This is a genomic window from Serratia sp. (in: enterobacteria) (genome assembly GCF_052400455.1).
GTDB lineage: Bacteria > Pseudomonadota > Gammaproteobacteria > Enterobacterales > Enterobacteriaceae > Serratia > Serratia ureilytica.
Map to the genome: position 1 here is coordinate 1,140,251 of NZ_CP185812.1, position 57,671 is coordinate 1,197,921.

Consider the following 57,671-nt stretch of genomic DNA (forward strand, 5'->3'; position numbering starts at 1 on the left):
CCTACGGCCCCAAAATGGTCGGCAAATACCAAAAATTGCTGTATGTCCTGCCGCTGGCGCTGTTCTTTCTGGCCGACTCGCGGCTGATGACGCAATTTGTCCGCGGCTTTTTGTGGGCCAATGCCGCGATATTGGCCATCAGCTTCATGAGCGGGCTTGGCCATGTCACATTGGGCGGGCTGAACCCCGACAACCCTACGGTGTTTAAGCTGCAAATCACCCAAAACGTGTTTATGGCGCTGGCGGCGCTGGTCTGGTTGTCGCGTGCTTTTGCCTGTAGCGGAAAACGGCGCTGGGGGTATGCGGGACTGGTGTTGTTGGCGACGGTTAATGTTCTGCTGATGGTGCAGGGGCGTACCGGGTATGTGGCATTGGCCGTTGGCATGGGTATCTGGTTATTGCTTACCCTCCGGCGCAAGCAGCAAGTGGCCGTGCTCGCCTGCGGCATACTGGCTGTCGTGATGCTGGTCATGACCCCCAATCGCGCCATGGAGCGCCTGACGCTGGGCGTCCAGCAAATTCAGGGGTGCGTTTTCGCCCCGGCCCAAACGGCTTATGCGGCCTGCGACAACTCCATGGGCCAACGCACCGCCTTCGCCCGCGAAGCCCTGCGACTGATAAAGCAATCCCCGCTGCTGGGCAACGGTGCCGGCAGCTTTTGGTACGGCAATCCATCCACCGGCTATGGCGTGCATAATCCGCACAATGAATACCTGCTGGAAACGGTGCAGAGCGGCTTGCTGGGATTGATGGTGTTCCTCACCTGGATGTGGAGTTGCTACCGCGTCGCCTGGCGCTTGCCGCCGGCGCGCCGAAATCTGTTCGTTGCGGTGCTCAGCAGCTACATGGCCTGCCATCTGTTCAATTCATTCCTGCTGGACTCGTCCGAAGGGCACCTGTTTGTCATTATCGCCGCCTTACTGGCCGGGCTTTCCCTCACCACTCCGCCGTCTCTTCATGCAGATTTGCCTCAACCCCAGATGCGATAGGGGGTTGAAGTGCTTCGAAAATACGCGCTTGAACGCGGCGCTCAGCGCTCCTCCGCGCATCGGTGAAAAGCCGGCGGCCGCCTGGTTCGCTCACAACGGCCGCCCCGGCGTTAACGCCGGGGCGGCACGGTTGCGGATGGCTTTTTTCCCTTCCGGCGCAGTTTGCTGTGGGCGGAATTACTCTTTTTGCGCCATCACCTTCGCCCGGAACGCCGGACCGGCCACGGCGGTGCGCTCATCGCGGGCCAGCCAGCGGTAGGCGGTCGCGCCGAGGAAGACGCCGATAAACCAGCTGAAGTTGGCCACTTGGTGCAGAGCCGGAATAAAGCTGATGATCAGGCCAATGGCCACCGACGGCAGCAGCGCGGCAATGGCTTTCGGGTTAAAACCGTTGCGGTACCAGTATTTGCCTTTCGGGGTGTCATCAAACAGATCGTCCACGGATACCTGGCCGCGTTTGATCAGATAAAAATCGGCGATCAGGATGCCGAACAGCGGGCCAATAAAGGCGCCCAGCACGTCGAGGGTGTAGTGGATAAGTTCCGGCGAATTAAACAAATTCCACGGCGTCAGCAGAATCGACCCAACGGCGGCAATCATCCCGCCGGTGCGGAAGCTGATTTTCTGCGGCGAACAGTTCGAAAAGTCAAAGGCCGGCGAGACGAAGTTGGCCACGATATTGATGCCAATGGTGGCGGTGATCATCGTCAGCAGGCCAATGGCGACCGCCAGATCGTTTCCAATGCGGCTGACGGTTTCAATCGGGTCGGTGATCATGTGGCCAAACAGCGATTGTGTACCGGAAACAATCACTACGGTGACGATGGAGAACAGCAGGAAGTTGAACGGCAGGCCCCAGCGGTTGCCGCGGCGGATCTCGCCCATGTTTTTGCCGTAGCGGGAGAAATCGCCGAAGTTGAGCAGCGGCCCGGAGAAGTAGGAGACCACCAGCGCGGTGGCGGTGATCATTTGCCAGGTCTGCTCCCCGGCGGTCAGCGATTTGCTGGCCAGGGTAAAGGAAATCCCGTCAAAACCGGTCTTGTATACAATCCAGCCCGCCAGCGCCAGCATCACCACATAGACTGCCGGCCCGGCGATATCGATGAAGCGCTTAATGGCGTTCATGCCGTGCCAAAAGACCATCGCCTGCAGCAGCCACATGGTGGCGAAGCATAGCCAGCCCAGGAGCGACAGGCCGAGGAAGCTGGTTCCGGTGAGTGTGGACAGCGACGGCCAGAACTTGAGCAGCACCAGCATCAGGGCGTTGGCCGCAAGGTAGGTCTGGATCCCATACCAGGCGAAAGCGATAAGCCCGCGGATCACCGCCGGGATATTGGCGCCAAAGACGCCAAACGCCTGGCGGCAGATGACCGCATAAGGCACGCCGGCCATTTGGCTTGGCTTCGCCACCAGGTTGGCGCACAGCTGTACGATGCAAATGCCGATCAGCAGGCAGAGCAGCACCTGCCAACTGGCCAACCCGAGCGTGAAAAAGCTCGCCGCGACCACATAGCCCCCCATGCTGTGCACGTCCGACATCCAGAATGAAAAAATGTTGTACCAGCTCCAGTTTTGGTCGCGCGTCGGCGCGAGATCTTCATTACACAGTCGCGGGCTGTAGCCGGCGGTCGCGTCTTTGGCCGAAACCTGATGCATGTGTGTTGAATGTGGCATGAAACCTGCTCCTCTTGTTATGTGGATTGCTGAGGCTATTGCAGGATCCAGGCCACAATGGCTGATTTTGCATACAGAAACCGAGCGTTATGTATACGATTTTGCTATCGATAGGTGAAACCGGAGTAGGTGAATGAATACTGAACATTGTCTCCAGGCCGCGCCAGCGCTGCAGGACAAAGATGAAACCATTTATCAGGCGTTGATGACGGCGATTGTCGAGCATCAGCTGCCGCCGGGCAGCAAATTGCCGGAGGAGGCGTTGTCCGACGTTTTTGCCGTGAGCCGCACCGGCATCCGTAAGGTGCTGCAACGACTCGCCGCTGTGCAAATGGTTAGCCTGAAGCCCAAACGTGGTGCATATGTCGCCAGCCCGACGGTGGAAGAGGCGCAGGCTATCTTCCGCACGCGCGCGCTGCTGGAGGTCGCCAACCTTCCCGATATTATCGCCCGCTGTCGGGCGCCCCATCTGGCGGCACTGGAGCGCATTATTCAGCTGGAACAGCAGGTGCATGAGGCTTACGACGGCCCGGCGGCGATTCGCTATTCCGCCGATTTTCATATTCAGCTGCAGGCGATCTCGGGCAATTCGGTTATCACCGACATGGTGACGCGTCTTTGCCAGCGTTCTTCCCTGGTCATCGCCACCTGGGGCGCGCCGTGGCGGCAGGGGTGCCGTTGCGACGATCATCAGCAGTTGGTCGGTTTGTTGCGGGATAAAGCGCTGCAGCCTCTGAGCGACGCCCTGATGCGCCATTTTGATCATATTGTCGCCAGCCTGCGCTTTGAGCGCGATGGCGTCAGCCTGCCCGATTTTTCCCGGCTGTTCGCCGGTTACAAGGAGCCGTGATGTCTTCTGTTTGCATACAGGTTATCAACCCCAACACCAGTCAGGCGATGACCGACACCATCGCCGCCGCCGCGCGCACCGCCGCCGCGCCGGGCACCGAGATCCTGGCGGTGTGTCCGCGCGACGGGGTGCCGTCCATTGAAGGGCACTTTGACGAAGCCATCGCGGCGATCGGCGTGCTGGAACAGGTGAGGGCGGGGCGACGGCAGGGCGTTGACGGTCATGTGATCGCCTGTTTCGGCGATCCGGGATTGCTGGCCGCGCGCGAGCTGGCGCAGGGGCCGGTGATCGGCATTGCGGAAGCGGCGATGCATATGGCGTCGATGGTGGCGACCCGTTTTTCGATCGTCACCACGTTACCGCGCACGCTGATTATCGCCCGCCACCTGCTGCATCAGTACGGTTTTCATCAGCATTGCGCGGCGCTGCACGCCATTGACTTGCCGGTGCTGGCGCTGGAGGACGGCAGCGGGCTGGCGCAGGAGAAAGTGCGCGAGCGCTGCATCCGCGCTCTGAAAGAGGATGGCTGCGGGGCGATTGTGCTCGGCTGCGGCGGAATGGCGACGCTGGCGCAGGAACTGACCCGCGAGCTGCGGGCGCCGGTGATTGATGGCGTCAGCGCGGCGGTAAAAATGGTGGAGTCGCTGGTGGCGTTGGGGTTATCGACCAGCAAACAAGGGGACTTGGCCTATCCCGAAACCAAAGCGTTAAGTGGTCAATTTCAGTCGTTAAATCTATTTTAAAGGGATGAAGAATGGTCATTGTCGATGAGAATTACCCCCGTGACCTGCGAGGCTACGCCGGAGATCCGCCGCACGCGCGCTGGCCGGGCAACGCGCGGATTGCCGTGCAGTTTGTGCTCAATTACGAGGAGGGTGCGGAGAATCATGTGCTGCATGGCGATGCGGGATCGGAACAGTTTCTCTCCGATATTATCGGCGCCGCCAGCTATCCGGCGCGCCATATGTCGATGGATTCGCTGTACGAATACGGCAGCCGGGCGGGCTTTTGGCGGATCCACCGCGAGTTCAGCCGGCGTGGCCTGCCGTTGACGGTCTTCGGCGTGGCGATGGCGCTGGCGCGCCAGCCGGAGATTGTCGCGGCGATCAAAGCGGCGAAATACGATGTGGTCAGCCATGGTTGGCGCTGGATCCATTATCAACATATGGATATCGCTGAGGAGCGTGAGCATATGCAAAAAGCGGTGCAAGTGCTGGCCGACCTGTTCGGCAAAGCGCCTACCGGCTGGTATACCGGGCGCGATAGCCCCAACACTCGGCAACTGGTCGTGGAGCAGGGCGGTTTTGATTATGACAGCGATTATTACGGCGATGATTTGCCGTTCTGGAGCGAAGTGGCGTGCGGCGACGGCAGCCGTCGGCCGCACCTGATCGTTCCTTACACGCTGGACGCCAACGACATGCGTTTTGCCACCGCTCAGGGGTTTAATACCGCCGAGCAATTTTACACCTATCTGAAAGACAGCTTCGACGTGCTGTACGCTGAGGGCGAGGAGGCGCCGAAGATGATGTCGGTGGGGATGCACTGTCGTCTGCTGGGCAGGCCGGGGCGTTTTCGCGCGCTGCAGCGTTTTCTCGATTATATCCAGCAACACGAACGGGTGTGGGTCTGTACGCGGCAGCAGATAGCGGACCACTGGCGCGAGACCCATCCGTACCCGGGAACATGACGCATGCCTGGCGGCGCTGTGTCGGTTCCACTGCGCAGCGTGTTTTCATATGGCCAATAACGCTGCCGCTCAGCTCGCTCCAGTGCTTTGATGGATCGACAGAGCGGCCGTAGGGCAAACGACCCGCCGCCAATTGAACCTTCGTTTATTTTGCCGCGTTACAATAGGTGAAAATTTCCCCATGGAGCCTATCGTGCGCAAATCCAGATTCTTTCTCGTGACCTTGCTGTGCCTGTGCGGCGCCGCCGTGCTGTACGTCATGGCTTACCGGGCATTGGGGCATTACCTCAGCGACGGGGAGAAGGCCTACCCGGACATCACCGTTGAAATCCGCTGAGGGCCGTGCGCCGCCGCGGTGATTGCGCCGATTTTTTCGCACTGATTTACCCGCCATTTACCCGCCGTCGGCAATGATGACGCTGCGTCTCCACACTGTGTGATTCTCTTGGGCGGAATGCGGTTATGTCACTGCAACAGGTATCGAATGTTTCTTTGAGCAATAACGGCTTAAAAGGCATCGGTTACAAACATTACGCGTTGGCGATCGTGGCGTTTTCGGCGATCGTGCGGTTTATTTCCTTAACGGATCGGTATTTTTGGTGCGACGAGGCCTCCAGCGTGCTGACCAGCCGCTATGATGTGGGCGCTTTGCTGTACCATGCTTCCTTCGATGTTCACCCGCCGCTTTATTACCTGCTGCTGCATGGCTGGATGGTGCTGTTTGGCGACGGCATTATGGCGGCCCGCGCGCTGAGCCTGGTGTTCGGCGTGATGACGGTGGCGCTGGCGATGCGTTTTACCCGTTGGTTGGCCAACGAGCGGGCGGCGCTGACCGCGGGATGGCTGATGGCGATCATGCCGATGGCGGTGCGTTACAGCCAGGAGGCGCGCATGTATGCGCTGATGGGGCTGTTGGCGATCGCCGCCGCCATGGCGCTGGCGAAGTGGCTGAAAACGCCGGATAGCCGCCGCTATCTGGCGCTGTATGCGCTGTTGATGACGCTGAGCTTTTATACTCACTACTTCACGATTTTCACGCTGATCGCGCACTGGCTGGTGGTGTTGGCGCTGTCGTGCCGCCGCGAAGGCGAGTATTACATTAGGCAGCCGGCGTGGTGGGTGGCCAATGCGGCGATTGGAGTGGCCTATATTCCCTGGCTGCTGGTGCTGCTCAATCTGCTGGCGCATATTGCCGAACTGCGGGTCGGCGGCGACGTCGGTTGGATCCCTCAGGTTGCCTGGAGCGATCTGCCGGCGATGTATTGGCGTTTTCTCACCGGGCATGATGGCAGCAACTATCCCACGATCATTCTCTGGCTGCTGCCGGCGATGTTTGTCGCCTTATGTTCACTGCTGCTGTGGCGGCGCCAGATGCCGAGAAAATATGCGCTGCTGCTGCTCGGCGGCATGCTGATCCCGGTGACGTTGGTATTCGCCATTTCCTGGCGTTCGCCGCTGTTTGTCGATCGCTACCTTTATTCCGCCGCGCTCGGCATTCCGCTGGTATTGGGCGTGCTGATCGCCGGTACGAAAAGCCGGGTGCGCGGGATCTCTTTGCTGCTGTTCTTCAGCCTGCTGTTCGGCTGCGGCGTGCGCAACGACTATCCGGTCGAGAAAGATGAATTCAAGGTGATGGTGCACTACATCAACAGTAACTATCAGCCCAACGATGCGGTGGTGGTCAGCAACATGTTCAACTACCTGAGCTATGTGTATTACAACAAGAAGGGCTATCGCGCCTTGCTGTATACCCCCGCCAGGCCCAACGGCATTTCGGGCAAGCCCAATGCCTATGGTTTCGGCACTTTTTTCCACGATCGGGCGGCGCAGACCTACGTCGATAACCTCAGCGCGTTAGCGAAAGGCCATCGCCGGGTCTGGCTGGTCAGCGGCGGGGATTTCAATCAGGACTTTGGCCGTTCGCCGCCGGGGTGGGTCAATACCGGCACCTTCAAAAGCGGCGGTTTCGAGTCGAGGCTATTCGTGGTGCGCGACGCCAGATAGCCGGATAAATGCCCCAAATCTCGGAAGCCCCCACACACCGAAACTTTTTCACCGCTACCGGTGTGTGGGAGGCGCTTAGAGGCCGACAATCCGGGCGGGAACGCCCACTGCCGTGGCCGATGGCGGAATGTCCTTGAGCACAACGGCGCCGGCGGCAACACAGCAACTGTCGCCGATTCGCACATTACCCAATATTTTGGCTCCGGCGCCGATAACGACGCTATTACCCACCTTGGGATGGCGATCGCCGCCGGCTTTTCCTGTTCCTCCCAGCGTCACCGAATGCAGCAGGGAGACGTTGTCGCCCACCGTTGCCGTTTCACCGATGACAATCGCGTGAGCATGGTCGAGCATGATGCCTTTGCCCAGCTTGGCGGCCGGATGGATATCGATACAGAAGAGTTCTGATACCCGACTTTGGATGTGATAGGCCATTTCACGTTGCTGATGCCGATACAGCGCATGTGAGATGCGATAGGCTTGCAATGCGATAAACCCCTTGAAGAAAAAAAATATCTGTACCGTACTGTGGCAGGCGGGATCGCGTTCGTAAACCGCGCGCATGTCCGCCAGCGCGGCGTCGACAATGTCGGGCGCACGTTGCAGCGTTTGTTCAACAACGTTTCTCAGGCTCGTCGCATCGATATCGTCATTGGCCAGTTTCAAGGCCAGGCGGTTTGCGAGCGCCTCGTTGAAGGTGGCATGCTGCAATACTCCTTGCTGCAGGAGTTTGCTCATCGCCCCTTCTCTTTCGGCCAAGGCTTTTGCCTCTTGCCGGAGCTGTACCCAAAAGGGGTCGGAGACCGTCAGGTTCGGGAAAATGGCATAGTTCATCAATCGCATCTTTTTTCCTCGTCGCGTTATAGCGATAAAACGCCCGGCAAACGCCGGGCGTTTTTCATCAGTTTACCGTGGGCAGCCCCATGCACTCCGCCAGGTCATCAAGGGCCTGATACAGGGCATCGATATCAGCCGTCGTGTTGTATAGATAGGCGGATGCTCGCAGGATCTCTCCACCGGCCAGGGTGCTAACGAAAGGTTGCGCGCACAGATAACCGCTGCGGCACATGATGCCGTAGGCGTCGCTGAGCAAGCGGGCGATTTCTCCGACCGAAACGCAGTCCGAGAACTTGAAGGCGCCTATGGCATGGCGGTTTTCACCGTCGGCGGGGCCGATAAGTTTGAGGTAAGGGCGAGAGGCCGCCCCGGAAAGCAGCGCGTTGACCAAACCTTTGTCGTGTTCACGCCGCGCCGTCTCATCGAAGCCGGCTAACAGACGAAAAGTCGCGCCGGCGCCGATGACGGAAGCAATCGCCGGCGTGCCGGCCTCGAGATGATAGGGCGCCCGACGATTGACCTGGCCATCGGCATCCACCCAGTCAACCGTACCGCCACCGAATTGCAGCGGTTTAAGTGCATCGAGGCGATGTTGGTTCGCGTACAAAAAGCCCAACCCGGTTGGGCCCAGCATTTTGTGTGCGGAGAAGGCGACAAAGTCGGCGCCCAGCGTGTGGAGGTTGAGACGGCCGTGCGGGAGAGACTGTGCGGCGTCCAGCACAATAACGGCATCGCTTTGTGTGCGGATCATCGCGATCATCTGCTCAATGGGATGCACAACGCCGGTGACATTGGAGCAGTGCGTCAGGGCGACCACTTTCGGCCGTTGCGCGAGCAGCGTCTGGAAATGATCCAAATCGATCCTGCCCTGATCATCGGTTTGGATGAACCTCAGGGTGGCTACTTGTCGCCAAGGCAATAGTTGGGAATGATGTGAATCGACACCAGCGATAACCAGATCCGATTTTCTCAGCGCCAATCCTTGCGCCACGATGTTCAGCGCATGGGTCGTATTGTGGGTAAACACGACTTCGTTAGCCTGTGCGCTGACGTAGTCCGCTACTGCGAGGCGCGCGGCTTCATAGGCATTGGAGGCTTCATCGGAGAGACGGTGTTTGCCGCGATGGATATTGGCGCCGTTCTGGCTGTAATACTCCGTTACGGCGTCAATCATGACGCGCGGCTTTAGGGTAGTCGCGGCGCTGTCGAGATAGTTGAGAGGCCGTCCGTCTATTTCCTGCATCAGCGCAGGGAACTGACTGCGGTCAATAAAATGATTCGTCATGGATGAGATGCCCCGTTATATCTTGAAATGCAGGATTGGAATTTTCCGCTGCGTTCGCAGGCGATGTAATCCACGGCTTCGAAAATGATGTCGCGGGTTTGGCAAAGTGCGCTGATGCGCTGTTGCAATGCGAGTAGCTCAGACGATGATGCTTGATTGAGGATATAGCGAAAACGAAGATTCCCGAGCTCGTCTTGTTCCAACTTATATAAATCGATCGCTGGGCAATCGGCCACCGCCAGATCGACCTCGGCAGGCGTCACTATCGCCCCGTTTTTACCGATGACGTTGTGGGTGGCGCGCCCTTCGATGTTGACCACCGGCAAAGTGGCGCCACAGGTGCAGGGTTCCGACGATAGACGGTACAGGTCGCCGGTGGCGTAACGAATGCGCGGTAGCAAGCTGTCATCAATGGTGGAAATGACCAACTCGCCGACTTCATCCAAGGCCGATTCCTGCTCCCCGCTTAAAAACTCCAGGAAAAAATCTTGGTTGTTGATGTGCAAACAACCGTGGTGGCATTCGAAACCGAGGTAACCCAGTTCCGACATGCCCAGCATGTTGCCGATTGGCGTTTCGTCACCGAAGAAGCGCCGAATTTGACGTCGTGCAACCTGCGTCAAATGGGTATAGCCACAAACGATATGCAGCTTGTTGGTGGTGACGATAGTGCGTCCCAACTTGTCGGCCTCTCGAGTTAAAAAAGCTAAATGCGTCGGGTCCACCACCAAAATTTCCGGATCGTAGGCGGCGATTTCGTCCAGCGCCTGCTTGATCATCCTGGCGGGGGTCGCCAATAAGTCGTGAGCGACAGGCAAGACCAGCGTGCCGTCGGCCAGCGTGCGTTCCGCCATGGTTGTCAGGCCGATGCCGCACTCTACGTCAGAGCAGTTAGGTGGGGCATAGCGGCAAATGCGCGGCCGGGCACCAGGGCGCCACAGTGCGTTGAAGTTTGCATTGACGCCCATACTGGTGGCCTGTCGTCGCGCCAGGTCATAGGAAAGGATCGCGCTGTTCAAACGCTCTCCTGAGGTCCCAGAACTTTGAAAGCGCATCACATGCGGCCCGGTCAGTGTAAATCCGGCAGCTAGCACCCCTGACGGATAGTTGCGTCGATAGTGCATTTTGCGTGTGACGGGGATGCGTTTAAAGTCCGCCAGGGTTTTAATGTCGTCGGGCCGTAGGCCCGACGCTGCCATGTGAGCTTTAAAAAATTTCACATTTTCATAAGCGTACGCCACTTCACGACGTACATCTTTAAATGAACCTGATTCGCTCATGTCATTGCCACCATGATGTTGCGCGGCGGCGTAAATGGTCGCCGGCCGTGGGAAATGGTTTCGTTATCCAAAATCAGAATGTCGCCCTGTTCCCAGTCGAACAGGATTTCTTCTTGTTGATAGGCTTGTCGAATCAGCGTCAGGTCGGTTGACGGGATAGGACTGCCGTCGCCAAACAGGGCATTGCGCGGCAGCTCATGCTCGGCGAATTCGCGTCTTAACTCACGTTCCGCCTCCACCGGCAGATTGCTGATATGGAACAGATGCGCCTGATTAAACCAGATCCCCGCCCCCGTTCGCGGGTGGGCAAGGGTCGCCTGACAAATTTGGCGTGTGCGCAGGCGTCCTTCCCCCAACCATTGGCATTGGATGTCGTTCGCTTGGCAATACGCCTCAACCTCCGCCTGATTTTCCGTTTGGAATACCTGCTGCCAGCTGAGATCCAAACCTTGTCCAAAATTGCGCACGTACATCACGCCATGGGCTTCAAAACGCGCGCGCAGGTCTTCCGGCAGGCGTTCATAGACCCCCTGACTGTCGGCAAGCGGAGTCTGCCCTTGATCGCCTGGTTTGACGGCGCAGTGGAAGAACAGCCGCTTGGGCCAACTGCGGGTGTAGGACATCTCATTGTGTTGGGGAATATGCTGGTCGGCCGGATACTCGGTCGAGGTGTATATCCCTTCGCTGATATTGCTGCGCGGCGTAGAGCGGTGGGTGTATCCCAACAATGCGCCTGCCGACGTTTGCACAAAGGCGCGAAAAGCCGCGACATCCGCGACCTTGAAGCCACGCAGCAAAACGGCGCCAGATTCGGCTAACAGACTGGCGATATAATCCCAGCTGTTTTGCCCCCACTCAGGGGCGGATAGGTTGGCTAGCGCCGGGCGCAGCATGACACCTTTAGCGCCGGCATGGGTCAGTGGTGACGCGGTGACCAGACTGGTGACGGATACGCCTTGGCTCTGGCGCCGTCGGGCGAATAAACCGCTTGCTGTTTCGTTCATTTTGCCAGTTCCTGAGAGTGTCGTTGTTCATCAATGTTGCGGCTGAGGCCGGCTACGGTCGCATCCATAAAAACGCTGCGCAGATTGAACGGAATATCGAAGGTGGAACGGATTTGAGCGACCAACTTTGTGGCGATTAGCGAATGCCCACCGATATCAAAGAAGTCGTCGTGTATGCCTACACGGTTGGCCAGCAGCAACTCCTGGAAAATGGCCGCGACACTTTTTTCCGTTTCGCTTTGCGGCGCGACATAGTCATCGGCGTTGGCGGCGATAAGCGTATCCGGCGCCGGTAGCATGCGGTGATCGACTTTGCCGTTGTGGTTTAACGGGAAGCGGGAGAGCGACACGATTTGAGAGGGGATCATGAAATCCGGCAGGTAAGCGGCGAGATGCTCACGCAGCCAATCGGCATTGCCGTTGTCGCCGCTTTGCAGAACCACGTAAGCCAACAGATGTGCACTGCCGGATTCGCCTTGTTCAACGACGCAGCTGTCCAAAACCTCCGCATGTTTGCGCAGCGTGCTTTCTATTTCGGCCGGTTCTACCCGGAATCCGCGGATTTTCAACTGACGGTCGATACGGCCAAGAAACTCCAGGCTGCCATCGGGAAGCCTGCGAACTTTATCCCCTGAACGGTAAAGCCGGGCATTGGATCGCGGGCTCCAGGGATCGGCGATAAAGCGGGGACGCTGATCTTCAGCGCTTTGCACATAGCCGCAAGCGACCGTCTCGCCGCCAATATATAACTCACCCGCGACGCCCACGGGAAGCAATGCACCATGCGGGTCGACGACATAGCAGCGGGCATGCGGCAAGGGGGTACCGAGGGGAACGGTGGAAGCCAGCCTGGCGTATTTATCCGACGCTACCTGCTGCGCAATGGCGCCCACGCAGGTTTCGGTTGGCCCATAATGATTGTAGATGCGACAACCGTTCGCAAAATCGTTGAACAGGCGCCACATCCCCCAACTTAACACCTCACCCCCCAGCAATAAGGCCTTGCCAGGCATCAGGCGCGCCGGCGTGTCCGCCAGCGCGAATAAAGATGCCATATGAGAAGGGGTCAATTTGAGGACGTCATACTCGCTTTGCTCCATATAGCGAATTTGCTCCTGAATATCCTCGGCGTGCGTGAAAGGTGAGATGTCGATGCAGCCACCGGTGACCAGTGCGGGGAACAGGGTGGTATTACCCAAGTCGGTGGTGATGGGGCCAATGGAGAGATAGGTGAGCGCTGCGCCCAGTTCCGCACGCTCAATAATGCCGGACACATAGTTCTGCAATTGATGATGAGCGATCTTGACGCCTTTCGGCTCTCCGGTAGAGCCGGAGGTGTAGAGCACATAAGCGAGGTTGTCGGCAGACGCGGTGAATGGCAGCGCGGAGTCATCCAGCACGCTAATGTCATTCCACTGCTCATCCAGCGCCATCACGGGGAGGGTGAGCTGCGCCTGGCGGTGTTGCGCTTGAGCGACAAGCATCAGTGCCGGCCTGGTTTGCTTCAGGATGATCTCCACCCGCTGCTGGGGCAGTTGAGGGTCGAGAGGGACATAACAGGCTCCGGCTTTGTGGATGGCGATGATAGCCGCCAGCGCCAGATCGCTGCGCTCAAGCATCAGGCCGACCGCTGCGCCCTGTTCCACCCCATTGTTCAGCAAATGGCGAGCCAACTGATTGGTGAAGGCATCCAGCTCGGCATAGCGCCAAATTCGCGAGTTGTACTTTAACGCCGGCGCATCGGGAGTCTGCGACGCCTGGCGGCTGAAAGTATGGTACCAACAACCGAGGGCCGGCGATGACGACAACGCGTTATGGGTGTTTTCAATCAGAATGCGTGTTTCATCGTCAGTCATAAGCGGAAAGCGATCGAGCATGGCCTGTGGTGTCTTGAGCAGCGCCTGCAGCGTGGCGCGGAACGCCTGCTCAATCGTTGCGATCCCTGCCGTATCGAAGACGCCTTGCTGTATCTGCAACACAAGGTGGAGGCGTTCACCGGCATTCACCTGCAGAGATAATCTGCAGTGTTCCGGTACAGGGATGGCGGTACGGTTTTCCCAATGTAGCAGGGGTGTTTCGATTGCCGACGCCGCATTGAAGAATTGATAGCCGATCTCGCTGGCTGAATGAACATCACCCGGCTGGCGGCCGTCTTGCTGCTCGCTCAGTCGCAGTGCTTGCTGACAATGTTCAGCGAACTGCAGCAACGTCATGTCAGCGTTGGGCTGCGCGATCGTATGCACTGCATATTCGAACCGACCCAGAGCCTGTTGAAGTTCCGCAAAAGGGCGGCCGGCCAGGTTCGTGCTGAGCACAAAGCGGTCGGGATATTCCGCTATGCGCCATAACGCAGCACTCCAACAAGCGTAAAGCAGAGCGCGCAGAGACAAGGCGTTTTCTGTTGCCAGCGCTTGTAGCTGAGATTGTGTTTCCATCGTCAGCGTTATGGGGCGGCATTGCCAATCCTGGCTGTCGGACTTGAATTCGAGAGGCAGACGCAAAGAAGGGATGGGCTCGACATGAGTAACGGTAGTTTGCGGGGGAAATCCTCGCGCTGCCATTGGGCAAAGTCGACGTATTGTACAATGGGGGACGACGTACCAGCCTCACCGGCATAGAGGCGACTCAGCGCCACCATCATCGCGTCGGCGGAGGCATAGTCCAGGCTGGCGGTGGGCAGTGAAATCACCAGCGTATGCCGGTCGGCTGTTATGCGGTAAAGCGCGGCTTTGAGAGGCCGTTCTCTGGCCGTGAGACTTGCGCATGCCGATGCCGCTTCTTCCTCGTTGAACGGGTTAACGTCCGAAGGCTCACCGTCAGCCATAATCAGCTCGGGCTGATAGGGATCATTGATGACCATCAGCACATCGCTGTTTTCTCCCAATACGTTTCTGAACGACGTTCGCAAAATCTCATGTTCATTAATCAGCGTGGACAAGGCCGCGATTAAACGGTTGGGGTCCAAAGCTCCTGACAGAGAATACGTTGCGCTGAAATATTGCGGGCTATTTCGGGTAGTTTGCTTAATCAGCTGTTGCTGCTGAAAAGACAGGGGAAACCCTTCCCAGTTATTCTCTGGTAATGCCATGTTTTCTGCAGTTTTCATGTTTTTTATTACCCGTTAATGGTTTTGTTCCAAATGGACAAGTGTTTTTCACCCAGATATTCCGCGACTAACTCCCAAAACATGCCGTATTCCGCCGGCAGATTTAGGCAGGTGTGATATTTCTGCGTAGGGGTGTGCGCCAATACGTCCGCCAGCTTTAAAGCTAACAATGCTTGGAAATGACTTACTGAAACGTTGAGCGTTTGGCCGTTCCTGCGATCCTTCAAACAAGGTTGCCCTTCCGGTTTGAGGATATTACGGAAACTTTTACTCAATGATTCGTAACTCATGACGGAGAAGTGATAAACCAGCTGCTCGGCGTTTTCACCGATACTGGCTCTGACAATTTCCCTTTGAGATGACGGAATGTCACCAATCTCATCGGTATGTAATCCCTGTGTGCCATATGCGCCGTGAAATAATCCGGATAAGCATATCGTCTCGTCACATTCCATTTCCCTGAGAAGATGGTGTGTTCGTATTAAATGATTCATTAGTGGCTCATCTAAATGAGCCACTTTATGTGCGCCCAACTTCACCAGCTGCGGCTGGTATTGCGCGATAAGCTTGGCATCTGCATCCATCATTTTTTCCTGTCAATAAGATCAGTCGTTGGCGGTGATTCGTTGTTTTCTTTGTTGCATTAGGCGTTGTCGGCCAGAGAGCCGCTGTTCGGTTGCCTGAGATGCGCCCGTTGCATCGTTCTCTATGTTGCCGGCCAGCCATTCGGCGAGGCTGCGCAAAGTGGTGTACTGAAAGAGCGTGACGATGGGGATCGTGCGGTTCAACGCGTTCTCCAGCGTTCTGTGTGTCCTTATCAAGCTGGCGGAGTTGCCGCCGAGATCAAAAAAGTTATCCGTAGCGTTCAGGGCCTCGCAGTTAAGTTCGTGCTTCCAGATATCGGCGATCGTCGTCTCATAGTGCCCTGTCGGGGGGGCGTGCCGATCGCCGCCGCCGTTCAGCGTTATTGGCTCCGGAAGCCGCTGCTTATCCAGTTTGCCGTTGGCGGTTAAAGGAAATGCTGACAGACAGGTGAATACGGCGGGGATCATGTATTCGGGTAATTTGGTGCGCAGATTGGCGCGCAGCCGTGCAATCGCCTCCTGATTGTGTTCCTCGCTGACGATATAGGCGCACAGCCAGAGGCGATGACGTTCACCTTTAATCACGACACAAGCGCCGTTTATTCCGGGGTGCGTGAGTAGCGCAGCTTCGATTTCGCCCGTTTCAATGCGGTATCCATTGATTTTTATCTGCGTATCTTGCCGTCCCAGGAATTCGATGGTGCCATCCGGAAAGAATCGGGCTCTATCGCCGGTTCGATACATTCTGGCGGTTGGCGTCAGGCCATATGGATCGGGCAGATAACTGCGCGCCGTTTTCTCTTGATCGCCGAAGTAACCTTCGGCCAATACCTCGCCGCCGATAAACAGATCGCCCTCGACCGCGATGGGAACGGGCTGCAGTTGCTTATCCAGTATGTAGTAGCGAGCATTTTGAATCGGTTTGCCGTAAGGGATGCTGCTTTGCTCCGGCGCTACCCGCTCGATGATAAAGAAGTTGGACCAAATGACGGCTTCAGTGGCGCCGCCCAAGCCAACCAGCTGCAGGTTGGGGAACGTCTTACGCAGCTTGTCCGGCAGCGATACGGGGATCCAGTCGCCGGACAAGAAGGCCAGGCGTAATGATGGAATCGGGTACGGCGGGAAATAGGGTTCGCATTGATCGAGCGCGATGGGCGCTGAGTTCCAGAAGGTGATGCCCTCTGCACAGACGATGTTGGCCAGTGTACTCGGATCCTTGGTTTCGTCTCGGCCGGCGAGGCGAATCGTTCCGCCTGCCGCAAGCATTCCCAGCAGATCGTAGACGGACAGGTCGAAGGCCAGTGACGTGACGAACAGCGACTTGTCGCTGGCGTTCACGGTGAAGGTCTTGTTTACCCACTCGATCAGATTGATTACCGGTTTATGCCTGACGGCGACCGCCTTGGGATCGCCGGTCGTTCCTGATGTAAAGATGATGTAAGCCAGTGCGTCCGATGTGATGCGGCTCTCCACGGGAGTCGAAGGCCAGGAGTGGTCCTCGCTTATCGCGACGTGCACGTGCGCCAACGAGGTGGACGCTTGTGCGATCAAGGTGGCGGCGGTATCGGCAAACAGCGCGTCAGTTGCGATACCGGTGATGCCGGCGATACGGATCATCGCTTGAAAACGAGCTGGAGGGCTGGCGGGATCGAAAGGCACATAAACACAGCCCGCTTTCAGAATAGCCAACATGGCGATGACCATCGCCGGGCTGCGATCGCACAGGATAGCGATGCGTGCGCCGGCGTCGAATCCCTGGGCCAGCAAGTAATGGGCCAAACGATTGGCACGCGTATCCAATTCAGCGTAACTCATCGCATTCCGCGCATTACATAGCGCGATGTGGTGAGGTGCCTGACTGGCTTGTGCTTCGAACAGCTGATGCACCAGCCGATCGCCGGCATAATCGCATTGCGTGGCGTTCCAGCCGTCGAGCATGTTGTGGCGCTCATCGTCAGAGAGCAAAGGCAGGGCATTGACGACGGTTTCATCGTTTGCGAGCGCTGCACTCATCAGCGTGAACCAATGGCCGATCAGGCGCTGAACCGCAGCATCGGTAAAGCGTTCCGTGTCGTATTCGAGATTCAGCTCAAGGCCGCCGTTGCTGAGACGGAAAAAGAAGCCCAGGCTGAAACGGCTGGTCAACAAGTCGATGGGCAGGTGGCTGGAGCCGGTATCCCTCATCGTCCACAGCGGCTGTTCTTGCTGCAGCGATAGCATGACGTTGAGCGCCGGCGTGCCATTGGCGGTGCGTAGCCCTTTGACGTTATCGAGCACCGTTTCATAAGGAACCTGGCCGAACTGCATGGCTTCCTGGGTACGTTGCCTGGCCTGACGCAATAATTCACCGACGCGCGGCTGGTGCCGCATATCGCCGCGCAAAATAACCGTATTGACGAAATTACCGATGGTTGCGGCAAAATCGTGGTTGTTTCGCGTTTGCAGTGGTGCGGTCAGCAGGACATCGTCGGTATCCGCCAGGCGTCCCAAATAAGCCCAAGTCAGCGCCAGCAACCCGTGGAACACAGAGACTTCGTGTCGGCGGCAAAGTTGAGAAAGCGCGATGAATTTATCTTCTGGAATGGGGACGCTTAACTGGCGACCTTGCCCCCGTTCCTGGCGCGGCAGCGGCCGATCGCAGGGAAGTTGCGGGGCGGCCGGTGGCTCGGCCAGCTGTCGTTGCCAATAAGCCAGAGCCTCGGTTTGCCGGCTTTCACATTGCGTCAGCCAGTGGCAATAGTCCTGGTAACTGAGGGGGGCAGGAGAGGCATCCGAAGCCGTATTCTCATAGGCCGCGGAGAGTTCGGACAGCAAGATGTCCATGGAGCCGTCAACGGCGATGTGGTGCGTCAGCAGCACCACCAGATGCAGGTCTTGCTTGATCTTGAGGGCCAGCACCTTGAACGGGATTTCTTCGGTCAGATCGAACGCCGTGCGAGCGAAGGCGTTCGCGCGGTTCCAGGCCTGTTCCCAGGCTGCTTTTTCATCCCATTCACACAGGTTTTCATGATGAACCACCGGCGGGTAGGTTTGGGCGACGCATTGCTGCAGACCCTGCGCGCCTTCGGCATAGCGCGTACGCAAGATGGTATGTTGCATCACGACTTGTTCCGCTGCGTTGGAAAGACGGCTTATATCCAGTGGCCCCACGATTTGAAAAGCGGCGGGAATGTTGTAACGAGGCGAGCCCGGCAACAGTTTTTCCAGCATCCACATTCTCGATTGCGAGGGCGAACAGGGTGCTTCGAGAGTGGTTTGTCGCGTATGGCCGATGCACGGCGGCGCATCGGCGTTTTTCGTCCATTGTTCAATAAGTCGTGCCTGACGCGAGAGCGTATCGGCAGCCAGGAGCCGTTCTATCGCAAGGTCAGCAGAAAACTGCTTTTTGATCTCATGAGCCAGTCGGGCGAGCAGTAAAGAATGCCCGCCGAGACCGAAGAACGTATCGGTGCGATAGACGTCAGCACAGTCCAGCAGCTGGCGCCAAAGTCCAGCCAACGATAGCTCTGTGGCGCCTTCAGGCGCTTGTCCCGCACGATTTTCATGTTGCGTTCGGCAGTGTCTTAAGGCACCTCTGTCAATTTTTCCGTTAGGCAAACGGGGAAGTTCATCGAAGGCCATCCACTCCGCCGGCAGCATGTAGACCGGCAGTTGGGTTGCCGCCCAGGCGATAATGGCATGACGATCCGCCGGAGAGTGCAGCTCCAGCGCGCAGCGTAAAGATTTGCCCTTGTTCGCTGATTCGACCACCACCACCGCCACTTCTCGCACACCGGGATGCCGACGGAGCACGGCGTCAATCTCACCGATTTCGATACGATGGCCGCGGATCTTGACCTGGTCGTCGCGACGCCCGAGGTAGAGCAGGCGTCCATCTTCAAGCTGCTTGCCATAATCGCCGGTGCGGTACATGCGCGCCCCTTTGGGGCCGGCGGGGTCGGGCAGGAAGGCGTCGTTGAGTTCTGGACGATGGTAGTAACCGCGAGCGACGCCCGGGCCGGCCACGTAGATTTCCCCCGTTTCTCCCGGCGCTACGGCGTTGCCTTCTGCGTCAAGCAGATAACAGCGTCGGCCCGTCAGTGGTGTGCCGATGGTGGGATGCGGGTCTGAGGCCAAGACTTCACCGCCGGTGGAGTAGGTCGTATCTTCCGAGGGACCATAGAGATTAAAGATTTTTGCCGTCGGGCATTGCCGCCTGAGCGTATGCACCAGGTGCATCGGCAGCGGTTCCCCGGCTAAGTTGATAATCGGCAAATGGGATGGCAACTCGCCGATTTTAACCATCTCGTTGATGACCGAAGGTACGGTATTGAACAGCGTAATATCGTCACGCTTGTGCCACTGTAATAACGCCAGGGGATCTGCCAGCATATGCACGCATCCGCCCTGAGTAAGCGGAGCAAAGATTTCAAAGACGGAGAGATCGAAGGTGATCGACGTGCCACAAGCGACCTGCGACAGCTGTTCGTCAGTATAGGTTTGGTGGGCCCAATCGATAAGCGACAGGGCGTTGCCGTGTTCGATCATCACCCCTTTGGGAACGCCGGTGGAACCGGAAGTAAAGATAAAGTAAGCCAGTTGAGTGGCGCAGGTGTTGCGCTGCAGTATGGCTTCGTCGGGGCGCCCGTTTTCGTCGATGAAAACGGGCGTAATGGTGTCGGGCAGCCTGCTCGCTAGCGCCGTTGTTGTAATGACGTATTTGGCCTGGGCGATCTCCAGCAACAGTTCGGTGCGCGCCTGGGGATGCTTGGGGTCGAGCGGCAGATAAGCGCAATCCGCCGCCATGATGCCCAATAAGCTGGCGGGGATATGGCGATCGCGCGGAAGATAGACGCCGACGGCCGTCTCTTTCGCCAGATTAAGCGCGGACAATTGCTGTGCGATGCTCAACGCGGCATGCCGTAAGCATTGATAGTCCATGATGCCGCTTTCGTCGATCACGGCCGGGCGTAGTGGCGTTGCCATCGCCTGATTAAAGACGGCTGCGTGCAGCGTATGGGATTGCGTCTGGTTTTCCGGTCCAATACCTTTCATGCTTTGCATTGTTAACCCTTATTTATTTGCGGCGATTAACCGAAAAGTCCCAAGAGGGCAATTCGTCTGAACAGGCTGATGTTTCATCGACTTTGGGTTGTTGTGCATCGAGATAGCCTTTTATTTCCGGCAAGGTGAGCGTCATGTCCTCAGAAACCTTCTCGATTAACTGCGTAAAGGCGACGGCAACATTTGCGATTACGTCGGGTGTAAACAAGGCGGTGCGGTAATCCAGCCCGCCTTCCATTGCGCCCTGTCTGGTAACCAGCGACAGTTTTATGTCGTGCACGTCCAGCAGAAATTCCGCATCGAGCAAGGTGGCCTTAATGCCTGATAACGTCCATGGCGGGGTCGCTACGTCATGCAAGACGAACCACGAGCGGTAAATCGGCGCCGACTGCGACATTTTTCGCTTCGGTCGCAGCGCGTTGACGATTTGATCGAACGGCAGATCCTGATGCCGGTAGGCATCCAGACAGGTTTGTTTGACGCGCAGGCACAGATCTGCAAAGGCGTCATGGCGTTGGAAGCGAGTGCGGATGGCGAGGCTGTTCACCATAAATCCGATGACGCCGGCGAGTTCGGGACGAGAACGATGGCCTGCTGCCGTTCCCACGACGATGTCGTCTTGTTGACACCACCAATGCAGCAGCAACTGCCAGGCGGTCATATACCCCATGAAAGGCGTGATACCCAGTTTGGCGCAGAGTGCATCGAAGCGTGCAGTGAGCGGCGCGCTTAAATGGAAAGGATGACGCGCGCCGGTAGCGGTCAGACGGTCGGTATCGACAGGCGTCGTCGGCAAAGCCAGCACCGGCAGGTTATCGCCGAGCTGATTGACCCAGTAATCCAATTGAGTGTTAAAGGTCCGGGATGCGCGTTGCGTTTGCTCCCATTGCGCGACGTCAAGGAAATTAAGCCTGTCTGACGATTCGGCTGGCGTCCTCCCTGCGACGAGAGCGTTATATATCTCGCTGATCTCACCCGCCATAATGGCAGTGGACCAGCCATCCCATACGATGTGATGCACGGCGATGATCAGGAGGTGACACTGCGCGGAGAATGCGATGAGGCTGGCTCTGAACATATCGCCGCAACGGGTATCGAACGGGCGCGTCGCCGCGGCAGCAAGTGCGCGCTGCATGTAGCCCTCTCTCTCGTGAGAGGGGATGTCGAACGCCTCTTCCAACTGCAGCTGAAATGAGGTCTCCAGCGACGGGGACATATAAGCGTCGGCCCGATCGTCGAGAATGCGGCATGTCAGCACCGAATGTCTGGCGACAAAGATCCGCAGAGCCTGGGACAAGGCATCCACATTGAGCAAGCCGTTCAGTTCGAAAGGTTCCACCAGGTTGTAGGTGCAGTTTCCCGGATGAAGCTGATCATGGAACCACAGCCGCTGTTGGGCGGAAGAAAGCGGCCAGCGGGACATGGCCGGTACCTTGACAATAGGGGGCAGTTCGTCCTCGGTGCGCTCAGCATCCAGCGCATTCCTGACCGCCTCTGCAATGCCCTGTATGTTGGGCGTTTCAAAGGCGGCGCGAAGCGGGAATGCCGGGGTAAATTCTCGGCGAATTTGGGTCACCAAATCGGTGAGACGGCGTGAGTCAATCCCGGATTTAAACAGATCCTGGGTAACGCTCAGCGCCTCGCCACCCAAAATCTTCTGGCCAAGCCGGCAGAGACGATGCTCGATATCGTCCGCCGGAGCGATAAATTCACCGCTATGGCGTGACAGTTGCGGCGTCGGCAGCTGTGAAATATCGACTTTGCCATTGGCTGACAGCGGCAACGTCGGTAGGATCATAATGACGCTTGGCACCATGTAGTCCGGCAGCTGTTCGGCAAAATGGCGATGGAGCTGCATTTCATCGAGCGTGGCGTCTTGCCTCGGGCAAAGATAGGCGAGCAGCAGTGCTGAGCCGTCCTGGCGGTGAAGGCGAACCACACAGCGATCGACTCCCGGGTGTTTACCGGCGGCGCGCTCTATTTCACCGGTTTCAATACGGAATCCATTGATCTTCAGTTGATTGTCTCTGCGCCCCAAAAACTCGATGGTGCCGTCAGGCAACCAGCGTCCCAGATCGCCGGTTTTGTATAATCGCTCGCCGCTTTGCGGGTAGGTGATAAAGCGCGCTGCGGTTTCTGCGGGATTGTTCAGGTAGCCGGCGGCCAGCCCTTTGCCGGCGATATAAAGTTCGCCCGCAACGCCTTCGGGCCGGTGGCGAAGATGGGTGTCCAAAACATAGAAGCGTTGGTTTGCCAAAGCCTTGCCATAAGGAATGCTGGTCATCGTCGGATCGATATCCTGGATGAGGTGGAAAATGGACCAAATGGCGGCTTCGGTGGCGCCGCCAAGACTGACGCTCAGGGCGTTTGGCATTGCGCGGTGGATTTTCTCCGGTAAAGCAACGTTGATCCAATCGCCGCTCATCATGACCAGCCTGATGCTCGTCAGCGTTGCGTTTTGATTGGCGGACAGATGATTGACCAAGAGTTCAACCAAGGCCGGCACCGAGTTCCAGACGGTGACCCGGTATTTCTGCACGCAGGTTTCCCAGTGCGCAGGATCTTTGGCAAGCTCATCTTTCGGCATCACGATGGCCGCGCCGCGCGCCAGTGGCCCGAAAATGTCGTAAACCGACAGATCGAAAGAGAGTGAGGAAAGCGCCAACACACGGTCGTTCTCGCCGATAGCGAAACGCGAATTGATATCGGTAACGGTGTTAGCGGCGGCGGCATGGGTGACAATGACCCCTTTGGGCTTACCGGTCGTGCCTGAAGTAAAGATAATGTAAGCCGGCGACGCCGCGTCGATCTCGGCATCGCGCCATTCGTCCGTGAATGCGTTCATCGCTTCAGTGATGGGCAGATGCGCGATGGTTGCCGGCCACTCAACGCGCCCGTCGCTGGCGGGCGTCGTCAGTGCGACTCGAATTTCGGCCTCGCTCAAAAGTGCCTGCATGCGCCCCTTCGGTAGCGTCGGGTCGAGTGGAACATAGACGCAACCGGCGCGCAAAATACCCAACACAGCGGCGACTTGTTGCCAGCCTTTTTCTGCGACTACGGCTACGCGTGCACCGGGCTGGAGCGCCTGCTTGGTCAGCGACAGCGCCACATTGGCGGAGATATTCGCCAAATCCGCATAGGTGAGGACGGTTTCCCCCAGGATAGCGGGAGCTGACGGCTTCTTGTTTGCATACGCCAAGAACCCCTGATGCAAGCAACTTTCGTCAAAGGCGACGGCCGTACGATTGGCTTCGGCGATGGCGCCGCTGTTGACGCGTTGAGCCAGAGCGTCGCGCCAATGATTTTCATGCCAGATGGCTTCTTCTTTGGGCAAACGCATAAGCAATGCGCGATAGTCCATAAACATCGCATCAAGCATGTCAGGATCGAAAAGGCCGTCGACCGCATCCCAGTTGATGAGGAGATTGCCTTTTTCTTCGTAAACCTGGCAGTCGAGCCATACGTGTGGCGTTTGCGATATCCCTTCCACCAATTTACCGAGCCGGCTCACAATCGGTTTATCATCGGCGGACGGGAAGATCAGGCTGGTAAAGACATAGGGCATGGTTGGCCGTTCGGCGCTTTTTTCCGCAATGTCTCGCAGCATTTTTACGCCGCTGTACTGCAAGGCAGAAAGATCGTCCCAAAGGCGTTTTTGCGTTTTTTTAGCGCGTTGAGTAAAGGTCTCCTCCTGCCGCAGGTCGGCTTCGAACAGCAGAACCGAGGTGAAATCCCCCATCACCTGATCGATTTGTGGATGCACCTCCAGACGATTGAAAGCCGGCAGGTTCAGGCAAAAATGGGGTGTTTCGCTCCAGTTCGCCAATATCTCCGTATAGGCGGTGAGCAATATGGTGGACGGCGTGAGGCCCTGGTGTGCGGCGGCGTCTTTCAGCTTGCGCCAGACGGCGTGGGGTATCGTCGTTTCCCGGCGAATGAAGCGGCGATGCTCCAGGCTTTGCGGAGCGATTCGCTGCGGCAGGGACGGGGCAGAAGGGAAGGCGTCGGCGCGTTTAAGCCAATAGTCGCGAGCGCGCTGATAGGCGGCGCTGTGTTCCAGGCGCTGTTCGGCCAGCACGTAATCTCTGAACGTGATGGCCACCGGTTCAGGCTGGTAATCGGCGTGGTAATAACGTTCCTCCAGCTCGCGCCAGAATAACGTAATGCTCCAGGCGTCCATAATCAGCAGATCGAAGCTGACGTGCAGCCGTACGGTGCCATCGGGCAATCGCGAGGCGGAAATATCAAACAGCGGCCATTGATCACAGGGCATCAGCTGATGAGATTTCCGCTCCCTGAGCGCCGTTAACTGCGCCACGGCGTCCTTAGGTTTCAACTGACTAAAATCGTTAGTGTCAATGATATATCGGGGGACGTGGGGGAGAACGCGCTGCATGCCGTCGTGCGTCATGACGGCTCTCAGCATATCGTGTTGAGCGATCAAGGCATTGAGTGCCTGTTCTAGACGCGCAAGATCCAGATCGGCGCATTCAAACTCTTCATAGGCATGCGCTGCAACATTGCCCGAGTTATTGCCCGCGTTACGTCCAACCCAATATGCGTGCTGAATATCGGTAAGCGGGAACGGCAAGAATGCCTCGTCCGGACGGATTTCCAAGGCGCTTGCATAAATGCTGGCCAGATCTTCTTCGGGTTGTGCCGCTGCGTCGCGTTGCCCTGCACGGTTCTCCAAAGCGGCGAGCAAGCTTTCCACCGTCGGAAACTCGAGGATGTCACCAGGGCCAAAATGCAACCCCAGCGTACGCGCGCGGTTAGCAATCTGGATGCTGAGAATGGAGTCGCCACCGAGATCGAAGAAATTTTCTTTCGGCTCAATTTGCGCGACTCCCAGCGCTTCGCTCCACAGCAACGTCAGTTTTTCCGCCAGCGTGTTCGCCGGCTTCGCCTGTTCAGGCGCATTTTTGTTGTCGACGGCGCTGATGGCCGGCACCACGTCAGCGGTTTGCGGTTCAGGATCGACCCAGTGACGGGCGCGATCAAAGCGGTAAGTCGGCAGCGGAATTTTGTTGCCCCGCGATGAGTGGGGTATTGCCTGGCCGTAACACCAGCGCTGCTCCTGGATGCGCAGAAGTGACGCCGGGCCACTCAATCCCGTGTGCTCGGGCGAGAGCAACGGGATGGCGTTGACATCTTTGCGGCCGGCGCCAATAGCGCGTGCAGCCTGGCTCAATGAGGTGCCTGGCCCGCACTCGAACAACAGGAAGGCGTGTTGATCGATAAGCGTTGCCAACCCATCGGCAAAACGCACGGTACCACGTAGATGACGCACCCAATAATCCGGGGCCGTCGCCTCTTCATCAGTGATCCATGTTCCGCTGAGATTGGAGATAAAGCGCTGACGCGGCGGTGTCAGGGTGACCTGAGCCAGCACCTCACCAAAAGCCTGCAAGCAAGGTTCCATCATGGCCGAATGGAAAGCATGGGAGGTTTCAAGGGCTCGGCAGCTGATGCCATCGCGCTCCAATGACCGGCGAAACGCGTCCATATCATGGGCGGGGCCGGAGATGACGGTCAATGCCGGCCGATTGACGGCCGCGATGGAGAGGGCGGAGGGTAGCCGAGAGTGCAGGCTTGCCTCATCAGACATGACGGCCAACATCTCGCCGTGATCCATGCTTTGCATCAAGCGACCGCGTGCCGAAACGACCTTGACGGCATCTTCAAGCGTAAAAACGCCGGCGAGGCAGGCTGCGACATATTCGCCGATGCTGTGTCCTATCATGCCTTCGGGGGTCAGGCCGGAAGCCAGCCAATGTTTCGCCAGCGCATATTCGACGGCGAAAATCGCCGGTTGCGAAAGCCAGGTTTGCGCCAGCAATTCGCCAGTGTCCTGCTCCTTGTTGAACAACAGCGAGCGTAAGTCGTGGTCGATAAACGGTTGGAACAGCTGCGCCAGCCGATCGAACTCTTGGGTGAAGATGCCGCCGGTGTGATACAGGTTGGCTCCCATACCCTGATATTGTGTTCCCTGGCCAGGAAACATAAACGCTGTTTTCATCGGCGCGTCGCAGGCTTCTCCGAAGCACGTGGTTTTAGCTCGCTCGGTTTCCAGCTGCGCGATGGCCTCTTCCACACTGTCGGCCGTTATGGCGGCGCGCACGGGAAACGCTTTCCGACCTGTCGCCAACGAATGGGCGACATCGGCGAGAGATACCTCGGTATGGTTGCGCAAATAATGGGCTAGTTGCTGCATTGTCGCGCGCAAGGCGACCTGGCTTTTGGCCGAGAAGCGTAATGCGCAGGTGGCGGGTTCTGCGGCAGGGGAGACGGTGGAAACCGGGGGTTGCTCCATGACGACATGGACATTAGAGCCGCCGATGCCGAAGGCGCTGACTCCCGCCCTGCGTGGCGAGCCTTCTTCCCAGGGCGTTCCTTTACTCGTCACGGTAAACGGGGTACCGGCGAAATGGATGGCGGGGTTTGGCGTCCGGTAATGCAGCGTAGCGGGAATATAACCGTGATAAAGGCTTAGCGCGGTCTTGATAAATCCGGCAATACCGGCACCGGCGTCAAGATGGCCTATGTTGGATTTGACCGAACCTATCTTACAGCTTGCGGCTGGACAATCGTCGCCAAAAGCGGCCGCCAGCGCGGCGATTTCTATCGGATCGCCCAAGCTGGTGGCCGTGCCATGAGTTTCAACGTATCCGATAGTGTCGGGCGTCACGTTGGCAACGGCGTGCGCCATTTGGATAACGCGGGTTTGGCCTTCGACGCTGGGTGCGGCATATCCCACTTTTTGTGCGCCGTCATTGTTGGTCGCAGAGCCGCGGACGATGGCATAAATATGATCCCGATCGTTGATCGCATCATCCAGACGTTTTAACACCACGATCCCGCCGCCATTCCCGCGCACTGTGCCGCTGGCATGTTCGCTGAACGGTTTGCAATGCCCGTCCTGTGAAAGAATGCTGCCCGGTTCATACCGATAGCCTTCTTCAGCCGGGTATTCCAGCGAGATACCACCGGCCAGGGCGATATCACACTCTCCTGCCAGCAGGGACTGGCTTGCAGTGTGTACGGCCAACAACGAACTGGAACAGGCCGATTGAACGACGATGCTTGGGCCTTTCAAATCCAGTTTGTAGGAGATGCGGTTGGCTGCGTAATCCTTGTCATTGCCAATCAGCAATTGCATTTTGCTGGTGGTGGCGCAAAGCTGCCTATTGTTCGCGAGATTATGCAACCAATACCCGCTGGGACCGCTGCTGACATAGACGCCGACGTTTTGTTGGTGGCATGTGGCGGCATAGCCGGCGTTTTCCAACGCTTCCCACGCGCACTCAAGTAGCAGGCGTTGCTGCGGGTCGGTGATCGCCGCTTCTTTTGGCGACATAGCGAAAAATTTTGCATCGAATTGATCGACATCGGTTAGCAGGTAGCCTGCAGGGACGTGCCAGGAACCGTCCGTGGAGGCTTGCGGCGCAAAATCAGCATGCCAGGTAACGGAATCGATCTCCTGACAGAGATTATTCCAGTAAGCGTCAATGTCTCCTGCTCCGGGAAAACGCCCGGCCATTCCTATGACGGCCAGTTCGATGCCGGTAAATTCATTATCGAGAGTTTTTTCAAATTCAGACATGAGTATGATTCCCCAGGGATGTCGGCGGCATGTGCAGCGATAATGTGGCGAGCACTTTTTTCACGTCTTGCAGCCAAATATCTTTTTGTTCGTCAAATAAGAAATGGCCTGCATTAAATTCGCGCCATTCGACGGTATTGGCGGTAACGTCTATCCAGCCGCGAGTCGCCTGGCGATCGATCACCTGGTCGTGCAAGCCGTGGCAAACGTGTATTGGGCATGTCAACGGGGCTTTACCTGTTGGTGCATAGCCGTCACTCGCCTCCAAATCTGCGCGGATGGTTGACAGAAAAAGCTCATAGAATTCCGGTGTCGCGGCATCCTGTGCGTTGATGCCACCTAGTTTGACCAGGCAATCGATCAGCTTTTCCGCCGACATCTGATGCCAGTTTTGTCGTGTTTTGTGATAGTGGGGAGACCTCTGGCTGGCGATCAATAGCGCGTGAACGCAGGCACCATGCTGTTCCAGCCGCGTTGCCATCTCATAGGCCAGCAGGCCGCCGTAGCTGATGCCTGCCAACACCAGCGGCGTATCGAGATAGGGTTTTATACGAGCGAATACGTCATCGGCCACTTGTTCCAGCGTGGAAAAGGCAGGTTCAATAAAACGTTCTTCTCTGCCGGGAATAACAGGAATAAGAATATTGGCATATTCCTGTAATTCGGCATGCCAGGTACGATATCGGCTGGTGCCACCACCGGCATGAGCAAAGCAAATTAAATTTATGGCCGACGGGCGTGATGCAGACAGCTCACGGATAAAATGATTACCCATGCTAGGTCCTTAATTATTTTATGTAAAAAGGGTATGTAGCTGGCGGGCTTTATTCCCGCCGTGATGCTATTTTCCGATTTTTATTCAGATTTTTTTAGCGTGACAATTGCGGAAATTAACGAGAGCAACGCCAATAAGGCCAGGCTAAAAGTAATAACCAGGGGGGTTCCGCTATTGAACTCGGCAATAAACTGCGTGGCAACGCTCGCGAGAAGCATGCTGATGAACATGCTCAATCCTGCCGCGGTGCCCGCCAGAGGCTTGATCGCACCAATGGCGCCGGCCTGCGCTGCCGGGCTGGTGATACCGTAGAAAATACTGAATACCATCGTTGGGATGACCAGTGCGGGAATCGACCAGATGTTTATCAGGCTTAGCGTCAGAGCGAGCAAGCTGAAAATAAAGCCGATGATGCTGCCCAACAGCAAACGGCGCCGTAGCGACAGACTTTGCGGTAAACGGCTGGCCGACAAGTTACCGATAATGGCGCTGCCAGACACCATCAATAGCAACAAACTGGCGCCAGAGGCGGAAAGTTGGAAGGTCTGCGTCAGCACGATGGGGGCGGCGGCCATAAAGGCCATAAAGGCCGACTGAGCGAAACCAAATTGAAAGGCGTTGCCGAGAAAGGTGGCGTTTTTCGCCAACTGCCCATAGTCATGGAACAGATTGCTTTTGCCTGCTTCTACGCCAGTTTGCGCTTTGCGGGTTTCGGGGAGACTGAACAAGATGATAACAAACACGATGGCTGCAATAGCGCCGATCAGAATGAAATTTGAACGCCAACCAAAGTTATCCGTTAATAAACCACCCAATGGCACGCCCAGTAGCGGCGATATCATCATAGAAGCGACCAGTTTCGACATGACATTTGCCGCCTTTTCGCTGTGATAGATATCCATGACGATAATTCGCGCCGCAATAACGCCGGCCGCCCCGCCCGCCGGTTGAATAATACGGCCCAAAATTACGGCTTCAATGGACTGCGCCGATAAACAAATGAAACTACCAATAATCAGGATCGCCATGCCTAACAGTAATATGGTTCTGCGTCCCAGTCGATCAGCCAATCTTCCATATACCAGACAAGCAAGGGCAAAACTGATCATCGATAGAGAGACTGTCAGGTTGGCGGTCGCAGGTGTTGTTTCAAAGTATTTAACCAGGCTAGGCACTGAAGGCAGGAAAATTTGGAATGAGGTTGGTCCCAAACCTGACAATAGAATGAGAATGAATTGCAATAGGGCGTGATTGACGTGCGTTTGCTCGCTGGCGTTATCAGAGGACATTTGTCTTCCGTTCATTGCTTCTTCCTGTATTGAGTGTAAGAGACAGCTAAATACCCTCGACATACCGCAATGGGCATTCACCGCAAAAAAACAAATTATTCGCATCCATTTAATTACCTTGCTAACCATTTGTGCCTGTGGTTGGCAAGGTGATTGGGTTTTTTGTTGTTTTTAAAAGACTTTTATCATCACGATGCTGCTGGTAGGGATTGTGATGTTATGTAAAGTTAAGTCCTTTTTTGTTGATCAAAGGTAAACATACGCAAATATTATTTATCTATAAGCTATATCCAAGTCAATCAGTAAGGTTAATTTATTTTAATGATTTTCCTGCTCCTGTAAGCCGAGTGTCGCTGCAGGCCTTGATAAGGCTGCAATCAGGCAGTCGTTGAGTATTCCTTGATTTTTTAATAATGAGTGGGAGGTCACAGAATAAAAATGATAAAAAACAGAACTATTTTTATAGCTTATGAAAATAGAAAAAATTGATATTTTGGTTTTTTGTATTGTTAATTTTGCAGGATTTTGGTTTTAAAAACTGCCTTGTTGTTGCTATTTGGCGATTTTAATCGACAAAGATAATGGGGTTTCTCTCCCTAGGCCTTCCTGTCGTCCATGTTTCAGAGTACGAAAGAAAAATGACGCTCTGATAGGACGGAATCTGGATCGCGAATGGGGTGATTAACACTTAATGTGATTATTGCATTTGTTAATTATTTGCGCTGATGTTTAATGCTGTTTTTTGTGCAAGGATGAATGATTGAACAACGAATTCAGTAAATGTTTGCATGGGATGACGAGGGCTTAGTGACATCTTCATCTTCAAACGGGTTTATGGGGGGACGTCGCTCTCGGCTATATGGCCGTGGATGAGTTTATCGGTTGTTTCATCTCCCCATTCGGCGTTACATCTGGCCGAGCAAACTTACGCGGGGATGACAGTTCTATACATTGGGATTGGTACTGTAGCTCTACCCGATGATGTTGTGTGTTATCCATTCCCTGTAGTGTATTACCCCATCCCTGTTAAGTTTATCCCGCCTTGTGCGGGATTTTTTTATCTGCACATACCCGGCGGCGCGTAGCGCGATTTTTTTGAATAACACCGTCAGTTTTATTCAGTATTCAGCCGTTGCGCGCTTGATTAGATTGAACGCGAGATGGGCGTCGTCGGCGCCTTTGTGCAATGAGTGGAGAATTTCTATGGCGAAGACAGTAGTGGTGTTTCATTCCGGCTACGGCCATACCGAGCGTTTGGCGAAAGTGGTGGCGGAAGGCGCTGGGGCCGAACTGATCGCTATCGATCAGGAAGGCGATATCAGCGATGAAGCGTGGCAGAAGCTGGATGAGGCGGACGCCATCATCTTTGGTTCACCGACCTATATGGGCGGCCCGTCCTGGCAGTTCAAGAAATTCGCCGACGCCAGCTCCAAAGCCTGGTTCGGCCGCAAGTGGCAGGACAAAGTGTTCGGCGGCTTTACCAACAGCGCCAGCCTGAACGGCGACAAACAGGTCACGCTGATTGCGCTGCAAACGCTGGCTTCGCAACATGGCGGCCTGTGGGTCAGCTTGGGGCTGCTGCCGGCCAACACCAAATCGGCGCAGCGTACCGATGTCAACAACCTGGGCGGTTCGGTGGGGCTGTTGGTACAGACGCCGTCGGATGCCGGCGTGGACGAGATGCTGTCGGGCGATCTGGCGACCGCCAAGCTCTATGGCCAGCGCGTGGCGGGCTTTGCCGCCAAACTGGCGTAAGGCCTTGCCGCGTGCAGCGTTCATTTTCTCTGCACATTTGGCGTGTAAGCTGCGAAATGTTATTAGCCTGCTTGGGCTAACGCTGCATTTCGTACAAATATTCCCGGTTCCTAGGCCGGGTTTTTTGTTGCTAAGGTCTGCTTAAGCTTTCGCCGCTACACTGCATGGCAGCACAGGCATGCAATGAATGGCTGTGTCGTAACTGTCGATTTGCTGTTGTTCAAGCAAGCCCGCTTTAGGCGGGCTTTTTTTGGGTTGTTATTGCACGGGTGGCCCAGTTGCAGGAAAATAATCGCGTAGTTATTCAAATATCATTCAACGAGCAATAACCACAATTTTATTAATGTAATTAACGTCGGTCGGCGGCCTATTACGCTTTGCGCTATGCTGTCAGCAGAGCTGAGCATTATTTTCCGACGGTATGCGGGGGAGTCCGCCGCCGCCACATTAGGTTAAGAAAAGTCTGTTAATTAATTGTTAATGCTTTTTATTATTGATTTGTCTGGCTTTTTTGGTTGAAATCCGGGTTGATTATCCCTCACTGGCCGGGCGAGAGAGTATGCACATTATTATTCTGGTTATTAGCAAAATATGGGCGAGGCGATGAACGCCAGAATAAACGCCAGGCATGGCCTGCCGCTTACGGTTCAGCTCATCAATCTTTTCATGCTGGCCTTTTTACTTTCCCTGGTGGGCATTCTTAGCCGGCCGATTGGCTCGCTTTCTTTATTTTGGCCGGTGAATGCGATTCTGCTCGGCCTGCTGCTGCGCAAACCCGCTTACGCCACGCCACTCGGCTGGCTCACGACCTACCTGGGCATGGTTGCCGCCGATCTCAGCACCGGCGAGGGCTGGTCTTTGGCGCTGTGGCTTAACGCCTGCAACATGTCGCTGATCGTCGTCGGTTACGGCATCATGCTGATGCTGCCGCAATCTCAACGGCGCATGGGTAAACCCCAGGCGATACTCTATATGTTCAGCGCCAGCCTGGCCGGTGCGGCGGTGGCGTCGACGCTGTCCGTGCTGCGTAACGATAGCCTGTACAACAACACGGTGGTGGTCGCCTGGCTGGCCTGGTTCAGCGAACAGTTTTCGACGACCCTGCTGCTGTTGCCGGTGCTGATGGCGGCGCCGCGGTTGAAACAGCTGTTACGCATGCAGGTGCGTTGGCGCTTGAAAGGCTGCCTGCCGCTGCTGGCGTTGCTGCTGTCGCTGGCGTTCAGCGTCTATATCGGCGGGCCGGGCGCGATCGCCTTCCCGATCCCGGCGCTGCTGTGGTGCGCGGTGCGCTACCAGCTGTTCCCCGTGACGTTGCTGACGCTGTTGACCGGTATGTCCGAGATCAGCAGCATCTCCGCCAACCTGGTGCTGTATGAAACGCCGAACAACCATAATGCCTTCCTCGACACGCTGATGTCCGCCCGATTGGGTATCGCCATGCTGGTGATGGGGCCGCTGATCCTCGCCAGTTCCATCGCGGCCAACCGTAAGCTTATGCGGCGTCTGGAGCACAGCGCCAACCACGATTTCCTGACCGGCGTGCTGGCGCGCAGCGCGATGACGCGCAAAGCGGGCGAGCTGTTGGAGCACAAGCACCGTTCCAAAGAAGCGGTGTCGTTACTGCTGATCGATATCGATCATTTCAAGCAGATCAACGATACGCACGGCCACAGCGCCGGCGATCAGGTGCTGGCGTCGTTCGCGCACATCGTGCGGCGCGAGCTGCGGCACGATCAGCTGTTCGGCCGCTTGGGCGGGGAAGAGTTCGCCATCATGCTGCCGCGCGCGTTGGCGGCGCAGGGCGTGGCGCTGGGGGAGCATCTGCGCCGGTTGGTGGAGCAGACGGAGCTGCAGGCGGAAGGCAAGCAGACGTTGAAAATCACCATCAGCGTCGGCGTCGCCAGTTTGGCGATGAACGAGGTGAAATCGCTGGAGCAGTTGATGAACATGGCGGATATCGCGCTGTATCGCGCCAAATCGCAGGGGCGTAATCGGGTGGAGTCGTTCAACGTGGTGAACGGCAACAGCGTCGAGCATATCCTGTTCCGCTAACCGTTTTCAGCCTTGCCTGGGCTCGAAGCGGGTTTCGCAGTTAGGGCAAATCAGTATCACGTCTTGCAGCATTGCCGCGCATTTTTGCCGGGTAACATAGCCGCATTTAGGGCAGACGATTTGGGTGGAGCGGTTGATAAAACCTTTAACGCTGCTGGAATCGGACATATCAATAGCCTGTGTCAGGTGAAAACTCACGCTAACACAGGCGACGACACATTTCGTTGGTTATTTTCTGTACGCAGAGGCTTACAGGCTTTTCAGCGCCTTGATGGTCTCATCCATGTCGATCTCGTGCTCGGAGAAGGTATGGGTGGTGTTCTGGAAGGTAGTGATGGTCAGCATGCGCAGCGTTTGCATGGCCTGCGCCTGGTCTTCGGACTGCGGGCGAATGCGGTTCATCAGCAGGCCGACTGACAGCACGGTGTTCTCTTTATCCACGTCGGCTTTGACCGGCACTTCCTTGGTGAAGGTATTGAAAGACTTGATGCTGGTGATCTTGATTCTTTCATTGGCGATGATGATGTATTTGCTGGGCGCCAACACTTTGACCGCATAAGCCGACGGGCCTTTGGTGTTGTTGGTCGGTTCGAAGGTCACCGCCGCGTTTTTCTTAATCAGCTCCGGGTTTTGCACTTTAATCACGTGAAAATAACGATTTTCTCCGTTCTCGTCGGTAATAAAGCCGAAGCCTTTGTCTTCAAAAAAGTCGTTATCTTGCCGTTCATCGCTATTCTCACAAAAAGGTTCAATACAGCGCTTATGATAGCGCGGAATGCCTTGCAGCGACAGATTGCGCGGGCGGCATTTAGTCATGCGATAACGGCATTTAGCGGCTTCCCAGCGACATGCTATGTTCATGCTGACTTTATTCAATGCGCAAAAAGGAATAGCGATGGGCATCAAACGTCTCAATCACGCCGTGCTGTACGTCAGCGACGTGCGGCAGAGCGCCGACTTTTATCATCAGGTATTGGGCTTCAAGCTGAAGCCGTCCGACAGCCCCGATCGGGCGGTATTTACCCAGGCCGCCGACTCGGACAACGATCACGATTTGGCGTTGTTCAGCAAGAACCTGGGCCAGCAGCGCGCCGGGGTGTTTCGCGCCAACGGCGAGCCGCCGGCGGAGCATGAGCCGCCGGCCGGGCTGTACCATCTGGCCTGGGAAGTGGACAGCCTGGAAGAGCTGGAGCGCATTCGCCATCAGCTGGCCGAACGCGGCATTCTCGGGTTGGAAGAGGATCACGGCGTGCACAAAAGCATTTATGGTCACGACCCGGACGGGCTGCTGTTTGAGGTGACCTGGTTTATTCCCCCGGCGTTGCTGACCGAAGAGGACAAAAACCAGCAGGGGATCCGCCCGTTGGATTTCGCCGCCGAGAAGCGGCGTTTCGCCGGCCTCTAACCTGCTCCTGCGCGGGGCGCATCGGCGCCCCGACGCTCACAGCACTTTGTTGAGGAAGTTAACGGTGCGCGGGTGCTGCGGCTGAGCCAGCACCTGCCTGGCGTCGCCCTGTTCGACGATCTGCCCGTCGACCATAAACACCACCCGATCCGCCGCTTCGCGCGCAAAGCCGATTTCATGCGTCACCACCACCAGCGTGACGCCCAGATCCGCCAACCCTTTAATCACGTCCAGCACTTCGCCGACCAGCTCGGGATCGAGCGCGGAGGTCGGCTCATCGAACAGGATCACCTTCGGGTTCAGCGCCAGCGCGCGCGCGATGGCGATGCGCTGCTGTTGGCCGCCGGAGAGGTGGCGCGGGTAGGCGTCCGCCTTGTGGCGCAGCCCGACCGTATCCAGCAGCTCATAGGCCACCGCTTTCGCCCGTTCGCGGGAGTGGATCTTGTGCACCACCGGCGCTTCGATGATGTTTTCCAGCACCGTCAGATGCGGGAACAGGTTGAAGTTTTGGAACACGTAGCCGACGTTGATGCGCTGCCGGAGGATGGCCTTTTCCTTCAGCTCGTACAGCCGGTTGCCCTTGCGGCGGTAGCCGACGTAGTCGCCGTCAATGCGGATAAAGCCCTCGTCGACGCGCTCCAGATGGTTGATCGCCCGCAGCAGCGTCGATTTTCCGGAGCCGGAAGGCCCGAGGATCACGGTCACGGTGCCCGGCTGCAGCGTCAGGCTGACGTCGTCCAACGCCTTGTGTTTGCCGAAGAACTTGCTGACGTTGCTGATTTCGATCAGGCCGCGCGCCGGCACCGGGGTGAGATTGCGTGCCGGCTGTTCGGGCAAGGCGTAATAATCAATGGCTTCAGACATGCGGGTCTCCTAACGTTTTAGCCAGCCGGCCAGTTTCTGCCAGGGCGTCGGCGGCAGTTCGCGCACCGCACCCCGGGCGAAATAGCGTTCGATGTAGTATTGGATCACCGACAGGGCGGTGGTGATGAACAGATACCAGACGGTGGCCACCATCAGCAGCGGTATCACCTGCTGGGTGCGGTTATAGATCACCTGGATGGTGTAAAACAGCTCCGGCAGCGCCAGCACATAAACGATCGAAGTGCCTTTCGCCAGACTGATGATCTCGTTGAATCCGGTCGGAATAATGGATCGCAGCGCCTGCGGCAGAATGATGCGGAAGGTGCGGCGATAGCCCGGCAGGCCCAGCGCCGCCGCCGCTTCGTGCTGGCCGTAATCCACGCCCAGGATGCCGCCGCGGATGATCTCGGCGGTATAGGCGGACTGCACCAGCGTCAGGCCCAGCACCGCCACGGCGAACTGGCCGAGGATATCGATGGTCGGGTAGCTGGCAAACACCACCGAGGTAAAGGGAATGCCCAGCGAGATGGCGTCGTACAGATAGGAAAAGTTATACAGGATGATCAGCACCAGGATCAGCGGCAGCGAGCGAAACAGCCAGATATACCCCCAGGCCAGCGACGCCAGCAGGTAAGAGCGCGACAGCCGCGCCAGCGCCAGCAGGGTGCCGAACAGGATGCTGAACAGCGTGCCGAGCAGCGTCAGCAGCAGGGTCTGTCCCAGCCCCGCCAGCACCGCCGGGGCGAAGAACCACTCGGCGAACACGCCCCATTCCCAGCGCGCGTTGCCCGCCACCGATTGCACGATGGCGGCCAGAATTAACAGCGAAAACACCGCGCCGATCAGCCGCAGCGGATAGCGGGCGGGCACCACTTTCAAGATTTCTTGTTTGGACATGTCATGTCTCCTGATACAGATAAAGGGGCCTTAGGCGATTTTCCTTTCCGACGCGCAACAACAGGCGTCCTCTGCAATCAGGCTTTTGCGGAACGGCAGGCGGCCATCGTAGGGCGGGCGGCTGTAAACCTCGCTGTCGACGGTGGGATCGAACTGCGGCTGATAACCGTTGCTCAGGTACAGGCCCACCGCTTCGGGCTGGCGAAAACCGGTGGTCAGATAGAGCCGGCGATAACCCTGCGCCAGCGCCAGCGTTTCCAACTGCTGCAACACCCGTTGCGCCAGGCCCTGGCGGCGCAGATCGCCCCGCGTCCAGATACGCTTCAGCTCGGCGGTTTGCCCGTCATAGCGCTTGAAGGCGCCCATGGCGATCGGCGCACCGGCGCGCAGCAGCACTATGAAGGCGCCCTGCGGCGGCGCGTACAGGTCCAGCGGTTCCGGTTCCTGGTCACCAAAATAGTCGCCGTAGCGCTGACGATATTCGCCGAACAGCCCCTCGATCACCGGGGCGATCAGCGGATCGGTCGGCAGCGTCTGAATGAAAGTGTCTTGCGTCATCGCGCGCTCCTAATCGCCCAGACCGGGCGGGTTGATTTCCGACTGCGCAAGGCGTTCGACGCTCTCGCCCCAGCGGTTGAGCACCTGATCGTACTGTCCGCCGCGGATCGCGCCGTTCAGCGCTTCATTCACCGCCTGCACCAGCCCGTTGCCTTTACGGGTGGTGACGGCGATGTGCGCCGCCTTGGGCCAACCGCCTTCCACCGTGCCCGCCAGTCGGGTACGGCCATTCAGCGCCGCTTTATAGGCGCCCAGCACGTTGGGCCCGAAATAGGCGTCGGCCCGGCCGGACTGGATCGCCAGCGTGGCGGCCGCATCGTCGGTCACGTAGATCGGCTGGAAGGGTTTGAGCCCCTGCTGCCGATTCTGCTTGTCCCATGCCAGCAAGATGGCTTCCTGGTTGGTGCCAGAGCCGACGATGATCTTTAATCCGGCGATATCGGCAGGCTGTTTGATCGTCGCGATCTTGCCGCCGGTTTTGACATAAAAGCCGAGCGAGTCGATGCGATAGGTGGCGAAGTCGAAGCGGGTTTTGCGCTCTTTGGTGACGGTGACGTTGGTGATGGCCGCGTCATACTTGCCGGAAACCACCCCCAGCGGCCAGTCTTCCCACGAGGTTTGCACCACGTTCAGTTCCAGGCCCAGGCTGTCGGCCACCAACTGCGCGATATCCACTTCGCTGCCGATAAGCTGCCGGTTGTCGGCGGCGAACAGCGCCAGTGGCGGCGTGTTGAGCGCGGCGATCGCGACGGTGAACCGGCCCGGCTTCACGAAGCGGAAATCGGCCGGCAGCTTGGCGATCGCCTGCGGGTTTTTCGGCGCATGGATAGGGGTTTCATTGGCCTGCAAATCGATGCCGGTGCCCGCCTGCGCGGCGCCGGTCAGGCTCAGCAAGGCCGCCACGAGAGCGGCGGTAACGGTTTTCTGCATAGCGGGTATCCCTGAAAACGATCTTATTATTGGGTGAATCTGTTCAACGGACGCTTCAGGCCCAGGTGCTCGCGCAGCGTATCGCCGTGGTACGCCTGGCGGAACAGGCCGCGCCGTTGCAGGACGGGCACCACCCGATCGACGAAGTGCCCGAAGGCGTTGGGCGTACCGCCGCTGATGATGAAGCCGTCGGCGGCTTCGCCGTCGAACCAGCGTTGCAGGCCGTCCGCCACCGCTTCCGGCGTGCCGCTGAACACCGGGCGCGGCGAGGCGGCTTCCAGCGCCACCTGGCGCAGCGTGAGGTTACGCTCGCGGGCGTTGCGCTTGATGGCGTCGGTGGTGCTGCGGAAGCTGTTTTGCCCCAGATCGCCGATGTCCGGGAAGGGCGCGTCCAACGGATGGCGTGAAAAGTCGTAATGTTCGAAGTAGCGGCCAAGGTAGTTGAGGGCGTTCTCGATGCTGACCAGACGGGCCGTCTCTTGGTACTGGCGCTCGACGTCCGCATCGTCGTCGCCGACGATCACGCTGACGCCCTGGAAGATGCGCAGGTCGTCCGGTTCGCGCCCCTGTTCCACCAGCTGCCGCTTCACGTCCTGGTAGAAATCCTGCGCCTGCTCCAGCGTGTCGTGATGGGTGAAGATCGCATCGGCGTGCTTGGCCGCCAGCCGTTTGCCGTCTTCGGAGGCGCCGGCCTGGAACAGGATCGGGCGGCCCTGCGGCGTGCGGCCGATGTTCAACGGCCCCTGCACCGAGAAGAACTCCCCCTGATGATTGAGGGTGTGCAGTTTCCCGGCGCGGAAAAATTCGCCGCTGGCCTTATTGCGCACGAAGGCATCGTCTTCCCAGGAGTCCCACAGTCCTTTGGCGACGTCGAGAAACTCGCCGGCGATGCGGTAACGCAGGCTGTGCTCCGGGTGCTCGGCGCGCGAGAAGTTTTTGGCCGAACCTTCCAGCGGCGACGTCACCACGTTCCAGCCCGCGCGGCCGTTGCTCAGGTGATCGAGGCTGGCGAACTGGCGGGCGACGGTGAACGGATCGCTGTAGGACGTGGAGAGCGTGCCCACCAGGCCAATTTTGTCGGTGGCGGCGGACAGCGCGGCCAATAAGGTCAACGGCTCGAAACGGTTAAGAAAATGCGGAATGGACTTTTCGTTGATATATAAGCCATCGGCGACGAAGACGAAATCGAATTTCCCTTGTTCGGCTTTTTTCGCCGAGGCGATATTAAATTCGAGGTTGATGCTGGCGTCGGCGGTGGCGTCCGGGTGGCGCCAGGCGGACATATTTCCCGATGCGCCGTGCAGAATGGCGCCCAGCCGTAATTGCCGTTGATTATTCGCGTTGTCGCTCATCGTGATTATCCTGTCATGCGCCGAAAGGCGCGCGGTGTCTGATGCGTCCACTATTGATGAGCGCTGTCGGGATGTAAAACAACAAAACAGCATATTCAAATGTTGAAAACTGCAAATATCACGGCGAGCGAAAATAATAATCCCCGGCGCGGCATCAGCGGCGTCGGGGAAATACTATTTCACGTTATTCAGGCGTTGCTGAGGGCTTTTTTCGCTGCGGGGGTTAATTGCTGCAGCGTGCGCTCCGCCAGCAGCGAAAAATAGTGGGCGGCAGGAAAGAGGGCGCGCTCATCGGGATTGAAACGCGGATGGTGCAGGCCGAATTCGCTGGCGGAGCCGATGCTGACGAACGCGCCCGGCACGTGATGCAGATACAGCGCGAAATCCTCGCCGCCCATCTGCAGCTCCGCCTCTTCGACCCGGTAGCCGGCCTCGGCGGCGACGGTTTTGCTGAACGCCGCCCAATGGGCGTCGTTGATCACCGCCGGCGGCCCCGGCTGCCAGTGGAGTTCGGCCTGCGCGCCGAGCGCGGCGGCAACGCCGTCGATCACCTGGCGAATTTTATCCGGCACCTGGCGGCGCACCGCATCGCTGTGGGTGCGCACCGTGCCTTCCAGCTCGACGGTTTGCGGCAGCACGTTCCAGGTATTGCCGCCTTCGATGCGCGTCACGCTCACCACCAGCGATTCCAGCGAGCTGAAGCTGCGGCTGGGCAGCGTTTGCAGCGCGCCGACGATCTGGCTGGCGGTGACGATGGTATCGACACCCTGTTCCGGTTTGGCGGCGTGGGCGCCTTTGCCGGTGATGCGGATCTGGAAGCGATCGACGTTGGCGTAGAACGGCCCGGCGCGGGTGGCGAAGGTGCCGGTGGGCAGCTCCGGCGCATTGTGCAGGCCAAATATCGCCGCGACGTTATCCAGCGCGCCGGCGTCGATCAGGTGCCGGGCGCCGTTGAAGGTCTCTTCCGCCGGCTGGAAGAAGATGCGCACCGTGCCCGCCAGTTCGGCTTCACGCGCTTTGAGCAGGTGTGCGGCGCCGAGCATCACCGAGGTGTGAAAGTCGTGCCCGCAGGCGTGCATCACGCCGCTGTTTTGCGAACTGAAGGGCACGTCGGCGATTTCGTCGATCGGCAGAGCGTCGATGTCGCCGCGCAGCGCGATGATCGGCCCCTGGCCGCTGCCGATCTCCGCCACGACGCCGGTTTTCAGCGCCAACGGCAGAAGGCGAATGCCCGCCTCTTGCAGCCAGCGGGTCAGGCGGGCGGTGGTGGCGAATTCGTGATTGGAAAGCTCCGGGTTTTGGTGCAGTTCACGCCGATAGGCGATGATCTTGTCTGCCAACTGGCTGGTCATAGGCTTGGCTCACAGTGGGAAATAAACCCTAACCCTAGTGCAGGGGCCGCCGAAGCAAAAAGACCATCTGGTTATATTTCATAGCGATTGTGTCTGCACGGTACGTCAACGATGGGGGGAAGGGGCAGGTTTAGGCGTTCGCGCGTTGTTCGCCGGCGCAGGGAGAGGATTGACCTGGAACGGTAACTTACTGCAACCGGTGTCATTCATTTACACCGGACAACACGGATTTTTTCACTCTTTATCGGATTTCTGTGATCGCGGTGGTGGACAAAATCCTGCCTGCTTGCTGTACTGTAATCGACACAGGTTTTGTGTCTTTCATTCACGTTAAAGGTAAGTTTGATGTCTAAGATTAAAGGTAGCGTTAAGTGGTTTAATGAATCCAAGGGCTTCGGTTTCATTACTCCGGAAGATGGTAGCAAGGACGTTTTCGTTCACTTCTCTGCCATCGTTAGCAACGGTTTCAAAACGCTTGCTGAAGGCCAGCGTGTAGAATTTGAAATCACGAACGGTGCCAAAGGCCCATCTGCCGCTAACGTTACTGCTATCTAAGCTGCGTAGCTGAATTTCTTAAAACCCGCTCATTGAGCGGGTTTTTTATTGGGCGCGTTATGCGTCGCTGCGGCGGGCCAACAGGCTGAACAGCAGGATGGCGATGGCGTAACAGCCGACGATGGTCAGCGCCATCGACAGGCCTGAGGTGCCGCCCAGCCCGGTGAGTGGCACGGCGCAGGCACCGAGCGCGAACATGCACACGCCGATCAAGGCCGACGCGCTGCCGGCTTTGTCCCCCTGGCTTTGCATCGCCAGTGACGAGGCGGTCGGGCCGACGATGCCGATCACCGCCACCGAGAAGAACAGCGGCACCAGCAACACGACCAGCGGCGCATGCAGCGCGGCGGCCAACAGCAGCAACAGCGATGCGACGGCCGCCAGCGTTAACCCGCCCCTCAATACCCGGCGTTCCCCCCAACGTGAACTGAGACGGCTGGCCAGCTGCGCCGCAATGATCAGCCCGACGCCGTTAATGGCGAAGCACAGGCTGAACATCTGCGGACTGAGGCCGTAGATCTGCTGCAAGACGAAAGGCGAAGCGCCGATATAGGAGAACATGCCGGCCATGACGAAGCCCTGCGTCAGGCACAGGCCCATGAAATAGCGCTGGGTCAGCAACCCGCCGAGCGACATCAGCATCGCCAGAATGCCGCCCTGGCTGCGGCGCTCGACCGGCAGGGATTCGCGCAGCTTCAGCGCCGACAGGCTGAACAGCAGCACGGCGATGGCCGCCAGCACGCCGAAGATGCCGCGCCAGTTCATCACCTGCAGCATGACGCCGCCCAGCACCGGCGCGACGATCGGCGCCAGGCCGTTAACCAGCATCAGCAGGGCGAAGAAGCGGGTCAGCTCGTGGCCGGCGTACAGATCGCGGGCAATGGCGCGGGAAATCACCGCGCCGCCGGCGCCGGCGATGCCCTGGAGCAGGCGGGCGATCAGCAGTTGGTCGATGGTGGGCGCCAGCGCGCACCACAGCGAAGCGCCCAGCAGCAGGATCAGCGACAGCAGCAGCGGGCGCATACGGCCCAGTTTGTCGCTGTAAGGGCCAAAAATCAGCTGGCCGACGCCCAGGCCGAGCAGCCCGGCGGTCAGGCTGAGCTGCGCGGCGGCGGTGGAGGTATTCAGCTCGCCCGCCATTTCCGGCAGGGCGGGCAGATAGAGATCGGTGCACAGCGGCCCCAGCGCGGCCAACAGGCCAAGCACGACGGCGTACACCAGACGTTGTCTGGCTAAGTGTTTGGTCATGGGAGATTAAGATTTCCTGAACAGGTGAGAAATGGCCTGCTGATACAGATCGCGCAGCAGGGACGCATCGGCTTTTTGCGTGGTAAGGATACGGTAACCGGTGCCTTCGCTCATGACGGCGATAAACTCCACCCGCGCGGCGATCTCTTCCGCGCTGAAATCGGGATACAGCCGCTGCAGGTTGTGGCACACGTGGCGAAACAGCCGCGCCTCCGCATCGCTGAGCAGTTTGGCCACCACCGGGTTGCGCGTGGCCTCGGCGGTCACTTCCAGCATCAGCATGTGATCGGTTTCGCTCTCGCCCGGTTGCTGAAACAGCGTGCGCGCCGCCAGCGTGCCGGCGATCAGGTTGATGTGATCGCCAAGGTTTTCCAGGCGCTGCATCTTGCTGGTGATGATGCGATTGACGATCTCTTCGATAATCGCGTCTTTATTGGCGAAATAGCGATAGATTTGCCCGACGCTGAGCTGCGAGCCCTGGGCAATCTCCGCCATGCTGGCGGCATGGAAGCCGTGGCGGCGGAAGCTGGTTTTCGCCGCTTCGACGATCTGATCGCGGCGCGCCTGCACTTTGGCCTGTTTACTGTCGTTGGGGGAGAGCATCTGCCCGATCCTTTGCTGCGCGTGAGCCGGGTTCACAATTTTGGGTGTGAACGTTCATTCTCAATTGTAGTGTAACGGATGGGGAGGACGCAAGATGAACGCGCGTTGCGGGGAAAAGGTGTTTAGGCGAACAGGTAGGCGTTGATAAAGGCGGCGACGATCAGCACGCACAGCGCAACGGCGATCGCTTCGGCGGTGGTTTTCGGCAGGCTAAACATAGCGATTTCTCATCCAGTCAGGAGTTCTGGATGAGATTATGCGCATGCAAGATTAAGGAAACATTAAGGGCTTAGCGCCCGTTGACCCACATCACCAGCATGAAGGCCAGCAGCGTCATCGCCAGCGAGCCGGCCAGGTTAAGCAGCATGTTGGCCAATGCCCAGCCGAAGCGGCCGTCCTGCATCAGATACACCACCTCCAGCGAAAAAGTGGAGAAGGTGGTCAGGCCGCCGCAGAAGCCGGTGGTGATCAGCAGTTTCCAGGTGGGATCCAGGTGTGTCATGCGGGTGAAGATCGCCATCGCCAGACCGATGATAAAACCGCCGATCAGATTGACCATCAGCGTCCCGAGCGGAATGTGGGCGTTCAGCGGATTCATTTTCATGCTTACTGCCCAGCGCAAAACGCTGCCGACGCCGCCGCCGATAAAGACGGCCAGTAAAGAACTCAACATGGGGCAACTCCCTTTCAAACAGAGAAATTCACGGGCTCGGAAAGGGACAGGCGTAACGCTACGCGCCTCTCTCCGAGAGGTTACGTAGACATCATCAGCCTGTGAAGGCGGTTAGGGAGGAATGTCATCTCCAGCGTGCCGCACGGCCTTTTTCACCGTACCCGATGGATGTTACACCTAACGCCGTCTATTTTGTAGTATCGACCCCCTGCGAGGTAAAACCGATGGAAATCAGAGCGGCGCGTCTGGGCGACCGGCACGCTATCGCCGAATTGATGACGGCGTTTGGCTATCCCGGCACCGAGGCGTTTCTGACGCAGCGCATGCAGCAACTGTTGGCGCACCCGGACGAGGCGCTGCTGGTGGCGGCGGACGGGGCGCAAGTGCTGGGCGTGTTGTCGCTGCATTTCCTGCCGCAGCTGGCGTTGGCCGGCGACATTGGCCGCATCAGCTATTTTTGCGTCGACGATCGGGCGCGCGGCGCGGGCGTGGGGCGGCGGTTGTTGGCGGAGGGAGAGGCGCTGGCGCACCGTCGCGGCTGCGATCGGTTGGAGGTTCATTGCCAAAGTCGCCGCGAGCGGGCCCATGCGTTTTACCTGCGTGAAGGCTTTGTTGAAGCGCCGAAGTATTTTGCCAAGTTATTAAGTCAGTAAGTTACTCCCCTGGCGGCACTGCCGTTTCCAGCCGGTTGCGGCCGTTTTGCTTCGCCCGATAGAGCGCGCTGTCGGCCGCTTTCAGCCAGTCCAGATAGCCGCCCAACGCGGGGTGGTAGTTGGCGATGCCGGCGCTGATCTGCAGCCGCAGCTGCGGCGCCTCCTTGAAGCTGACCGCATCCAGCCGCTGCTGGATGCGTCGCAGGACGATTTCCGCCTGCTCGGCGTTGGTGTTCGGCAGCACCGCGCCAAACTCGTCGCCGCCGTAGCGCCCGACGATATCCACGTTACGCAAGCCGATCAGCAGCTCTTCCGCCAGCGCCGCCAGGGCCTCATCCCCCAAAGCATGGCCGAAGGTGTCGTTGATGGTTTTGAAGCGGTCGATATCCATCAGGATCAGCGTGGCGTTATCCTGGTAGCGACGGCAGCTGTCGAACTGGCGATGCAGCAGATGCTCCCAGTGGCGACGGTTGTATAAGCCGGTCAGCCCATCGCGGGTGCTGATGCGCTGCAGCTCCTGTTTCTTTTCCGCCAGCCGCTTGGCGGTGCGGTAAGTCACCAGCCCGAGCAGCGTCGGGTAAAGGTAGATCATCGGCAGGCACAGATAGACCTGCAACGGCGTGCTGTAGGGGTGAAACGGGAAGCCGAGCAGCGCGGCGGTGAACGCCGCCGTGGCCAGTTGCATGGCCAATCCTTTTACAAACAGCGCTTTGCCGGCTGAAGCGATGTTATTCATGCTCATCATCGACAGGATGACGATGGCGGGCAGCGCGTTGAACGCCATCATCGCCGCCCAGAAGCCGCCGAAAGCGGAGTCGATCAGCAGGTTGCGAATTTCGGCTTTGAACGGATCTTTGGCGCGGCAGGCCAGGCGGTACGCGAGATGCGGCCAGAGAAAGCCGTGAAAGGCCAGCAATAGCCAGACCGCCGCGGGCGGAGCCAGGGGATAGAGCGCGGCGCAGACGCAGATAAAGCCGAGCCCCAGACCGACGGCGCGGGGCAGGTAGGTGCGTTTGGCGAAGCTGAGGCCGGATTTTCGGGCATCGAAAATGGGTGGGGCAATATACATCCGGCATCTCCCTGATGAGTATCATGGCAGCGTATCATGCGGGTGATAAACTAAGAATAGTCTGGGATTCACGTCCAGAGGCCCTGTGGCATTACTGCGACCGATCTCACTCTGTTACATGTTGCGGTTGTGCGAGCCGAAGGAAAGTCGCTAAATATTCGCAGGCAAGGTCAGTTTTTCTCGCTGTTCACGCAGCGCTCTATGATAAGAAGGTGAGTATGGAAGGTATCAGCATTACCAAACTTCTGGTGATTGCGGTGTTGGTGATTTTACTGTTCGGCACCAGCAAACTGCGTACGCTCGGCGCCGATCTTGGCGCGGCGCTGAAAGGCTTTAAAAAAGCCGTGGGCGATGACAGCACGCCGCCGGCCGCCGGCAACAACGCCGCCGAAAGCCAGTCCGCTCAGCAGAGCGTCGAAAAGAAAGACGTTTAACCCCGTCTGACTGCGCGCAATAAAAAACGGATGCCTTGCGGACATCCGTTTTTTGGCGTTTCCGCCGTCTATAGCGTAACAAACTATTACGCGTTATTTCACTTCCATCCCTTTGGCCTGCAGATCGGCGTGGTAAGACGAACGCACGAACGGGCCGCAGGCGGCGTGGGTGAAGCCCATCGCCATCGCTTCTTCTTTCATCTTGTCAAACTCGGCAGGGCTGACGTAGCGCTGCACCGGCAGGTGGTGGCGGCTCGGCTGCAGGTACTGACCCAGCGTCAGCATGGTCACGCCGTGGCGACGCAGATCGCGCATCACTTCAATGATTTCCGCGTTGGTTTCGCCCAGGCCGACCATCAGGCCGGATTTGGTCGGGATATCCGGGTGCGCTTCTTTAAAGCGCTCCAGCAGCTTCAGCGACCATTCGTAGTTGGCGCCCGGACGCACCTGGCGGTAGACGCGCGGCACGTTTTCCAGGTTGTGGTTGAATACGTCCGGCGGCGTGGCGGTGAGGATCTCCAGCGCGCGGTCCATACGGCCGCGGAAGTCCGGCACCAGCGTTTCAATTTTGATGTTCGGGCTTTTGGCGCGGATGGCGGAGATGCAGTCGGCAAAGTGCTGAGCGCCGCCGTCGCGCAGATCGTCGCGGTCAACCGAGGTGATCACCACGTAACGCAGCGCCATGTCGGCGATGGTTTGCGCCAGCTTTTCCGGCTCGTTGGCGTCCGGCGCGATCGGGCGGCCGTGGGCCACGTCGCAGAACGGGCAGCGGCGGGTGCAGATGGCGCCGAGGATCATAAAGGTGGCGGTACCGTGGTTGAAACACTCGGACAGGTTAGGGCACGAGGCTTCCTCACAGACGGAGTGCAGGCCGTTCTTGCGCATCGCGGCTTTGATGCCCTGAATGCGCGTTGAGTCGGCAGGCAGTTTGATCTTCATCCACTCGGGTTTACGCAACAGCTCCTGCCGTTCGGTGACCACCGTTTTGACCGGGATCAGCGCCATTTTGTCAGCATCGCGGTATTTGACGCCGCGTTCCATCTGAATTGGTTTACTCATAATCGTGCAGGTTCCAGTTACGAAGCTCGACCGTCTGGTAGCCGAGTAAATGAACAAATTCCTGTACCAGGATTGGGTGTATGTCTTCAATGCCAACGCCGGGCGCCAGCGCGCTGACCTGCGTCATCTGCATACCGGCGTAACCGCAAGGGTTGATGCGTTGGAAGGGGCTGAGATCCATCGCCACATTCAGGGCCAGGCCGTGGAATGAGCTGCCTTTGCGGATCCGCAAACCCAACGAACAGATTTTCTGCTCCCCCACGTACACGCCGGGCGCATCCGGACGGGCGCGCGATGTGAGGCGGAAGTGGGCGAGGGTGTTGATAACCGTATCTTCTATCGCCGTGACCAATTGACGTACGCCGACCTTGTTGCGTTTCAGATCGACCATCACGTACATCACCTGCTGACCCGGCCCGTGGTAGGTCACCTGGCCGCCGCGATCGCTCTGGACAACCGGGATGTCGCCGGGCATCAGCACGTGTTCGGCTTTGCCGGCCTGACCCTGGGTGAACACCGGGTGATGCTGCACCAGCCACAGCTCGTCCGGCGTGGTCTCGGTACGACTGTCGGTGAAGTTATGCATGGCTTGGGATACAGGCGCGTAGGGCTGCAACCCCAGCTGACGCAAAATGATCTTGTCTGGTTGCAAAAGAGTCATCGTCAGGTTACAGAAGTGGTAAAGCCATTATACCGGGCGCTCCGGCCTGCGACCAGCCTTTCGCTGACCAAAAATGCGCAACCCGGGAAGACGCTGCGCCATCCCGGGTTGATAAGCAGGGGTTTATGCTGGAATTACAGCACCATGCGAACAATTTCAATGTTGCCCAACTCTTCGTACAGGGTTTCGACCTGCTCGATGTGAGTGGCATTGATGGTGATGGAGACGGAGTGGTAGTTGCCTTTGCTGCTTGGCTTGACCTGCGGGTTGTAATCGCCCGGCGCATGGCGCTGCACCACTTCAACCACCTGGTCAACCAGCTCAGGCTGCGCCAGGCCCATTACCTTGTAGGTAAACGAGCAAGGGAATTCGAGCAGTTCGTTCAGTTTAGTTTTTTGCATGTGCGTGCGCTCCAGAGTGCTAGCTAATCTATAAAGTATAACTCCCGCCGGGGCGGGAGTTAGTGTTATTCACTATATGGGGACGATTTCGCCCGTTTCAACCGTTAACCGAACCAGTGGTGGAACATCAGTTTGATGTAGTCCACGATGCGGCTGAAGAAGCCGCCTTCTTTCACTTCGTTCATCACCACCAGCGGACGCTGGTCGATGGTTTTGCCGTCCAGCTGGAAGTTGATGCTGCCCACCACCTGGTTTTTCGCCAGCGGCGCGTGAATTTCCGGCGTGTTCAGCACGTAGCTGGCCTTCAGATCTTTCATGCGGCCGCGCGGAATGGTCAGGTAGACGTCTTTGTCCACGCCCAGCTCAACGCGGTCGGCATCGCCGAACCAGACCGGCTCGGAGGCGAACTCTTTACCGACTTTCAGCGGCGCCACGGTTTCGAAGAAGCGGAAGCCCCAGGTCAGCAGTTTCTTGCTTTCGGCTTCACGGCCTTTGTAGGTGCGGCCGCCCATCACGGCGGAGATCAGGCGCATTTGGCCTTCGGTCGCCGAAGCCACCAGGTTGTAGCCCGCCGCGTCGGTATGGCCGGTTTTGATGCCGTCGACGTTCAGGCTGTTATCCCACAGCAGACCGTTGCGGTTCATCTGGCGGATATTGTTGAAGGTGAACTCTTTTTCTTTGTAGATCGCGTATTCTTCCGGCACGTCGCGGATCAGCGCCTGGCCGATCAGCGCCATGTCGCGCGCCGAGCTGTATTGGCCCTGCGCATCCAGGCCGTGCACCGTCTGGAAGTGGGTATTCTGCAGGCCCAGCTTGCTGACGTAGGTGTTCATCAGGTTGACGAACGCGTCCTGGCTGCCGGCGACGTAGTCGGCCATCGCCACGCAGGCGTCGTTACCGGACTGCAGGTTGATGCCGCGGGTCAGTTTGGAGACCGGCACGCGATCGCCCGGCTTCAGGAACATCAGCGAGGAGCCTTTGAACACCGGGTTGCCGGTCGCCCAGGCGTCCTGGCCGACGGTCACCAGATCGTCCTGGCCGATTTTGCCCGCTTTCAGCGCCTGGCCGATGACGTAGCTGGTCATCATTTTGGTCAGGCTGGCCGGATCGCGACGCGCATCGGCGTTCATCTCGGCCAGCACCTTGCCGGAGTTGTAATCAATCAGGATGTACGCTTCCGCATCGATCTGCGGGACACCTGGGATCATGGTTTTGATGTTAACGTCATCGGCGTGCGCAACGGAGGCTGCGCTCATTGCGATAACGGTGCCGAGGGCGATGCTTTTGATTAAGCGAAAAGAAGTTACTTGTTTCATGATCGGGACTACAACATCCGTGAAAGTAAAGTTAAAAAACGAGCCACACTATAGCAGATGCGATCCCGGCAGGCATTACCCATTCATCTGACTAATTGCGGTTAGTGCCCTTTTAGCTGCAAGAAAATGTTTCAGCTAAATAACCGCTTATCGGCCGTGAATGCCCGCCGGGCTTAACGCTCAGGGTGCAGCAGTAACGAAAGACTGTTGTTGCGCTTCGCTCGCCAGGCGTTGCTGCAGCTGGGCCGCCTGCTGACGGCTGCTGAACGGGCCAAGCTGGACGCGATAAACGTTGCCGTTGGCCGCCACTTTGCCCGGCACGCCAAACTGTTGGCTCAGGCTCTGTTGCCAGCTCTGGGCGCGTTCGGCGCTGCTCAGCGCGCCGACCTGCACCACGTAGCCGCCGGAAGAGGCGGCAGCAGCCGTGCCGACAGCCGCAGCGCCGGCCGCGACCGGTGCGGCTACCGCGGCGACTTCAGGTTCGGAACCTTCCAGCACCCCGGCCGGCACCGCGCTCGGCGCGCCGAGGAAACCGCTGCGGCCGTTGGCGGCATTGCCGCCGGCTGCAGGGGCGCTGTTGTCGTCGGTGCGCAGGGTGCTGTTATCGATCGGGCGCACCGCCGCGCCGCTGGCGATCGGCGCCTCCTGTTGAATAGGGGTGCCCATGCCGCTGGAGCCGAGATCCGGGCGCGCCGGCAGGGCGTAGCTCTGTTTCGCCACGATGGTGCCGATGGTGCCGGGGCCGCTCAGCGTGCCGTCCGGCGCCACGTTGATGAAATCTACCTTGACCTTGGTGTTGTTGGACAGGTTGAGGCGGTCGGCGGCGGCTTTCGACAGATCGATGATGCGGCCCTTGGTGTATGGCCCGCGATCGTTGACGCGCACCACCAGCTGACGGCCGTTGGCCAGGTTAGTGACGCGCACATAGCTTGGGATTGGCAGGGTCGGATGCGCCGCCGTCAGGCCGTTGGGGTCAAACTGCTCGCCCAGCGCCGTGGTGTTGCCGTTGGCCTCTTCGCCATACCAGGCCGCCAGGCCGGTCTGCGAGAAGTTCTGCGGATCTTTTACGATGCGGTAAGTATCGCCATTAACCTTATAATCCTGCATGTTATTAGGGTTATAGGGTTCATATTGAGGCTCGACGCCGCCGATTTCCACCACCGGGCCGTTGTACGGCTGCGGAGGGGCTTGCTGTTCCGTGGTCGGGGCGGTACAGGCGGAGAGCAACACCGCCGCGACGCCGATCCAAAGCCATTCCTTACGCATTACTCACCTCTTATAAACTTTTAGACAGCATTTTCCGATGCGTGTGGATCGACATGATGATGCCGAAACCGGCCATCAACACTATCAGCGCCGAACCCCCGTAACTGACCAGAGGCAAAGGTACGCCAACTACCGGCAAAATGCCACTGACCATACCGATGTTAACAAAGACATAAACGAACAAAATCAGCATCAAGCCGCCGACCATGACGCGGCCAAAGGTGGTTTGCGCCTTGGCGGCGATCATCAGCCCGCGGATGATCACCAGCAGGTAAAGCGCCAGAAGCACCAGCACCCCGATCAGCCCCAGCTCTTCGGCCAGGACGGCGAAGATAAAGTCGGTATGGCGCTCCGGCAGAAACTCCAGCTGTGACTGGGTGCCGTGCAGCCAGCCCTTGCCGGACAGGCCGCCGGAGCCGATGGCGATCTTGGATTGAATGATGTGATAACCGGCGCCGAGCGGGTCGCTCTCCGGATCGAGCAGCATCATGACGCGGTCGCGCTGATAGCCGTGCATCAGGAAGAACCACAGCACCGGGATGAAGGCCGCCAGCGCGACGGCGGCGACGGCGATCAGCTTCCAGCTCATGCCGGACAGGAACAGTACGAACAGGCCGGAAGCGGCGATCAGGATAGAGGTGCCCAGATCCGGCTGCGCGGCTACCAGCAGCGTCGGCAGGAAGATCAGCACCAGCGCGATGGCGGTGTTTTTCAGCGAAGGCGGGCAGACGTCGCGGTTCATAAAGCGCGCCACCATCAGCGGCACGGCGATCTTGGCGATTTCCGACGGCTGGAAGCGCACTACGCCGAGATCCAACCAGCGCTGCGCGCCTTTACTGATCTGCCCGAAGGCGTCCACCAGGATCAGCAAAATCACGCAGAAGATATACAGATAGGGCGCCCAGCTTTCGTACACGCGCGGCGGGATCTGCGCCATGACGGCCATCACGATCAGCCCCATGACGATCTGCCCGATCTTGCGCTCCATCATGCCGATGTCCTGGCCGCTGGCGCTCCACATCACGAAGGCGCTGTAGACCAACAGGGCCAGGATCAGCAGCAGGAACGTCGGGTCGATGTGGATTTTGGTCCAGATCGAGCCTTTTTGTTGGCTTTCAGTCATGTTCTACCTTAGTCACCTTCTACGCCAGGCGGCAGCGGGGCCTCGCTTGGCAATTGCGTATTGTTGTCGCCCAGCAGAATGTGGTCGAGGATCTGGCGGGTGATGGTCCCCACCGCCGGACCGGAGCCGCCGTTTTCCAGAATGATGGCGACCGACACCGTCGGGTTGTTGAACGGTGCGAAGGCGGTCATCAGTTTGTGATCGCGCAGGTGCTCCGCCAGTTTGTGGGCGTTGTAGGTTTCATAGCCGAATACCTGTGCGGTACCCGATTTCGCCGCGGCTTTATAAGGTGCGTCCGCAAAGTATTTGCGCGCCGTCCCGTTCGGACGGTTGGCCACACCGTACATGCCGTCTTTGGCAATTTCCCAGAAGCCGGAGTGAATATCGCCGATCTGCGTGTTTTCTTCCTGTTTGAACGGCACCAGCGCGCCGTTGATGCGGGTGCTCTGCAGCAGGTGCGGCGTTTTGACGGTGCCGTCGTTGATCAGGGTGTTCAGCGCCTTGGCCATCTGGATCGGCGTCGCGGTCCAGTAACCCTGGCCGATGCCTACCGGAATGGTGTCACCCTGATACCACGGTTTTTTATAGCGTTTCTGCTTCCATTCGCGCGTCGGCATCAGGCCGGAGCGCTCTTCGGACAGATCGATGCCGGTGTACTGGCCGTAACCGAATTTGGTCAGCCAGGTCGACAGCCGATCGATTCCCATGTCATAAGCGACCTGGTAGAAATAGGTATCTGCGGACTCTTCCAGCGCCTTGGTGACGTTCAGGCGGCCGTGGCCCCATTTCTTCCAGTCGCGAAAGCGTTTTTCCGAGCCGGGCAATTGCCACCAGCCGGGATCGAACACCACGGTGTTTTTGGTGATCACCCCGGCGCTCAGCGCCGACACCGCGATATAAGGCTTCACCGTCGAGGCGGGCGGGTAGACCCCCTGGGTGGCGCGGTTGATCAGCGGGCGATTCGGATCGTTCAGCAACCCCTGATAGTCCTTGCTGGAAATGCCGTCGACGAACAGGTTCGGATCGTAGCTCGGGTTGGAGACCATCGCCAGGATGGCGCCGGTGCGCGGATCGCTCACCACCACCGCGGCGCGGCTGCCGACCAACAGCTGTTCGATATAGCGCTGCAGGTTAAGATCGAGCGTCAGGTAGACGTCCTGACCGGCGGAAGGCGGCTGTTCGTGCAATTGGCGGATCACCCGGCCGCGGTTGTTGACCTCGACCTCTTCATAGCCGGTTTTGCCGTGCAGCGTGTCTTCGTAATAGCGTTCGATGCCCAGCTTGCCGATATCGTGGGTGGCGGCGTAGTTGGCCAGTTTGCCGTCTTTGTCCAGCCGCTCGACGTCGCGGTCGTTGATCTTCGACACGTAGCCGGTGACGTGGGTGAGGGCGGAGCCGTAGGGGTAGTAGCGGCGCTGGTAGCCTTTCACTTCCACGCCCGGGAAGCGGAACTGATTGACCGCAAAACGGGCGACTTGCACCTCGGTCAGCGCGGTTTTCACCGGAATGGAGACGAAACGGCGCGAGCGCTTGCGCTCTTTTTCGAAATTGGTGATGTCGTCATCGGTCAAGTCGACCACCGGGCGCAGCGCCTGCAGCGTGGCTTTGAGATCGTCGACCTTTTCCGGCATCAGTTCCAGCTGATAAATGGTGCGGTTGAGCGCCAGCGGAGTGCCGTTGCGATCGTAGATAATGCCGCGGCTGGGCGCGATGGGCACCAGCTTGATGCGGTTTTCGTTGGAGCGGGTGCGGTAATCCTCGACGCGGACCACTTGCAGATTATACAGGTTGGCGATCAGGATGCCGGACAGCACCAGGATGACCAAGAACGCCACCAGGGCGCGGCGTACAAACAGGGCGGATTCAGCCGTATAGTCGCGAAAAGGGTTACGTTCTATTTTCATCCCGCTGCTTTATTTCACTCTGTCACGGTCACCACCGGCTATTCCCGGTGGTAAGGATGATTTGTAGTAATACTCCAGGCGCGGTAGAGGCTTTCGGCCACCAGGACGCGCACCAAAGGATGCGGCAGTGTCAACGGAGAAAGCGACCAACTCTGCTCGGCAGCGGCTTTGCAGGCGGGCGCCAGCCCTTCCGGGCCGCCGATCAGCAAGCTGACGTTGCGGCCATCCTGCTTCCAGCGCTCAAGCTGCTGCGCCAGCTGCGGCGTTTCCCACGGCGTGCCTGGGATATCCAGCGTAACGATGCGGTTGCCTTTGCCCACCGCCGCCAGCATTTGTTCGCCTTCCTTGTCCAGAATGCGTTTGATGTCGGCGTTTTTGCCGCGTTTGCCGGCCGGGATCTCGGTCAGCTCAAACGGCATATCTTTGGGAAAGCGGTGCAGGTAATCCATAAAGCCGGTTTGCACCCAGTCTGGCATTTTGGTGCCGACCGCCACCAATTGCAGTTTCACCGCTTAGCTCCAGAGTTTTTCCAGCTCGTACAGGCGACGGCTTTCTTCCTGCATCACGTGCACGATCACTTCGCCCAGATCGACCACGATCCAGTCGGAGGCTTCCTGGCCTTTCATGCCAAACAGCTCCATGCCCGCGGCGCGGGATTCCTGCACCACGTGGCTGGCGATCGACATCACGTGGCGAGTCGACGTGCCGGTGCAGATGATCATGCAATCGGTGATGCTGGATTTGCCCTGTACGTCCAGAGCGACAATGTCTTGGCCTTTAAGGTCATCGATTTTATCGATGACGAAATCTTGGAGCGCTTTACCTTGCAAAGGTTCCCCCTCGGGTATGTTCTGTTCAGTCGGCTGCGGCGGGCAAAATGCGCGCGCCGCGGCGTAACCGGATAAAGGTTTCGGCAGGCTGCCGCTGAAAGCCAGCTAACTGGTGACTACCCGGCCAGCTAAGGTTTCCGGGGTTTTCAGCGGATACCTGAAAAATAGCGGCGCAGTATATCACGCACCTTTCGCTAGCGATATAAACCCTGCAACTCGATATAGCGCTGCACCGGGCGCGGCAGCAGATCGTCGCAGTTGAGGCCCTGATGGCGGCGCTGGCGGATCTCGGTGGCGGAAATTTCCAGCTCCGGCGTATCGGCCAGATAGATATGGCCGTGCGGGCGGCGGCTGAGCAGCGCCGGGTCGGCGGTGCGATGACGTTCCAGCCACTGCTGCAGTTCCGGCGTGTCCATGCGATCGTTATAGCCCGGGCGCGCCAACACCAGCAGATGGCAGACGTCCAACAGCGCCTGCCAGCGATGCCATTTATGCAGCGTCAGCAGCGAGTCCTGGCCAATAATAAACGCCAGCGGCTGGGCGGCGCCACGCTCTTTACGAATCGTTTCCAACGTCTCGATGGTGTAGGAGGGGGTGGTGCGATGCAGTTCGCGATCGTCGACCGCGAACAGCGGATTGCCGGCGATCGCCAGCTCGACCATCTTCAAGCGCTGCTGTGCGTTGGCCTCGGGCTGCGGGCGGTGCGGCGGCACGTGGTTAGGCAGCAGCGTAACGCGATTCAGGCCCACTTCGGCGGCCAGCGCCTCTACCGGCCGCAGATGGCCGTAGTGGATCGGATCAAAGGTGCCGCCAAACAGCGCGTGCAATACGGTGGGGTGTTCCGGATTAGTGGGCATCGGTAAAACTCGTGGCCAGGGGTTTGCCGCACAGCAGCATCGACAGGGTTTCCAGTTCCGGCCAGACCGACTGGCCATAGTCCTGCTTGAGGGTCAGCTCGATTTGCGTCAGCAGCTGTACCGCTTGCTGCAGCTGGGCGCCGGACAGGCGTTGCAGCGCCTGGGTCACCAGCGGGCGGCGGTTCTGCCAGACCTTGTGCTGATCGAACAGCGTGCGCAGCGGCGCGGACGCCATGCGGCGCTGCAGCGTCAGCAACAGCAGCAGTTCGCGCTGCAGGGTGCGCAACAGGATCACCGGCTCGACATCCTCTTGCTGCAGCTGCTGCAAAATATGCCAGGCGCGCTTGCTCTTGCCGGCCAGCAAGGCGTCCAGCCAGTGGAACGGCGTGAAGTGAGCGGCGTCGTTCACCGCCTGCTCGACGCGCGGCAGGGTGAGCTTGCCGTCCGGGTGCAGCAGCGACAGCCGCTCCAGCGCCTGCGACAGCGCCAGCAGGTTGCCTTCGTAGCAGTAGCACAACAGCTGATTGGCCGCGTCGTCCAACTCCAGCTTCATCGCCTTGGCGCGCGTGGCGACCCAGCGCGGCAGCTGTGCCTGCTCCGGCGTCTGGCAACTGACGAGGGCGCCGTGCGGGCTGAGCGCCTTGAACCAGGCGCTGTTTTCCTGCGCTTTGGTGAGGCGCGGGCCGCGCAGGATCAGCAGAATATCCTCGTGCAGCAGGGTGGCGAGCTTGGTCAGCTGTTCGCCGATCGGCGCCGTTGGGCCGTTTTCCGGGAAAATCAGCAGCAGCGTCTGGCGGCTGGCGAACAGGCTCATCGCCTGGCAGATGCCGAAGATGGCGTCCCAGTCGGTATGGGCGTCGAGGGAAATGCTGTAGTGCTCGCTGAACTGCTGCTGTTGCGCGGCCTGCCGGAGCAGATCCTGGCTTTCCTGCAGCAGCAGCGGTTCATTGCCGCTCAATAAATAACAAGCGCGCAGCCCCTCTCGGAGCTGCGCGGCAAGTTGTTCCGGATAAATGCGGATCATTGTGCGGTTTGGCTTGCCGCTCGTTCGCCGACGGCAGCGGCTTTTTGCCGGTTTTCTTCTTCCGCCGCGTGCACGGTCAGCAGTTTGCGCACCAGCTGTTGCGCCGCCTGCTCACGCATTTCCTGGCGAATGATCTCCTGCTCGGAGTCTTTGGCCAGCGCGGTCAGCGGGTTGTCGAAGAACGAACGGAACACTTTCACCGACAGCGGATACAGGTCGTGCCCCGGGATCAGCACCTGGGCCTGCACGGTCAGCACCAGCTGATACTCGGCGGTTTTACCGTCCTGGAAGATCGAGGCGGTATCCTGGCTTTCCGTCGCGCCGACGATGCGCAGAGAAGGCACGTCTTTACGCTTCGGATCGCTGACGATGGTCACGGCGTTCAAACGCAGTTGCTCACGCACCGCGCGCGTCAATGGCCCATAAGGATCCGAACTGTCCAGGATCAGCGTTTTCATTTCATTAGGCACCTGCGTGGTGCCACGCAGGTGAAAACCGCAGCCGGCGGTGACCAGCACCGCCAACCCCAGCAACAGCGTCAGAATACGTTGTCGCACAACTCCTCCTTGTGTTAACCCACAACCAGGTTAAGCAGTTTGCCCGGAACGTAGATCACTTTGCGAATCGTGACGCCGTCCAGATATTTAGCCACCAGATGCTCTTCGGCAGCGCGCGCGCGCACTTGCTCTTCGGTCGCATCGGCAGATACGGTGATTTTAGCGCGAACCTTGCCGTTCACCTGCACCACCACCAGCTTGGAGTCTTCGACCATCGCCTGCTCGTCGGCAACCGGCCATGGCGCGGTATCCACGTCGCC

Annotated in this window: 46 protein-coding genes, 3 pseudogenes and 1 riboswitch (2 of these 50 running past the window's edge); of the genes and pseudogenes, 12 read left to right on the top strand and 37 right to left on the bottom strand. The window is 58.3% G+C overall.

Annotation, left to right across the window (positions count from 1 at the left end):
* Positions 1 to 989, top strand: the 3' portion of a protein-coding gene (locus ACORQT_RS05430) for an O-antigen ligase family protein (protein WP_060659843.1). 259 nt of this gene lie to the left of the window's left edge; only the last 989 of its 1,248 coding nucleotides appear in the window; the start codon falls outside the window, past its left edge; the stop codon is at positions 987 to 989.
* Between the two features lie 177 nt (positions 990 to 1,166).
* Here the strand turns inward: ACORQT_RS05430 and ACORQT_RS05435 are convergent, their stop codons facing one another.
* Positions 1,167 to 2,663 carry an NCS1 family nucleobase:cation symporter-1 gene (locus ACORQT_RS05435; RefSeq protein WP_072626559.1) on the bottom strand — a complete coding sequence of 499 codons (1,497 nt, stop codon included), beginning with the start codon at positions 2,661 to 2,663 and terminating at the stop codon, positions 1,167 to 1,169.
* A 133-nt stretch (positions 2,664 to 2,796) separates the two neighbouring features.
* On the opposite strand from ACORQT_RS05435, the gene ACORQT_RS05440 reads away from it, so the two are divergent.
* The 5 genes and pseudogenes from ACORQT_RS05440 (at position 2,797) to ACORQT_RS05460 (ending at position 7,207) form a co-directional block, all read left to right on the top strand.
* Positions 2,797 to 3,513: a GntR family transcriptional regulator gene (locus ACORQT_RS05440; RefSeq protein ID WP_033651130.1), complete on the top strand. Its 717-nt coding sequence runs from the start codon at positions 2,797 to 2,799 to the stop codon at positions 3,511 to 3,513.
* Positions 3,513 to 4,380: pseudogene (locus tag ACORQT_RS05445) on the top strand (aspartate/glutamate racemase family protein); the annotation flags it as partial. The gene ACORQT_RS05440 and the pseudogene ACORQT_RS05445, both read left to right, overlap by 1 nt.
* Positions 4,349 to 5,203 (top strand): annotated as a pseudogene (gene puuE, locus ACORQT_RS05450) (allantoinase PuuE); the annotation flags it as partial. The pseudogenes ACORQT_RS05445 and puuE, both read left to right, overlap by 32 nt.
* A gap of 193 nt (positions 5,204 to 5,396) precedes the next feature.
* A complete protein-coding gene (locus ACORQT_RS05455) occupies positions 5,397 to 5,540 on the top strand; it encodes a hypothetical protein (RefSeq protein ID WP_162837200.1) in 144 nt (47 codons plus the stop codon).
* A 125-nt stretch (positions 5,541 to 5,665) separates the two neighbouring features.
* Positions 5,666 to 7,207 (top strand): glycosyltransferase family 39 protein, encoded by a 1,542-nt coding sequence (locus ACORQT_RS05460; protein ID WP_042783828.1) that lies wholly within the window; start codon positions 5,666 to 5,668, stop codon positions 7,205 to 7,207.
* 75 nt (positions 7,208 to 7,282) lie between these two features.
* Here ACORQT_RS05460 and cysE read toward each other — a convergent pair whose 3' ends face one another.
* From cysE to ACORQT_RS05515, 11 genes are all read right to left on the bottom strand, one after another.
* On the bottom strand, positions 7,283 to 8,050 hold the full coding sequence (gene cysE / locus ACORQT_RS05465) for a serine O-acetyltransferase (protein WP_049866655.1): 768 nt from the start codon (positions 8,048 to 8,050) through the stop codon (positions 7,283 to 7,285).
* Between the two features lie 58 nt (positions 8,051 to 8,108).
* Positions 8,109 to 9,329, bottom strand: coding sequence for an aminotransferase class V-fold PLP-dependent enzyme (locus ACORQT_RS05470; protein ID WP_042783829.1), 1,221 nt, complete (start codon positions 9,327 to 9,329; stop codon positions 8,109 to 8,111).
* Positions 9,326 to 10,609 carry a phenylacetate--CoA ligase family protein gene (locus ACORQT_RS05475; protein ID WP_042783830.1) on the bottom strand — a complete coding sequence of 428 codons (1,284 nt, stop codon included), beginning with the start codon at positions 10,607 to 10,609 and terminating at the stop codon, positions 9,326 to 9,328. Before ACORQT_RS05475 ends, ACORQT_RS05470 begins: the two co-directional genes overlap by 4 nt.
* On the bottom strand, positions 10,606 to 11,613 hold the full coding sequence (locus tag ACORQT_RS05480; RefSeq protein WP_042783831.1) for a TauD/TfdA family dioxygenase: 1,008 nt from the start codon (positions 11,611 to 11,613) through the stop codon (positions 10,606 to 10,608). The genes ACORQT_RS05475 and ACORQT_RS05480 overlap by 4 nt, the downstream gene beginning before the upstream one ends.
* Entirely contained in the window at positions 11,610 to 14,174 is a 2,565-nt protein-coding gene (locus ACORQT_RS05485) for a non-ribosomal peptide synthetase (RefSeq protein ID WP_444859336.1), read from the bottom strand. Before ACORQT_RS05485 ends, ACORQT_RS05480 begins: the two co-directional genes overlap by 4 nt.
* A complete protein-coding gene (locus ACORQT_RS05490; RefSeq protein ID WP_444859337.1) occupies positions 14,057 to 14,719 on the bottom strand; it encodes a condensation domain-containing protein in 663 nt (220 codons plus the stop codon). Before ACORQT_RS05490 ends, ACORQT_RS05485 begins: the two co-directional genes overlap by 118 nt.
* A gap of 8 nt (positions 14,720 to 14,727) precedes the next feature.
* Positions 14,728 to 15,306 carry a DUF6817 domain-containing protein gene (locus ACORQT_RS05495; RefSeq protein ID WP_049866656.1) on the bottom strand — a complete coding sequence of 193 codons (579 nt, stop codon included), beginning with the start codon at positions 15,304 to 15,306 and terminating at the stop codon, positions 14,728 to 14,730.
* Positions 15,307 to 15,324: 18 nt separating this feature from the next.
* Positions 15,325 to 20,346, bottom strand: a complete 5,022-nt coding sequence (locus tag ACORQT_RS05500; protein ID WP_164057843.1) for a non-ribosomal peptide synthetase — start codon at positions 20,344 to 20,346, stop codon at positions 15,325 to 15,327.
* A gap of 13 nt (positions 20,347 to 20,359) precedes the next feature.
* Positions 20,360 to 27,949 (bottom strand): non-ribosomal peptide synthetase/type I polyketide synthase, encoded by a 7,590-nt coding sequence (locus tag ACORQT_RS05505; RefSeq protein ID WP_164057844.1) that lies wholly within the window; start codon positions 27,947 to 27,949, stop codon positions 20,360 to 20,362.
* Positions 27,942 to 28,724, bottom strand: a complete 783-nt coding sequence (locus ACORQT_RS05510) for a thioesterase II family protein (RefSeq protein ID WP_071883536.1) — start codon at positions 28,722 to 28,724, stop codon at positions 27,942 to 27,944. Before ACORQT_RS05510 ends, ACORQT_RS05505 begins: the two co-directional genes overlap by 8 nt.
* Positions 28,725 to 28,804: 80 nt before the next feature.
* Entirely contained in the window at positions 28,805 to 30,028 is a 1,224-nt protein-coding gene (locus tag ACORQT_RS05515; RefSeq protein ID WP_072628206.1) for an MFS transporter, read from the bottom strand.
* A 1,188-nt stretch (positions 30,029 to 31,216) separates the two neighbouring features.
* Between ACORQT_RS05515 and ACORQT_RS05520 the strand changes: the two genes are divergently transcribed.
* On the top strand, positions 31,217 to 31,768 hold the full coding sequence (locus ACORQT_RS05520; protein ID WP_033642149.1) for a flavodoxin family protein: 552 nt from the start codon (positions 31,217 to 31,219) through the stop codon (positions 31,766 to 31,768).
* Positions 31,769 to 32,371: 603 nt separating this feature from the next.
* Positions 32,372 to 33,820 (top strand): GGDEF domain-containing protein, encoded by a 1,449-nt coding sequence (locus tag ACORQT_RS05525; protein ID WP_033644213.1) that lies wholly within the window; start codon positions 32,372 to 32,374, stop codon positions 33,818 to 33,820.
* Between the two features lie 6 nt (positions 33,821 to 33,826).
* Here the strand turns inward: ACORQT_RS05525 and ACORQT_RS05530 are convergent, their stop codons facing one another.
* Both ACORQT_RS05530 and ACORQT_RS05535 read right to left on the bottom strand, forming a co-directional pair.
* The gene (locus ACORQT_RS05530) at positions 33,827 to 33,988 is read right to left on the bottom strand and encodes a YnfU family zinc-binding protein (RefSeq protein WP_015376921.1); all 162 of its coding nucleotides are present in this window, start codon (positions 33,986 to 33,988) and stop codon (positions 33,827 to 33,829) included.
* An 81-nt stretch (positions 33,989 to 34,069) separates the two neighbouring features.
* Positions 34,070 to 34,548 (bottom strand): annotated as a pseudogene (locus tag ACORQT_RS05535) (cold-shock protein).
* A 167-nt stretch (positions 34,549 to 34,715) separates the two neighbouring features.
* Between ACORQT_RS05535 and ACORQT_RS05540 the strand changes: the two are divergent.
* Positions 34,716 to 35,225 (top strand): VOC family protein, encoded by a 510-nt coding sequence (locus ACORQT_RS05540; RefSeq protein ID WP_015376923.1) that lies wholly within the window; start codon positions 34,716 to 34,718, stop codon positions 35,223 to 35,225.
* Between the two features lie 36 nt (positions 35,226 to 35,261).
* Here ACORQT_RS05540 and ACORQT_RS05545 read toward each other — a convergent pair whose 3' ends face one another.
* From ACORQT_RS05545 to ACORQT_RS05570, 6 genes are all read right to left on the bottom strand, one after another.
* Positions 35,262 to 36,089, bottom strand: a complete 828-nt coding sequence (locus ACORQT_RS05545; RefSeq protein WP_015376924.1) for an amino acid ABC transporter ATP-binding protein — start codon at positions 36,087 to 36,089, stop codon at positions 35,262 to 35,264.
* 9 nt (positions 36,090 to 36,098) lie between these two features.
* Entirely contained in the window at positions 36,099 to 36,986 is an 888-nt protein-coding gene (locus ACORQT_RS05550) for an amino acid ABC transporter permease (RefSeq protein WP_164057490.1), read from the bottom strand.
* Positions 36,987 to 37,016: 30 nt separating this feature from the next.
* Positions 37,017 to 37,544, bottom strand: coding sequence for a GNAT family N-acetyltransferase (locus ACORQT_RS05555; protein WP_016928789.1), 528 nt, complete (start codon positions 37,542 to 37,544; stop codon positions 37,017 to 37,019).
* A gap of 9 nt (positions 37,545 to 37,553) precedes the next feature.
* Complete coding sequence (locus tag ACORQT_RS05560; protein ID WP_147839224.1) at positions 37,554 to 38,474, bottom strand: ABC transporter substrate-binding protein; 921 nt, start codon at positions 38,472 to 38,474, stop codon at positions 37,554 to 37,556.
* A 26-nt stretch (positions 38,475 to 38,500) separates the two neighbouring features.
* Complete coding sequence (locus tag ACORQT_RS05565) at positions 38,501 to 39,826, bottom strand: LLM class flavin-dependent oxidoreductase (RefSeq protein ID WP_042783837.1); 1,326 nt, start codon at positions 39,824 to 39,826, stop codon at positions 38,501 to 38,503.
* 188 nt (positions 39,827 to 40,014) lie between these two features.
* Positions 40,015 to 41,178: a M20 peptidase aminoacylase family protein gene (locus tag ACORQT_RS05570; protein WP_033651144.1), complete on the bottom strand. Its 1,164-nt coding sequence runs from the start codon at positions 41,176 to 41,178 to the stop codon at positions 40,015 to 40,017.
* Between the two features lie 345 nt (positions 41,179 to 41,523).
* Between ACORQT_RS05570 and cspE the strand changes: the two genes are divergently transcribed.
* The gene (cspE, locus tag ACORQT_RS05575) at positions 41,524 to 41,733 is read left to right on the top strand and encodes a transcription antiterminator/RNA stability regulator CspE (protein ID WP_004940030.1); all 210 of its coding nucleotides are present in this window, start codon (positions 41,524 to 41,526) and stop codon (positions 41,731 to 41,733) included.
* 57 nt (positions 41,734 to 41,790) lie between these two features.
* On the opposite strand, the gene ACORQT_RS05580 is transcribed toward cspE, so the two are convergent.
* From ACORQT_RS05580 to crcB, 3 genes are all read right to left on the bottom strand, one after another.
* Entirely contained in the window at positions 41,791 to 42,981 is a 1,191-nt protein-coding gene (locus tag ACORQT_RS05580; RefSeq protein WP_164057489.1) for a multidrug effflux MFS transporter, read from the bottom strand.
* Positions 42,982 to 42,987: 6 nt separating this feature from the next.
* Positions 42,988 to 43,584: a TetR/AcrR family transcriptional regulator gene (locus ACORQT_RS05585; RefSeq protein WP_033642155.1), complete on the bottom strand. Its 597-nt coding sequence runs from the start codon at positions 43,582 to 43,584 to the stop codon at positions 42,988 to 42,990.
* Positions 43,585 to 43,873: 289 nt separating this feature from the next.
* Positions 43,874 to 44,257 carry a fluoride efflux transporter CrcB gene (gene crcB, locus ACORQT_RS05590; RefSeq protein WP_004940022.1) on the bottom strand — a complete coding sequence of 128 codons (384 nt, stop codon included), beginning with the start codon at positions 44,255 to 44,257 and terminating at the stop codon, positions 43,874 to 43,876.
* A 78-nt stretch (positions 44,258 to 44,335) separates the two neighbouring features.
* Positions 44,336 to 44,398: riboswitch (Fluoride riboswitch) on the bottom strand.
* Between the two features lie 83 nt (positions 44,399 to 44,481).
* On the opposite strand from crcB, the gene ACORQT_RS05595 reads away from it, so the two are divergent.
* On the top strand, positions 44,482 to 44,910 hold the full coding sequence (locus ACORQT_RS05595) for a GNAT family N-acetyltransferase (protein WP_164057488.1): 429 nt from the start codon (positions 44,482 to 44,484) through the stop codon (positions 44,908 to 44,910).
* A 1-nt stretch (position 44,911) separates the two neighbouring features.
* On the opposite strand, the gene ACORQT_RS05600 is transcribed toward ACORQT_RS05595, so the two are convergent.
* On the bottom strand, positions 44,912 to 45,979 hold the full coding sequence (locus tag ACORQT_RS05600; protein WP_033651146.1) for a diguanylate cyclase: 1,068 nt from the start codon (positions 45,977 to 45,979) through the stop codon (positions 44,912 to 44,914).
* A gap of 218 nt (positions 45,980 to 46,197) precedes the next feature.
* On the opposite strand from ACORQT_RS05600, the gene tatA reads away from it, so the two are divergent.
* Complete coding sequence (gene tatA, locus ACORQT_RS05605) at positions 46,198 to 46,413, top strand: Sec-independent protein translocase subunit TatA (protein WP_004940019.1); 216 nt, start codon at positions 46,198 to 46,200, stop codon at positions 46,411 to 46,413.
* A 93-nt stretch (positions 46,414 to 46,506) separates the two neighbouring features.
* Here the strand turns inward: tatA and lipA are convergent, their stop codons facing one another.
* The 13 genes from lipA to leuS all read right to left on the bottom strand — a co-directional run.
* A complete protein-coding gene (lipA, locus tag ACORQT_RS05610; protein WP_164057487.1) occupies positions 46,507 to 47,472 on the bottom strand; it encodes a lipoyl synthase in 966 nt (321 codons plus the stop codon).
* Positions 47,465 to 48,133 carry a lipoyl(octanoyl) transferase LipB gene (gene lipB / locus ACORQT_RS05615; RefSeq protein ID WP_033651147.1) on the bottom strand — a complete coding sequence of 223 codons (669 nt, stop codon included), beginning with the start codon at positions 48,131 to 48,133 and terminating at the stop codon, positions 47,465 to 47,467. Before lipB ends, lipA begins: the two co-directional genes overlap by 8 nt.
* 134 nt (positions 48,134 to 48,267) lie before the next feature.
* Positions 48,268 to 48,534, bottom strand: a complete 267-nt coding sequence (ybeD, locus tag ACORQT_RS05620; RefSeq protein ID WP_004940012.1) for a DUF493 family protein YbeD — start codon at positions 48,532 to 48,534, stop codon at positions 48,268 to 48,270.
* 104 nt (positions 48,535 to 48,638) lie between these two features.
* Positions 48,639 to 49,850 carry a D-alanyl-D-alanine carboxypeptidase DacA gene (gene dacA / locus ACORQT_RS05625; protein ID WP_004940010.1) on the bottom strand — a complete coding sequence of 404 codons (1,212 nt, stop codon included), beginning with the start codon at positions 49,848 to 49,850 and terminating at the stop codon, positions 48,639 to 48,641.
* A gap of 180 nt (positions 49,851 to 50,030) precedes the next feature.
* On the bottom strand, positions 50,031 to 51,116 hold the full coding sequence (gene rlpA, locus ACORQT_RS05630) for an endolytic peptidoglycan transglycosylase RlpA (protein WP_047025711.1): 1,086 nt from the start codon (positions 51,114 to 51,116) through the stop codon (positions 50,031 to 50,033).
* A gap of 10 nt (positions 51,117 to 51,126) precedes the next feature.
* Entirely contained in the window at positions 51,127 to 52,239 is a 1,113-nt protein-coding gene (gene mrdB, locus ACORQT_RS05635) for a peptidoglycan glycosyltransferase MrdB (RefSeq protein WP_004940006.1), read from the bottom strand.
* 8 nt (positions 52,240 to 52,247) lie between these two features.
* Positions 52,248 to 54,143, bottom strand: a complete 1,896-nt coding sequence (gene mrdA, locus ACORQT_RS05640; RefSeq protein ID WP_033642160.1) for a peptidoglycan DD-transpeptidase MrdA — start codon at positions 54,141 to 54,143, stop codon at positions 52,248 to 52,250.
* Positions 54,144 to 54,181: 38 nt separating this feature from the next.
* A complete protein-coding gene (gene rlmH / locus ACORQT_RS05645; RefSeq protein ID WP_004940002.1) occupies positions 54,182 to 54,652 on the bottom strand; it encodes a 23S rRNA (pseudouridine(1915)-N(3))-methyltransferase RlmH in 471 nt (156 codons plus the stop codon).
* A gap of 3 nt (positions 54,653 to 54,655) precedes the next feature.
* Positions 54,656 to 54,973 (bottom strand): ribosome silencing factor, encoded by a 318-nt coding sequence (gene rsfS, locus ACORQT_RS05650; protein ID WP_004940001.1) that lies wholly within the window; start codon positions 54,971 to 54,973, stop codon positions 54,656 to 54,658.
* A gap of 194 nt (positions 54,974 to 55,167) precedes the next feature.
* A complete protein-coding gene (gene nadD / locus ACORQT_RS05655; RefSeq protein ID WP_015376938.1) occupies positions 55,168 to 55,830 on the bottom strand; it encodes a nicotinate-nucleotide adenylyltransferase in 663 nt (220 codons plus the stop codon).
* Positions 55,820 to 56,854, bottom strand: a complete 1,035-nt coding sequence (gene holA / locus ACORQT_RS05660; RefSeq protein ID WP_033651150.1) for a DNA polymerase III subunit delta — start codon at positions 56,852 to 56,854, stop codon at positions 55,820 to 55,822. Before holA ends, nadD begins: the two co-directional genes overlap by 11 nt.
* A complete protein-coding gene (lptE, locus tag ACORQT_RS05665; protein WP_033633932.1) occupies positions 56,851 to 57,411 on the bottom strand; it encodes an LPS assembly lipoprotein LptE in 561 nt (186 codons plus the stop codon). The genes holA and lptE overlap by 4 nt, the downstream gene beginning before the upstream one ends.
* Positions 57,412 to 57,425: 14 nt before the next feature.
* Positions 57,426 to 57,671, bottom strand: partial view of a leucine--tRNA ligase gene (gene leuS, locus ACORQT_RS05670; RefSeq protein WP_047572364.1) — the end only. 2,337 nt of this gene lie beyond the right edge of the window; the window shows 246 of its 2,583 coding nt (coding positions 2,338-2,583); its start codon lies off the right edge, out of view; its stop codon occupies positions 57,426 to 57,428.

Bases quoted from the DNA above. Each gene is read 5' to 3' on its own strand.
- ACORQT_RS05435 (WP_072626559.1), bottom strand. From the start codon at position 2,663: ATGCCACATTCAACACACATGCATCAGGTTTCGGCCAAAGACGCGACC.
- ACORQT_RS05440 (WP_033651130.1), top strand. From the start codon at position 2,797: ATGAATACTGAACATTGTCTCCAGGCCGCGCCAGCGCTGCAGGACAAA.
- ACORQT_RS05460 (WP_042783828.1), top strand. From the start codon at position 5,666: ATGTCACTGCAACAGGTATCGAATGTTTCTTTGAGCAATAACGGCTTA.
- cysE (WP_049866655.1), bottom strand. From the start codon at position 8,050: ATGCGATTGATGAACTATGCCATTTTCCCGAACCTGACGGTCTCCGAC.
- ACORQT_RS05470 (WP_042783829.1), bottom strand. From the start codon at position 9,329: ATGACGAATCATTTTATTGACCGCAGTCAGTTCCCTGCGCTGATGCAG.
- ACORQT_RS05475 (WP_042783830.1), bottom strand. From the start codon at position 10,609: ATGAGCGAATCAGGTTCATTTAAAGATGTACGTCGTGAAGTGGCGTAC.
- ACORQT_RS05480 (WP_042783831.1), bottom strand. From the start codon at position 11,613: ATGAACGAAACAGCAAGCGGTTTATTCGCCCGACGGCGCCAGAGCCAA.
- ACORQT_RS05485 (WP_444859336.1), bottom strand. From the start codon at position 14,174: ATGGCAGCGCGAGGATTTCCCCCGCAAACTACCGTTACTCATGTCGAG.
- ACORQT_RS05490 (WP_444859337.1), bottom strand. From the start codon at position 14,719: ATGAAAACTGCAGAAAACATGGCATTACCAGAGAATAACTGGGAAGGG.
- ACORQT_RS05495 (WP_049866656.1), bottom strand. From the start codon at position 15,306: ATGATGGATGCAGATGCCAAGCTTATCGCGCAATACCAGCCGCAGCTG.
- ACORQT_RS05500 (WP_164057843.1), bottom strand. From the start codon at position 20,346: ATGCAAAGCATGAAAGGTATTGGACCGGAAAACCAGACGCAATCCCAT.
- ACORQT_RS05505 (WP_164057844.1), bottom strand. From the start codon at position 27,949: ATGTCTGAATTTGAAAAAACTCTCGATAATGAATTTACCGGCATCGAA.
- ACORQT_RS05510 (WP_071883536.1), bottom strand. From the start codon at position 28,724: ATGGGTAATCATTTTATCCGTGAGCTGTCTGCATCACGCCCGTCGGCC.
- ACORQT_RS05515 (WP_072628206.1), bottom strand. From the start codon at position 30,028: ATGAACGGAAGACAAATGTCCTCTGATAACGCCAGCGAGCAAACGCAC.
- ACORQT_RS05520 (WP_033642149.1), top strand. From the start codon at position 31,217: ATGGCGAAGACAGTAGTGGTGTTTCATTCCGGCTACGGCCATACCGAG.
- ACORQT_RS05525 (WP_033644213.1), top strand. From the start codon at position 32,372: ATGAACGCCAGAATAAACGCCAGGCATGGCCTGCCGCTTACGGTTCAG.
- ACORQT_RS05530 (WP_015376921.1), bottom strand. From the start codon at position 33,988: ATGTCCGATTCCAGCAGCGTTAAAGGTTTTATCAACCGCTCCACCCAA.
- ACORQT_RS05540 (WP_015376923.1), top strand. From the start codon at position 34,716: ATGGGCATCAAACGTCTCAATCACGCCGTGCTGTACGTCAGCGACGTG.
- ACORQT_RS05545 (WP_015376924.1), bottom strand. From the start codon at position 36,089: ATGTCTGAAGCCATTGATTATTACGCCTTGCCCGAACAGCCGGCACGC.
- ACORQT_RS05550 (WP_164057490.1), bottom strand. From the start codon at position 36,986: ATGTCCAAACAAGAAATCTTGAAAGTGGTGCCCGCCCGCTATCCGCTG.
- ACORQT_RS05555 (WP_016928789.1), bottom strand. From the start codon at position 37,544: ATGACGCAAGACACTTTCATTCAGACGCTGCCGACCGATCCGCTGATC.
- ACORQT_RS05560 (WP_147839224.1), bottom strand. From the start codon at position 38,474: ATGCAGAAAACCGTTACCGCCGCTCTCGTGGCGGCCTTGCTGAGCCTG.
- ACORQT_RS05565 (WP_042783837.1), bottom strand. From the start codon at position 39,826: ATGAGCGACAACGCGAATAATCAACGGCAATTACGGCTGGGCGCCATT.
- ACORQT_RS05570 (WP_033651144.1), bottom strand. From the start codon at position 41,178: ATGACCAGCCAGTTGGCAGACAAGATCATCGCCTATCGGCGTGAACTG.
- cspE (WP_004940030.1), top strand. From the start codon at position 41,524: ATGTCTAAGATTAAAGGTAGCGTTAAGTGGTTTAATGAATCCAAGGGC.
- ACORQT_RS05580 (WP_164057489.1), bottom strand. From the start codon at position 42,981: ATGACCAAACACTTAGCCAGACAACGTCTGGTGTACGCCGTCGTGCTT.
- ACORQT_RS05585 (WP_033642155.1), bottom strand. From the start codon at position 43,584: ATGCTCTCCCCCAACGACAGTAAACAGGCCAAAGTGCAGGCGCGCCGC.
- crcB (WP_004940022.1), bottom strand. From the start codon at position 44,257: ATGTTGAGTTCTTTACTGGCCGTCTTTATCGGCGGCGGCGTCGGCAGC.
- ACORQT_RS05595 (WP_164057488.1), top strand. From the start codon at position 44,482: ATGGAAATCAGAGCGGCGCGTCTGGGCGACCGGCACGCTATCGCCGAA.
- ACORQT_RS05600 (WP_033651146.1), bottom strand. From the start codon at position 45,979: ATGTATATTGCCCCACCCATTTTCGATGCCCGAAAATCCGGCCTCAGC.
- tatA (WP_004940019.1), top strand. From the start codon at position 46,198: ATGGAAGGTATCAGCATTACCAAACTTCTGGTGATTGCGGTGTTGGTG.
- lipA (WP_164057487.1), bottom strand. From the start codon at position 47,472: ATGAGTAAACCAATTCAGATGGAACGCGGCGTCAAATACCGCGATGCT.
- lipB (WP_033651147.1), bottom strand. From the start codon at position 48,133: ATGACTCTTTTGCAACCAGACAAGATCATTTTGCGTCAGCTGGGGTTG.
- ybeD (WP_004940012.1), bottom strand. From the start codon at position 48,534: ATGCAAAAAACTAAACTGAACGAACTGCTCGAATTCCCTTGCTCGTTT.
- dacA (WP_004940010.1), bottom strand. From the start codon at position 49,850: ATGAAACAAGTAACTTCTTTTCGCTTAATCAAAAGCATCGCCCTCGGC.
- rlpA (WP_047025711.1), bottom strand. From the start codon at position 51,116: ATGCGTAAGGAATGGCTTTGGATCGGCGTCGCGGCGGTGTTGCTCTCC.
- mrdB (WP_004940006.1), bottom strand. From the start codon at position 52,239: ATGACTGAAAGCCAACAAAAAGGCTCGATCTGGACCAAAATCCACATC.
- mrdA (WP_033642160.1), bottom strand. From the start codon at position 54,143: ATGAAAATAGAACGTAACCCTTTTCGCGACTATACGGCTGAATCCGCC.
- nadD (WP_015376938.1), bottom strand. From the start codon at position 55,830: ATGCCCACTAATCCGGAACACCCCACCGTATTGCACGCGCTGTTTGGC.
- holA (WP_033651150.1), bottom strand. From the start codon at position 56,854: ATGATCCGCATTTATCCGGAACAACTTGCCGCGCAGCTCCGAGAGGGG.